The following is a 56,832-nucleotide window of genomic DNA, read 5'->3' as shown; positions in this document are numbered from 1 at the left end:
CGTCGCCGAGGTCAACGTGTCGGGCGCCGAGCAGCCGGCGATCCGCGTGCGGGTCGATCCCAACCGGATCGCCACCATGGGCCTGTCGATGGAGGCGGTGCGCGCGGCGATCGTCGCCGGCAACGCGACCGGCCCGGTCGGCACCTTCGACAGCGAGCGGCTCGGCGAGACGATCGCCACCAACGGCCAGCTGCGCACGCCCGCCGACTACGCCAACGTGATCGTGCGCGCGGCGAACGGCACCGTCGTGCGGCTGTCCGATATCGCGACCGTCGAGGAGAGCACCCGCAACAGCCGCTCCGCCGCCTGGTTCGACCGCGAGCCCTCGGTGCTCCTGATCATCACCAAGCAGGCCGGCGCCAACGTGATCGAGATGGTCGACCACATCAAGGCGCTGCTGCCCGAGCTGACGCGCTGGATTCCGGCCGATCTGAAGATCTCGATCCTCACCGACCGCACCGAGACGATCCGCGCGAGCGTGCACCACATGGAGGTCACCCTCTCGGTGACCATCGCCATGGTGATGCTGGTGGTGTTCGTCTTCCTGCGGCACGGCGCCGCCACCGTCGCCGCCGGGCTCACCGTGCCGCTGTCGCTCGCCGGCACCGCCGCGGCGATGTGGCTGGTCGGCTACTCGATCAACAATCTGTCGCTGATGGCGCTGATCGTCTGCGTCGGCTTCGTGGTCGACGACGCCATCGTGATGATCGAGAACGCCTTCCGCAATCTCGACCGCGGCCTGTCACCGCGCGCCGCGGCACTGGAAGGCTCGCGCCAGATCGGCTTCACCGTGGTGTCGATCTCGCTGTCGCTCGCCGCCGCCTTCATTCCGCTCCTGTTCATGAGCGGCATCATGGGCCGGTTCTTCCGCGAGTTCTCGGTGACGCTGGTGTTCGCCATCGCCTTCTCGACGGTGGTGTCGCTGTCGGTCACGCCGATGGTGTGCGCCCATTTCATCCGCCGCTCGCCGAATGCCGGCGGCGGCCGCTTCGACCGGCTGGTGGAGCGCGCGGTGCAGGCGCTGGTGCGCGGCTACGACGCGAGCCTCTCGGTCGTGCTGCGCCACCGCTGGCTGACGCTCCTGTCGTTCGTGCTGGTGATCGGCCTCACGGTGCATCTCTTCATCGTCGTGCCGAAGGGCTTCATGCCGCAGGACGACTCGACGCTCCTGTTCGGCGGCACCCGCGCCTCGACCGACATCTCCTACGAGCAGATGGTCGCGCTGCAGCAGCAGGCGACCGAGATCGTGCTGTCCGATCCGGCGGTGTCCGGCGTCGGCTCGTCGGTCGGCGGCTCGATGTTCTCCGGCTCGGTCAACAACGGGCGGCTGTTCATCAGCCTGAAGCCGCTCGCCGAGCGCGGCATCTCCGCCCAGCGGGTGGTCGACCGGCTGCGCGGCAAGCTCAATTCGATTCCCGGCATCGAGGTGTTCATGTTCGTCGCCTCGGACATCCGCACCGGCGGCCGGTCCAGCCGCTCGCAATATCAGTTCACGTTGTGGGGGCCGGATTTCGCCGCGCTGCAGGAGTGGGTGCCGAAGGTGCAGGCGCGCATCCGCACGGTGCCGGGCGTGGTCGACGTCTCGACCGACCGCGAGCAGGGCGGCCTGCAGGCCGACGTGGTGATCGACCGCATCGCCGCCGCCCGGCTCGGCGTCGACGTGCAGGACATCTCGGACGCGCTCAACAACGCCTTCTCGCAGCGCCAGGTCTCGACCATCTTCACCCAGCGCAACCAGTATCGCGTGGTCTTGGAGATCGATCCGCGCTTCCAGCGCGACCCGACCGACCTCGACCGCGTCTACGTGCGCTCGTCGTCCGGCGAGCAGGTGCCGCTGTCGGCGGTGGCGCGGTTCGAGCGCGGCCTCGCGCCGCTCGTGATCAATCACCAGGGGCCGTTCCCGGCGGTCACCATCACCTACAATCTCACCGCCGGCACGCCGGTGGCGGTGGCGAGCGCGGCGATCCAGCAGGCGGTCGACGGGCTGCATCTGCCCGACACGCTGCGTGCCGACTTCGCCGGCGATGCGGCGACCGCGATCAAGGGCATCCAGTCGCAGGTGATCCTGCTGGTGGCGGCGCTCGCCGCCGTCTATCTGGTGCTCGGCGTGCTCTACGAGAGCCTCGCGCACCCGCTCACCATCATCTCGACGCTGCCCTCGGCCGGCCTCGGCGCGCTGCTCGCGCTGCAGGCGTCCGGCACCGAGCTGTCGCAGATCGCGATGATCGGCATCATCCTGCTGATCGGCATCGTCAAGAAGAACGGCATCATGCTGGTCGACTTCGCGCTCGAAGGCGAGCGCCAGCGCGGCCTGTCGGCGGCGCAAGCGATCCACGAGGCGTGCATCGAGCGGTTCCGGCCGATCCTGATGACGACGCTCGCCGCGATCCTCGGCGCGCTGCCGCTGCTGCTCGCCACCGGGCCGGGCGCCGAGCTGCGCCGGCCGCTCGGCATCACCATCATCGGCGGGCTGATCGTCTCGCAGGCGTTGACGCTCTACACGACGCCGGTGGTCTATCTGCTGCTCGACCGCCTGCACCGCCGGCTGTGGGGCGATGCCCAGCCGGGCCACGGCCAGGTGGCCGACGCCCCGCGCGGTGCCCCCGCCGAGTGAGCCGCACCGGGTGAGCCACGCCGGGTGAGCAGCCCGCCATAGGATGGTCACACTGCGCCCCGAGACAGGGGCGCGGCGCGGCCGGCGCGCGGGGAGCCGGCCGGGCCTTTCACGACATCAGGTAACGGGCGACGCCGATAGCGGCGCCCAATACCGATTCACCGGTCGTCGGAACCGGCCGCTCCCGCCGGCCGGCGCGACCGCTTCGTGCGGAATCCCCGAGGGCGTCGTGCGCCCTGCGGCGGACCGCGGACCCAGGCCGACGGCCGCTGTCGAGGGACCAGACGACCATGAAGTCACCTGCCGGAAGGCTGCTCGCCCCGCTCCTGCTGCTGCTCGTCGTGCTCGGCGCCGCGCCGGCCTGGTCGCAGGCACCGGCCACCGGCGGCAACGGCAAGCCGGCGGCGGCCGCCCCGGCGGCGCCGGAGAAGGACCCGCTCGGCCGCGAGACGCCGCAGGGCATGGTGTCCGGCCTGATGAACGCGCTCGCCGCCGGCGACTACGACCGCGCGGTCCAGTTCTTCCAGATCGACAAGGTGTCGACCGGCCGCCGCTCGTCGGTGTCGGGCGCCGACCTCGCCAAGCTGTTCCAGCAGGTGCTCGACCGCAGCGGCATCGTGATCACGCCGGCCCAGCTCAGCAACGACCCGGCCGGTACCGGCGACGACGGGCTCGCCGAGGGCATCGAGCGGTTCGGCGTGGTGAAGAACGGCGACGAGAAGGTGCCGCTGCTCGCCAACCGGATCGAGCGCGACGGCAAGCAGCTCTGGTTCGTCTCCGACACCACCCTGCAGGACGTCCCCGACCTCGCCCGCGCGCTGTCGCGCGACACCTCGGGCATGCGGCTGATCGATCTGGTGCCGGAAGGCCCCACCATCGCCGGCGCGCCGGCCTCGCACTGGGCCTCGCTCCTGGTCGCGGTGATCGCCGCCTACGCGCTCGCCTGGTTCCTGATCTGGCTGCGCCGGCCGATCGGCCGGCTGATCCGCAAGGGCCCGGACTCCAAGGTCGGCCGCTTCGTCGAGGCGGCCGCCGGCCCGGTCCGCATCATGCTGACGCTGGTGCTGTTCGGCATCTCGATGCAGTTTCTGGGCGTGTCGGTGATCGCCCGCTACCGGGTGGTGTTCGCCGCGCAGATCATCGGCTGGTTCGCGATCGCCTGGCTGTTGTGGCGGCTCACCGACGCGGCGAGCGAGGTGGTGCTCGGCCGCATGTCGCGGCACGGCCAGCTCACCGCCTACTCGATCATCAGCTTCCTCAACCGCGCCTTCAAGGCGGTGCTGGTGGTGGTGTTTCTCGCCACCCTCCTGCGGGCGTTCGGGGTCAACGTCACCGCCGGCCTCGCCGCCCTCGGCGTCGGCGGTCTGGCGATCGCGCTCGGCGCTCAAAAGCTGTTCGAGAACCTGATCGGCAGCGTGACGCTGATCGCCGACCGCCCGGTGCGGATCGGCGACTTCTGCCGGTTCGGCACCGCGCTCGGCACCATCGAGGAGATCGGCATCCGCTCGACCCGGATCCGCACGCTCGACCGCACCGTGCTGACCGTTCCGAACGGCGAGTTCGCCTCGCTGCACATCGAGAACTTCTCCCAGCGCGACCGCTTCTGGTTCCACCCGGTGCTGAATCTCCGCTACGAGACGACGCCCGACCAGATCCGCGAGGTGGTGTCGGCGCTGCACACGATGCTCCTGAAGCATCCCAAGGTCGACGGCGGCTCGGCGCGCGCCCGCTTCATCGCGCTGAACGCCTATTCACTCGACGTCGAGATCTTCTCCTACGTGCTCGCCCGCGATTTCAATCACTTCCTGGAAATCCAGGAGGAGCTGCTCCTGAAGTGCATGGAGATCGTCGCGGCGTGCGGCACCGGCTTCGCGTTCCCTTCGCAGACGCTCTATCTCGGCCGCGACGGGGTGGCCGCCCGGCCGCACGACGGCGCCGCGCCCGACCGGTCGGCGGAGGAGCACGGCAAGGCGGACGGCAAAGCGGACGGCAAGGCGGGCGGCAAGACCACGGGGGCGGGCGCCTACACCCAGTGATCACCGGCCAGGACGGACGGCCGAGGCGGCAAGGACGGGGGACGCGGGGCAGGGGGCGCGGGGCCGCGCCCCCCGCGCCGGCCGCTCCGTAAGGTGGTATCGGCGCCGCGACACCCCGCAAGGCCGGTCATCGGCTCTTTTGAGCGCTTCCAACCTATTGAAATTCTAAATCATTCTCCTTGACGCGAACGGTTCGCAACGCCACCGTCGCAGCCGTTGAAGGCAACCGGCGCGCCTGCGGGCGCGACCCGCACGCAGCGCGTGCGGCGATCAGGGGGATCTCATGCGTCGATATGTTTTTGCAGCGGTCGGTGCGGCCGCCATCGCTTTCGCGGCACCGGCCGTCGCCAAGGAATATCCGATCGGCAAGCCGCACCAGGTGGAGGCCGCCGGCATGGAGGTCGCCGCCGTCTATCTGCAGCCGATCGAGATGGAGCCGCCGGGCATGATGCGGCCGGCCAAGGACTCCGACATCCATCTCGAGGCCGACATCAAGGCCTTGCAGAGCAACAAGAACGGTTATGCCGAGGGCGACTGGATCGGCTATCTGAACGTCAAGTACGAGCTGACCAAGGACGGCGGAAAGCCGATCAAGGGCGACGCCATGCCGATGGTGGCGAGCGACGGGCCGCACTACGGCGACAACGTCAAGCTCGACGGGCCCGGCAAGTACAAGCTGAAGTTCACCGTCGCCCCGCCGGCCGACGACAATCACAGCCACTTCGGCCGTCACGTCGACAAGGAGACCGGCGTCGCCCCGTGGTTCGAGCCGTTCACGGTGGAGTACGACTTCACCTATGCCGGCACCGGCAAGAAGGGCGGCTACTGACGCGCTCGCGAGCGGGCGGAGCAGGCCGTCGCGGCCCGCCCCGCCTTCGCGCCACGACGACCGCCTCCCGCGAAAAGGCCGGCCGGCGAATGCCCCGCCGGCCCGGCCGCGGAAAGGTGGCAGGAACGCGGAGGATCCGGAGCGGATCCGGGCAATCGAGGTGATGGATCGATGGGCCTTTTCGGACCGGGTCGCCGGCCGGCGCGAGACACGCGCGGCACGGCGACATTCGCATTTTCGGCGGTGCTCGCCGCCGCACTGACGATGGCGATGGCGACCGCGCTGCCGGCCGGCGCCCGGGCGGACGACACGCCGGTGTTTCGCATCGAGTTCGACAACGGCAAGGTGACGCCGCAGCGCCTCGAGGTGCCGGCCGACACCCGCATCAAGCTCGAGCTCCACAATGCCGGCACCGAGCCGGCCGAGTTCGAGAGCAACGAGCTGCGCAAGGAGACGGTGCTGGCGCCCGGTGTCACCCGCAGCCTGATCATCCGCCGGCTCGATCCCGGCCAGTACGACTTCTTCGACGACTTTCATCTGGATTCGCCGCCGGCGGTCTTGATCGCGAAATGACGCCGAAGGCGGACCCTCGCAACGCGGCCATCGACGGCGCCGTCGCCGTCGCCGCCGTCGTCGGTGCGATCGAAGAACCTGTGACGACCTCCGCCCGGTGCGAAAACGCCGGCAGGGACGAGTGGAGACGATCGTGGGCGGACAGCTCGGTAACGTGGCGTTCGTGATCTGGCGGGAAAGCGTCGAGGCGCTGCTCGTCATCGGCATTCTCAATGCGTGGCTGGCGCGTCAGCAGGTCGATCTCTTGCGCGGGCGCATCTTCCTGTGGGCCGGCGTGGTGGTCGGGCTGCTGGTCGCGGTCGCCTTCGGCCTTCTCCTGGTGCTCGGCGGCGAGGCGCTGTCCGACGAGGGCTTGCAGATCTATCAGACCAGCGCCGTGCTGATCGCCGCCGCGCTGATCGTCCAGATGGTGTTCTGGATGCGCAAGCACGGCCGCACCCTCAAGCGCGACCTCGAGACGTCGCTGCAGAAGGCGGCCGACCGCCGCAACTGGTGGGGCGTGTTCGTGCTGGCGCTGATCGCGGTCGCCCGTGAGGGCTCGGAGACGGTGGTGTTCCTCTACGGCACCCTGGCGGCGGCGCGCTCGGGCGACGTTCTGATGCCGCTCCTGGTGGCGATGATCGGCTTCGCGCTGGCGATCGCCACCTACTGGCTGCTGCAGGTCGGCAGCCGGGTGATGTCGTGGTCGGTGTTCTTCCGCATCACCGAGATCATGCTGCTGTTCCTCGCCGCCTCGCTGCTGGTGAGTGGGATCGACGGGCTGATCGATCTCGGCGTGCTGCCGACGCTGTCGGGCCGGCTGTGGGACACCTCGGCGATCCTGCCCGACAGCGGCACGGTCGGCGGAATGGTCAGCGCGCTCACCGGCTATCGCGCCCGGCCGGATCTGATGCAGGTTCTGGTCTATGCGCTCTATTGGAGTGTGATGGTGCTCGCTCTGTTCTGGCCACGCCGCCGCGTGGCGAGCCCCGCGTGATCGCTCGCGGCTTGCGAACGTTTCGCGCGCAACACACCTGGACGGTCGACGGTCTGCTCGCGCGGACCGGCGACTGGCTGGTGCGCAACCAGCGCACCGTGCAGCGCGCCCAGTGGGGCGTCGTTCTCGTCTATTTCACGCTCCTGATCGTGCCGGTGCTCCTGCCGATGCCGGCGCGCGCCGCGCACATCTGGAGCGATGTCACGCTGTTCTCGCAGTTCGTGTTCTGGGGCATCTGGTGGCCGTTCGTGCTTCTCAGCATGATCCTGGTCGGCCGGCTGTGGTGCGGCCTGTTGTGCCCGGAGGGCGCGGTCGCCGAGAACGTCGCGCGCTACAGCCGCGGCTTTGCGGTGCCGCGCTGGGTCAAGTGGAAGGGCTGGCCGTTCGCCGCCTTCGCGCTGACCACGATCTACGGCCAGATGACGAGCGTCTATCAGTATCCCGGCCCGGCCCTGGTGGTGCTCGGCTTCTCGACCGTCGCGGCGATCCTCACCGCGATCTTCTGGGGCCGCGACAAGCGCGTGTGGTGCCGCTATCTGTGCCCGGTGACCGGCGTGTTCGCGGTGCTCGCAAAGCTCGCGCCGGTGCATTTCCGGGTCGATCACGACGCCTGGACCGCCTGGTCGAAGCCGCGGGGAACGAAGCCTCCGCCGGTGAACTGTGCGCCGCTGGTGCCGATCGCCACCATGCGCGGCAATGCCGCCTGCCACATGTGCGGGCGCTGCAGCGGCTTTCGCGGCGCGGTGACGCTGGCGCGGCGCTCGCCCAATCACGAGATCGTCCATGTCGCCGGCGACGAGACGAGCCCGACCGAGACGCTGCTGATCCTGTTCGGCCTGCTCGGCATCGCCGTCGCCGCCTTTCATTGGGCCAACAGCGATCTCTACATCGCCGTCAAGCAAACGCTCGCCGAATGGCTGGTCGGGCACGACGTGATGTGGCCGCTCGAGACGGCGGCGCCGTGGTGGCTGCTGACCGATTATCCCGACCGCAACGACGTGATGACGCTGCTCGACGGTGCGGTGCTCGTCGGCTACATCGCCGCCGTCGCGCTCGTGCTGGGCGGCGCGCTCGGTGCCTGCGTCGCCGTTGCGACGCGGCTCGTCGGCCGCTTCAACTGGCGGCGCTTCCATCACCTCGTCCAGAGCCTGGTTCCGCTCGCCGGCTGCGCGGTGTTTCTCGGCCTGTCGATGACCACCGTCTCGCTCCTGAAGAGCGACGGCATCGCGCTCGACTTCGTGGAGCCGCTGCGGGCGATCCTGCTCGGCGGCGCCTGCCTGTGGTCGCTGTGGCTCGGCTGGCGGATCGCCGGCCTCTATTCGCAAGCGCCGCTCCGGCGAATCGCGGCGATGCTGCCGCTGGCGCTCGCCGCCGGCATCGCCGCGACCAGCGTCGCCACCCTGTTCTGGCCGCTGTGAGCCATCCGGGATCTCCCGTACCGAACCGGCGGCTCCTGTCACCGCATTGCAACACCGAGGCGCCGCCGTCGCAGCCGCCGGTTCGAAATTACTCCTTTCGTCCTCGCCCGGCCGGGCAGTTTCCTCTGTCGTCTCAGCGTCATAACGCTCCTGCAGAGCACCTTGTAACCGCTCTAAAACTCAAACGAATCAACGGGTTGTCGTTTGACCGCGGAAATCCCCTCTGGTAGCCGTGGAACCGACGGCGAGCGGCGGGGGACGAGCGCCGGGCACGACACCACGACGGGGTCGGAGTGTTGCATCGCGGGCACGCGCGCGACCGGATCAGCGGACGAATTGTTATATTGTAACGTTTTGTCTTGCGTCCGTCCGAGCGGCCCGATAGCGCTGTCCGACGTGAACTGGGGGATTTGAGATGAAGCACGATCGAGCCGGGGACCGCGCTTTGCGACGGGGCGGAGCCGCGATGGTTGCGCTCACGGCGGCGTTGATGGCGTCGACCGCGAGCGCGCAGAGCTTGGCCGAGCGCGACAAGCTGACCGGCGACTGGAACGGCGCGCGCACGGCGCTCGCCGACCACGGCATCGAGGTCACGTTCGAATATATCGGCGAGATCTTCGGCATCTCCGGCGGGGTCGAGCCGGGCGGGCCGCACGCGACCTACGAGGGGCGCTTCCAGCTGTCGCTCGACGCCGACCTCGAGAAGATGGTGGGCTGGCACGGCGCCAAGGCGCACATCACGACCTTCCAGATCCACGACGCCCAGCACAAGAACGCGGCCGATTATGTCGGCTCGCTCGCCGACCCGTCGAACATCGACGCCTACTCCACGGTGCGGCTGTTCACCCTCTGGCTCGAGCAGGGCTTTGGCGACTTCGCCTCGGTGCGGGTCGGCCAGCTCGCCGCCGACGACGAGTTCCTCACCAGCGACACCGCCGGCGGCCTGATCAACGGCACCTTCGGCTGGGCGACCATCATGTCGGCCAACCTGCCGAGCGGCGGCCCGGCCTATCCGTTGGCCACCCCCGGCGTGCGCGTGCAGGTCAACCCGACCAAGAACGTCTCGGTGCTCGGCGCGGTGTTCTCCGGCGATCCGGCCGGCGGCGACTGCTACACCACCGGCGCCGGCGACCCGCAGGTGTGCAACAATCACGGCACCACCTTCTCGTTCGACGGCGGCGCGTTCTGGATCGGCGAGCTGCAGTACAACGCCAACAAGGAGGAGGGCTCGACCGGGCTCGCGGCCTCCTACAAGATCGGCGCTTGGTATCACACCGCCGACTTCTCCGACCTGCATTACGGCGTGATGGGCGACGGCACGATCATCAGCATCGCCGGCGGGCCGGACGCCGATCTGCTGCACCAGGGCAATTGGGGCATTTACGGCGTCGCCGACCAGATGGTGTGGCGCGGGCCGGAATCCTCGATCAGCGTGTTCGTGCGCGGCGGCTGGGCGCCGGAGGACCGCAACCTGGTGTCGTGGTACATCGACGGCGGCGTCGGCTTCAAAGGCTTCGTGCCCGGCCGCGCCGACGACGTGCTGACGATCGGCGTCGCCCACGCCAACATCAGCGACGACGCGAAGTCGCTCGATCGCGACGTGCCGATCTACACCGGCAATTACTGGCCGACCAGGAGCGGCGAGACGGTGTTCGAGGTCAGCTACTCCGCCCAGGTGACGCCCTGGTGGAAGATCCAGCCGGACTTCCAGTACATCGTGAAGCCGGGTGCCGGCGTGCTGCGCGACGAGGACGACGCCTCGCTCGGCGAGGTCGAGGACGCCTACGTGTTCGGCGTTCGCACCACCGTCACGTTCTGAGACTGTCCGGGTCTGTCGCCGCCCTCGCGGGCGGACCGAGACACGAAACACGCAAAGCGGCCGGGCTCCAAAGGTCCGGCCTTTTTTTGTGACCTGCGCCGCACGAAACGGTGCACGCCGGTGACGCGGCGCGTGCGCTTGCCAGTGCCCTGGTGCCGCCGCAGAATGCGCGCGCCATGACCTCCACCGCCAATCCGAGAACCGCCGCCGAGGCGCTGGTCGACCAGCTCGTCGCCGAGGGCGTGCGCGACGTCTTCTGTGTTCCGGGCGAGAGCTATCTCGCCGTGCTCGACGCTTTTCACGACCGCGACCTCGCCGTCACCGTGTGCCGCCAGGAGGGCGGCGCGGCGATGATGGCGGAGGCGGTCGGCAAGATCACCGGACGGCCCGGCATCTGCTTCGTCACCCGCGGCCCCGGCGCCACCAACGCCGCGCCCGGCATCCACATCGCCCAGCAGGATTCCTCGCCGTTGATCCTGTTCGTCGGCCAGGTCGGCCGCGGCATGCGCGAGCGCGACGCCTTTCAGGAGGTCGACTACCGCGCGATGTACGGCGGCATGGCGAAGTGGGTCGCCGAGATCGGCGAGGCCGAGCGCGTGCCGGAATACGTCTCGCGCGCGTTTCGGGTGGCGACCGGCGGGCGGCCGGGGCCGGTGGTGCTGGCGCTGCCGCAGGATCTCCTGACCGAGCGGATCGGCGCGGGAACGGTGCCGCCGCTGCCGCCGGTCGAGACCACGCCGTCGGCCGCCGACATTTCCGCGCTCGCCGCCATGCTGGCCGGCGCGCACCGGCCGATCGCCATCCTCGGCGGCAGCCGCTGGTCGGCCGCGGCGTGCGCGGCCTTCGGCGCGTTCGCGGAAAAATTCGCGCTGCCGGTCGCGACCTCGTATCGCCGCGCGCATCTGTTCGATGCACTGCATCCGTGCTGCGCCGGCGATCTCGGCATCGCGCCCAACCCGGCGCTGGTCGCCCGCATCGCCGATGCCGATCTGGTGCTGCTGGTCGGCGGGCGGCTCTCCGAGACGCCGTCGCAAGGCTACACGCTGCTCGACGTGCCGGTGCCGCGGCAGGCGCTGGTGCACGTCCATCCCGACGACGAGGAGCTGGGAAAGGTTTATCGGCCGCGGCTCGCGATCCACGCGACGCCGCACGCCTTCTCTCTCGCGCTGGCCGCGCTCGACCCGCCCGACGATCCGGCACGCCGGGAGGAGACGGCGGCCGCCCATGCCGCCTATCTCGCCTTCGGCGAGACGCCGACGCCGGTGCCGGGCGCGCTCGATCTCGGCGAGATCGTCGTCTGGCTGCGCGATCATCTCCCGGCCGACGCGATCGTCACCAACGGGGCCGGCAATTACGCGACCTGGATCCACCGCTTCTACCGCTTCCGCCGGTTCGGCACCCAGGCGGCGCCGGTGTCGGGCTCGATGGGCTACGGCGTGCCGGCAGCGGTGGCGCTAAAGAAGCTGTATCCCGACCGCACCGTGGTGGCGTTCTCCGGCGACGGCGATTTTCTGATGAACGGCCAGGAGTTCGCGACCGCCGTGCAGTACGGCCTGCCGATCGTCGTCGTGGTCTGCGACAACGGGATTTACGGCACCATCCGGATGCATCAGGAGCGCGCCTATCCCGGCCGCGTATCGGCGACCACGCTGCGCAACCCGGATTTCGCGGCGCTCGCCCGCGCATTCGGCGGGTTCGGCGCCACCGTCGCCCGCACCGCGGAGTTTCCGGCGGCGTTCGCCGAGGCCCGCGCATCGGGGCTGCCGTCGATCCTGCACCTGAAGATCGACCCGGAGGCGATCACCCCGACCACGACGCTCGCAAAAATCCGCGAGACCGCGCTCGCCGCCCGCCGGCCGGGCGCGATGCCGCCCGAGCATGGCCGATGAACCCGCCGTCCGGTCGGTCGCCTCTTGCATCCGGGCGTGCGACCTGAAAAATACGGAATCGTGACTCATCGCTTCTGTCCCGCACGGCCCGCCATGCCCTATCGCCGCACCGAAAAGGTTCTCGAACGTCTCGCCGCCCGCCGCGAGGACATCCTCGCCGCGGCCCGCGCGGTGGCCGCCGTGAACGGCCTCGCCGGGGTGCAGATCGTGCCGGTGGCCGAGCGCGCCGGCATCGCCGCCGGCACCGTGTACCGCTACTTTCCGGCCAAGGCCGACCTGGTGGCGGCGCTGGTCGAGCAGGTGACCGAGCAGGAGATCGCGGCGATGGCGCAGGCGGCCGCAGCCGCGCCCGGCCCCTTGTCGGCGCTGGCCGCCGCCGTCACCACCTTCGCCGGGCGAGCCATGCGCCAGAGGCGGCTCGTTTATGCGGCGCTCGCCGAGCCGGTGGAGCCCGACATCGAGGAGATGCGGCTCGGCTGCCGCCGCAAGGTCGCCGAGGCGATCGAGATCCGCATCACCGCCGCGGTGGCCGCCGAGCGGCTGCCCGAGCAGGACACGCGGATCGGCTCGGACGCCGTGCTGGGCTCGGTGATGGAAGGCCTGATCGGCCCGCTCGCGCCGGATTCCGCCGATCCCGCCAAGCAGAAGGACGCGGTGCAGGCGCTCGCGCTGTTCGCGCTCCGGGCGCTCGGCGTGGTCGATGCGCGGGCCCGCGGCCTGGTCGTGCAGGCGCCCTGGCCGACCGGCGACGACGCCGCCGCCTGATACCGGCCGGGCGGCCGGTTTTGGTCGCGATCGGTGAAAAGCCGCTCCGAACGGCGGTTTTCGCGCCAGGCGGGCGTTTGCCCTGGATCAAATCGCCGCTTGCCAAAGATCAAGGACGGAAACGGCCCGATCGAACAGCATTCCCGCGTTCCCGGACGGCGACCCCAGGTCGCGGAGACGACGATGCGAGATTTCGACAGATACGATCGGTTTTCCGCCAATATCGGCGAGATGATGGAGCGGCTCGGCATCGAGTACGACGACGAGGTCGAAGGATATTTCGGCCGGACGCTCGGCAGCGTCATCCGCTCGTGCCGGGTGTGCCAGTCGGCCGACGTGTGCAGCAACTGGCTCGCCCGCGCCCCGGTGTCGGTGAGCCGCGCCCCGGCCTTCTGTCCCTATGCCGAACGGCTCGACGGGCTCGCGCTCGATCAGGCGGTGCTGCCGCCGCGCCGCCACACGGTCCACTGACCCCCACGCCACCGATCGACCTGCCGCCATACGGGCGTTTCGTTTCCACGCATTCGGCCGATCGGTGACCGGCCGACCGGTCGGTCCGGGTGTTCGCATCGGGCGCTCGCGCCGGCGGCGCGGCGACGAATCGCCCGCACCCCGGCGCCACGCTCGGCCTGCGCGAATCACCCGACCCCGATGCCGCGGGTGACCAGCCGGTTCAGGCGCTTGGCAAAAGCGGCCGGATCGTCGGGCAGCTCGCCGTCGAGGATTTGCGCCTGCTCGTAGAGCAGGAGCGCGATGTCGGCCGAGCGCTCGGCCTCGCCCGAGCCGCCCGCCAAAACCTTCACCAGCGGGTGGCCCATGTTCAGCTCGAGAATCGGCTTGGCGCCGGAGCCGCGATTCTGCTGCGAGAGAATCCGTTCGAGCTCGCGGTCCGGGCCGAGCCCGCTCGCCACCAGGCAGGCGGCACTGTCGGTGAGCCGCTTCGACGCCTTCACGTCCGACACTTTCTCACCGAGCGCCAGCTTCACCGCGGCGATCACCGCGGCCTCGTCGACCGCGCCGGCGTCCTTCGCGGTCTCGTCCGCCTTCTCCTCGACCGGCGGCACCAGGTCGAAATCGACATCGCCCTGGCTCAGCGACTTGAAGCCCTTGCCCTGGTGATCGAGCCGCAGCGAGGTCCACAGCGCATCGACCGGATCGGTCAGGAGCAGCACCTCGATGCCGCGCGCCTTGGCCGCCTCGAGCTTCGGATTGGCCTTGAGCCGGTCGAGGTCCTCGCCGACTAGATAATAGATCTCGGTTTGGTTCTCGCGCAGATCGGCGACGTATTGGGCGAGCGAGCGGTTCTCGCCGGCGGTGGTGGTGAAGCGGGCGAGGCCGAGAAGCTGCGCGCGCCGCTCGGGGTCCTCGTAAAAGCCTTCCTTGATCACCTTGCCGAAGCTCTGCCACACCTTGGCCCAGGCGTCGGGGTCCTTGGTCGCGACCGTCTCCATCTCGGAGAGCATGCGGCCGGTGATCGCCTTGCGCATCGCCGCGACCTGCGGGTTGTTCTGCAGCATTTCGCGCGAGAGGTTGAGCGGCAGATCCTCGCTGTCGACCACGCCGCGCACGAAGCGCAGCCACGGCGGCAGCAGCGTCGCGTCGTCGGTGATGTAGACGCGCCGGACATAGAGCTTGAGGTGCGACTTGCGCTCCGGGTCGAACAGGTCGAACAGCTGTCCCGACGGCACGAACAAGAGCACCGCATAGGACTGCCGGCCCTCGGCGCGGTAGTGCAGGGTGATCGCCGGGTCGTCGAACGCGCCGCAGATCGACTTGTAGGCGGTCGCGTAGTCCTCCGGCTTCAGCTCCGATTTCGAGCGCTGCCAGATCGCCGAGGCGGAGTTGATCTGGCGCGGCTCCTCGGCCTTCTCGTCCTCGGCCTTCTCGTCCTCGGCCTTCTCGCTCTCGTCCTTGTCCTTGCCGACGAGCAGGATCGGGAACTGGATGTTGTCCGACCAGGTGTGCACCACCCGCTCGATCTCCCACGGCTCCAGATATTTCGTCGCGTCGTCCTTGAGGTGCAGCACGATCTCGGTGCCGCGGGCGACCCGCGCCGCGTCCGCCTCGCCGGCGGGCTCGATCTCGAAGCCGGCCGAGCCGGTCGAGCGCCACACGAAGGCGGCGTCGCTGCCGGCGCGTCGGCTGGTCACGACGATGCGGTCGGCCACCATGAAGGCGGCATAGAAGCCGACGCCGAACTGGCCGATCAGCCCGGTGCCGTCCTTCGCCTCGGCGAGCTTGCCGAGGAAGGCGCGGGTGCCCGAGCGGGCGATGGTGCCCAAATTCTCGATCAGCTCGTCGCGGCTCATGCCGATGCCGTTGTCGACGATCGTCAGGGTTTTTGCCGCGGCGTCCGGCACGATGCGGATTTTCAGGTCGGGGTCGTCGGCGAGCAGGTCCGGCGCGGCGATCGCCTCGTAGCGCAGGCGGTCGCAGGCGTCGGAGGCGTTGGAGATCAGCTCGCGCAGGAAGACGTCGGTCTCGGAATAGACCGCGTGGACCATCAGGCGCAGAAGCTCGGCGACCTCCGCCTGGAAGGCGTGGGTCTCGGCGGGCTTGGTTTCGGTGCCCGGTCCGGCGGCGGATTGCGCGGCGGTCTCGGGAGTGGTGTCGGTGGAGGTCTCGGTGGTGCTCATGCGGCTCACTCGGCAAGGGAAAATCGGCCAAAGGGCCTGCGGGAATGGAACGAGTTCGATATAGCGGTGAACCGGCGTGCTGCAAGAGTGCGGCTCGGCGGCTTGCCGTCACGACTAGTGGAGGCAGCTCCGGGACGGGGACCCGACCGATTCCTCAGCGCGGCGGCCAGCCGGTGGCACGCACCGGGGCGTGGCCGGGGGGGTGACCGGGGGCGGCGCCGGGGCTCGGTCCGAGCGGCTTCTTCAGAATCTTGAAGCGGTCGGGATCGAGCCCGTGGCCGGTCGCCGCCGGCTCGTCCGGCACGGCCGGCTCGTCGGTCCGCACCGCGCCGCCGGCGATCGCCCCGCGCCAGCGCTCCACCACCGCGGCGACGAAGCTCTGGTCGTGGCTGCCGGGCACCACCACCCGCGAATCGACCACCGCCTCGCTGCGCGGCACGAGATGCGCGGGCAGCTCCTTGAAGCGCAGCCGGGTCGGCAGCGCGACGCCTTCGCCGAACGCCAACACCTCGCGGGTGCCGAGCGAGGGCACGAAGGCCAAGAGGTTGGCGGCCGCGTCCGACACCGCCGAGCGCAGCAATGCCTGGTCGCGGTCGTTCGCCATCCGCATCGCGAACAGGGTCGAGCACTGCGAGATGATGGTGGGGTCGAGCTCGGCCGGGCGCTGGGTGACGAGGCCGAGATAGACGCCGTACTTGCGGCCCTCCTTGGCGATCCGCGAGAGCGCCTTGCGGGTCGGGCCGAAGCCGATCGAGCGGTCGGCCGAGGCGTAGCGGTGCGCCTCCTCGCAGACGAACAACAGCGGCACCGCGCCGTCGCTCCACAGGCCGAAATCGAAGGCGAGCCGGCACAGCACCGAGACGAGCGAGTCCACCACCTCCGCCGGAAAGCCGGCGAGCTGCATGATGGTCATCGGCCGACCGGCCGGCGGCAGGCGAAACAGCGTCGAGATCACCTCCGCCATGGTGTCGCCGCCGACATTGGCGTTCTCGAACATGAAGGCGTAGCGCGGATCGTTGGCGACGCTTTCGATGCGGCCGATCAGCTTGTGATAGACCATCCGCGAGGCGCGGTTCTCGAGCTTGCCCATCCGCTCGTCGATCAGGCCGATCAGGTCGGCGAGCCGGTAGGGCACCGGGGTGTCGGCGGTGAAGCCGGCGCTGCGCGGGTCGGGCCGGCGCAGCGCCGGGCGCTCGGGACCGGCGGTGCGGTACTGGAGATACGCCACCTTGGCGATCGGGATCACCTCGGCGAGGATCTCGGTCTCCTCCTCGACGCCCGGCCGTCCGCCGAAGAAGACGTCGACGATCTCCTCGAAATTGAACAGCCAGAACGGCAGCTTGAGATTGCGCGGGGCGAGCAGCTGGGCCCGCTCGCCGAAGCAGCGGCCGTACTCGTTGTGGACGTCGAGCAGGAAGATGCGCAGATCCGGCCGCTTCGCCAGCGTCTCCTGCAGGATCAGCGCGACCCCGCTCGACTTGCCGACCCCGGTGGTGCCGAGCACGGCGAAATGCTTGCTCAGCATGTCGTCGATGTCGACATGGGCGCCGATCGTGTCGTCCTGGTGCAGGTCGCCGACATGGATGGTGTCGCCGGAGATGTCGTAGACGATCCGCAGCACCTCGCGCGAGATCAGCGACACCGGGTCGCCGATGGTCGGATACTCCTCGATGCCGCGGCGAAAGACCGGCTCGCCGTCGCTCCGGCGCACGATCTCGCCCATCAGGTCGAGCTGGGCGACGGCGAAGAAGCCCTGCGCCCGCGCCCCCGCGTCGAGCTGCAGCGACACCTCGGTGACGACGCCGATCAGGGTCGAATGGCCGCTGGCGATCGCCATGAAGCGGGCCACGGTGGCGCGGATGTCGACGGTGTCGTGGTCGCGCAGGCCGACGACCGCCTGCGAGCCCTTCACCGTCAGCACGAAGCCGAGCTCGTCCTGGCGGCCTTCCGCATCGGCATCCTGCATCCGCGCATCCTCCGGACACGTCGCACCGCGGCGCGAGCGCCGTGGGGAACGGCATTCGCACGGCGTGACGAACCGTCACATTGCACGTCCGGACGCTAGTATCGGGTTAACGAGGCCGACCTGGAATGGTGGTGGTGAGTGGCGAGTAGCGAGTAGGGAGTGGTGAGTAGGAAGAAGCCCGCCGGCCCGATTCGCTACTCGCTACTCGCCTATTCGCCCCCTTCAGAACGGCCACAGCGACCGCGGCTCGGGCGGCGGTGGCGGCGGCCGCCGCCGCACCGGCCGGGGCGGCGGATCGGCGTCGGCCGCCGGGCCGAGCCGCAGCCGCTTCAGCGCCTCGTCGGCCGCCCGCTCGCCCGACTGCCAGGCGCCGCCGACGGTGCCCCAGGCGGTCTCGTGCGTCGCCTCGCCGGCGAACCACACCCGGTCGCGCACCGGGGCGGCGAGCGCGGTTCGCGCCTCGTGGCCGCCGACCGCGGCGACCGACACCGCGCCGCGCACGAACGGCTCCTCGCTCCAGCGACTGGCGGCGGTGCGCCGCACCGCCTCGCGCACGCCACTGCCGAACAGCCGCTCGAGCCAGTCGAGCGCATAGGCGACCATCTCCCTCTCGCCCTTGCGGGCGAGCGCCGCCCCGACCGGCCCGGCGATCCGCACGAGCGACAGGGCCGAGCCCGAGACATTGGCGAGCATCGCCGCGCTCTCGCCCGACTCCGCCTTCTCGAACACCAAGTCGTCCGACTGCAGGCCGAGCGGGTTGCCGGGCATCTCCAGCGCCACGTGGTCGAGACTGCCGAGCGAGAGTTTTGCCAGCGCGTCGGCATGGCCGCGCGGAAGGTCGGGAACGAAGTCGATCTTGCCGGCGGCGAGCACCGCGGTGGAGACGGTGACGATCACCCCACGCGCGCGGATCGTGCCGCCCGGCGCATCGATCTCCACGCCGCCGCGAACCCACGTATTGATCCGCGTCACCGGACTGTCGAGCCGGACCGGCAGATCGGCGGCGAGCGCCGCGACCAGACTGCCGAGGCCCTGACGGCACAGCGCCGCGCGGGTGTGCTCGGTCGCCCGCGCGAGGTCGCGCGCCGACACGTTCGCGAGATCCGCCCCGCAGGTCAGCGGCCCCTGCAAAAATTCCACCGTGTCGCCCCAGCCGCCGAGATCGGACAGCGCCGAGGCGGTCGCGACGTCGGTGCGCCGCTCGGCCGCCTCGCGGATCGCCCGGCGCGCCTTGACCCAGGTGACGAGAAAATCCTCGCGCTCGCTCTCGCGCGCCCAGCGCCGGCCGATCCGCACCCGCTGGCCGGGCGGGGCGGCATAGAGGTCGCGGCCGGTCGCCGGGGCGAGTTTTGCCACCGGGTTGAAGTCGGGCGTCCACAGCCAGTGGGCGCCGCGGTCGAATGGCACCCCGAAGGTTTTCGTGTCGGTGACGCAGCGCCCGCCGATTCGCCCCGACGCCTCCAGCACCACGCAGCGGCGGTCGGCCGCGAGGATGCGGCGCGCGGCGGCGATCCCGGCGGCACCCGCCCCGATCACGACGATGTCGGTGTCGAACTTTTGGGGGGCGGCGGTGGCCGGGCGGGCGAGCACGGCGGCCCCGGCGCCCGCCGCGCCGGCGAGAAAGTGGCGGCGATCGAGTGGCGGCATGGCGGTCCCTTCCTCGGGTGCGAAACTTGCCCGAACCGCCGGAGCGCCGCAACGCCGGGCGACCGCTTCCGTCGCCGCCTGCGGCGATCCCGCGACACCCGGATCGCGAATGCCCTTGCCGGGGGGCGGGCGGATCTCTACCTCCGGACGCGGAGGTGTCCGATGCTGCAAGCCGCCGGCCGGGCTTTGGCCCAGATGCTCTCGCCGCCGTTCCGTGCGGTGCTGTGGAAGTCGGCGGGGCTCGCGCTCCTGCTGCTCGCGGTGCTCACCGTCGGGCTCTATTGGCTGGTCGCCTGGCTCGGCGGCGAGGGCGGGCAGTGGATGGAGACGACGCTCGGCCCGGCCGCCCACAATCCGCTCGCCGTGCTCGGCTGGATTCTGGCGATCGCGCTCGGCGCCGGGCTGTTTGCCGGTGCGATCTTCCTGATGCCGGCGGTCACCTCGCTGGTCGCCGGCTTTTATGCCGACGACGTCGCCGAGGTGGTCGAGCGCACGCATTATCCCGACGACCCGGCGGGCGTGGCGCCGCCGCTCGGCTACTCGATCGTCGAGGGCGTCAAGACGTCGCTGCTGGCGCTCGTGGTCTATCTGTGCGCGGCGCCGTTCCTGCTGATCGGCGGGCTCGGCGCGATCGCCTTCTTCCTCGCCACCGCCTACCTGCTCGGCCGGGAGTATTTCCGCATCGCCGCGGTGCGGGTGCAGCCGATCCGCGACGCCGACGCGATGTGGCGCGACAACCGCTGGGAGATCGTCACCGCGGGGTTGTTCATCGCCGGCTTCGTGCTGATCCCGATCGTCAACTTCACCACGCCGCTGTTCGGCACGGCGTTCATGGTGCACTATCAGAAGCGCCTCGCGGCAGCCCGCGCCCGCGCCCTCGAGACCTGGCCGTGAGGCTCACGCGGTGGTGACGGCGCCACGACCGGCCCGATGACGTGATGCCGCAGCCGGGCCCGTGGCGGAGCAGCCGCAGCCGGGGCGCGTCCGGCACGAGCGTCGCTGGTTCTCGCGGGCGATCGCCCTTATCCTGGCTCGGCCGCCTCCGCGCATCGCCGATCCGCCACCCCGTAGGACGTCCGCCGCCGCCCGATGGATTCGCTCGACGCCGTCAGCCTCTCGATCCTGCTGGGATCCCTCCTGATTCTCGCAGGCATCCTGTCGAGCCTGGCGGCCCTGCGGTTCGGCGCCCCGCTGCTCTTGGTGTTCTTGGCGGTCGGCATGGCGGCCGGCGAGGCGGGGCCCGGCGGCGTGCCGTTCGACGACGTCGAGCTCGCCTACACGGTCGGCTCGGTGGCGCTCGCCCTCATCCTGTTCGACGGCGGCCTGCGCACCCGCTACGCGACCTTCCGCAGCGTGCTGGCGCCCTCGGTGGTGCTGGCGACGGTGGGCGTGATGCTCACCGCCGCCCTCACCGCCCCGGTCGGCGTCCATGTGCTCGGGCTCGGCTGGGTCGAGGCGCTGCTGGTCGGCGCGGTGGTCGCCTCGACCGACGCCGCCGCGGTCTTCTTCCTGCTGCACGGCCGCGGCCTGCGGCTCCGGCCGCGGGTCGCCGCGACCATCGAGATCGAATCCGGCACCAACGACCCGTTCGCGATCTTCCTCACCTTGTTGCTGGTCGAGATTCTCGCCGGCAGCCAGCACAGCTGGCCGGAGATCGCCGCGGGCCTCGCCGGCCAGGCGCTCGGCGGCACGCTGATCGGCGTGGTCGCCGGGCGGGGCACCGCGCACGCGCTCAACCGGCTGGCACTGCCGCAGGGCTTGCACGCGCCGTTCGTCACCACCGTCGCACTGGTGGTGTTCGGCTTCTCCCAGGTGGTCGGCGCCTCCGGCTTCCTCGCCGTCTATCTCGCCGGCCTGATCCTCGGCAACCGGCCGATCCGCGCCCACACCGCGATCGTCACCTTCCTCGACGCCGCCACCTGGCTCGCCCAGATCGTCATGTTCCTGCTGCTCGGCCTGCTCGCCTGGCCGACCCGGATGATCTGGACGCTGGTGCCGGCGCTGGCGGTCGCCGGTGTCCTGATGTTCGTCGCCCGGCCGATCGCGGTGTTTCTCTGCCTCGCGCCGTTCCGCTTCACCTGGCGCGAGCGGGCCTTCATCTCCTGGGTCGGGCTGCGCGGGGCGGTCGGCATCTTCCTCGCCTCGATCCCGCTGCTGGTCGGGCTGCCGAACGCCCAGCTCTATTTCAACGTCGCCTTCGTGGTGGTGCTGGTCTCGCTCCTGGTGCAGGGCTGGACGCTGGCACCCGCGGCGAAGCTCCTGCGGATCGGGGTGGGGCGGGCGGAAACGCCGCCGCGCCGGGTCGATCTCGATCTGCCGGGCCAGCTCGAGCAGGAGCTGGTCGGCTACCATGTCGGCGCCAACAACCCCTATCTGCGCCGCAAGCTGGTGCCGTCCTGGGCGAAGCTCGCGCTCGTCGTGCGCGAGGAGCGGGTGCTCGCCCCGGAGGAGGCCGGGCCGATCCGGCCGGGCGACTACGTCTACCTCCTGGTGCCGCCCGAGAAGGCGTTCGCGCTCGACCGCTTCTTCGTCGACATGCCGCCGGTGCGGGCGCCCGATTCCGGCCTGCTCGGCGACTTCTTCGTCGGCGCCGAGATCACCCTCGGCTCGCTGTCGGAAATCTACGGCCTCGGCATCGCCCCGGACGAGCGCGACAAGACGCTCGCCACCTGGTTCGCCGAGAGGCTCGGGCGGCCGCCCGAGCCCGGCGACACGCTGCCGCTCGGCACCATCGCGCTGGTGGCGCACCGGGTGGTCGACGAGCGGCTCGCCAGCGTCGGGCTGCGGCTGGTCGAGCCCGAGCCGCCGGATCCGCCGACCGGCCGGGCCGCCCGCCTCGCCCGCCGGCTGCGCCGGTTCGCGCAGGGCTGGCTGAACGCCTGAGCGGGCGCCCGCGACACGGTGGTGCGGCAATGCGCCTGTCCCGGGTCGCCGGTCGGTCGGAACGAAGGGTTCGAGCCGCGGTTGACGGGAAAACGACGGCCGCCGTGCGGCCGGTCCCGGCGGACCGGACGCGGCCGACCGCCATCATCGTTTCCCTGACCTTTCGGAAAGCCCCGACATGACCCTTTCCACCGACATCTGGATCGTCATTCTCCTGATCGGCGCCGGCGGCGGCTGGCTCGCCACCACCACCTCATGGGGCACCGGCTTCGGCCTGTTCGCCGACGTCGTCGTCGGCCTGGTCGGCGCCTTCGTCGGCACCTGGGCCGGGCCGCGGTTCGGCCTCGACGCCTCCATCACCGGCGCGGTGATCGGCGCGGTGATCGGCACCGGCGTGCTGCTCGCCTTCGCGAAGTTCGCTGGCGACACCTGGGGGCCGCAGAAGGCTGGCGAGGAGCCCGACGAGCGAGCCGAGCCGGCGACCGGCCGCACCCGTTCCGAGCCCGTCACCCGCAACGAGCCCGCCACCCGCCGGCGCGCCGACACCGAGACGCCGGACGTGCCGCAGCCGCGCACCGGCTGGCTCTTTCCGGCCCGGCCGAGCCGGTCGCCGGCCGCTCCGGCGGGACGCGGCGCCGAGGTTTTGGCCAACGCGGTGCCCTCGCGCGGCGGCAATTCCGGCTCCGGCTCCGGCAGTCGCGACCGCACGGCCGCCCGCACCGAGACGCCGACCGAGCGTGGCCGGCCGAACGAGATCAAGGAGCGCGCCGCACCGGCCCGCGACACCCCGCAGCCGCGGCCGTGGTTCCGCCCGTCCTGACGGACGGCGCATCGAGACGGCGCATCGAGACACGCAAACGAGGGTCGCGGCGTCCCGCCGCGGCCCTTTTCGTCGTTGGCGACGCCGGGATGGTCAGTCGTCCAGGTCCTGGCGGGTCAGCACCTCGATCCAGCGCAGGCCGACCAGCACGACGAGCGCGATCACCAGCGCGGTGAACGCGATCTCCCAGCCGCCGAGCCCGCAGGCGATGCCGATCGCCGCGGCGATCCACACGGTGCCGGCGGTGGTCAGACCGTGGATGCGCTGGGCGGTGCGGTCGCGCAGGATGACGCCGGCGCCGATGAAGCTGATCCCGGTCATCACCCCCTGCACCACGCCCTGCACGACGCGGCTGGTGGCGTCCGGATGGCCGACCATGCCGTCGACCTCGAGGGCGACGACCGCCACCGTCGCCGAGCCGAGCGCCACCAGCGACAGCGTGCGCATGCCGACCGGCTTGTTCTTGAGGCCGCGGTCGAGGCCGATGATCAGGCCGCCGACGGCGGCGGCGGCGAGCCGCAGGACGACCTCTTCGATGTTCACCATCATGGCGGGACGCCAACGTGCCGCCGGGGCGACCGTTCCCCCGCCCGCCACCTCCCTGTCGCGCGCGGGGCCGCCCGTCGTCTCGCTCAGCCCGGCTTCACGCGGTGCTCCCACAGCGCCCGCAGGCGGCGCCGAAAGCTCTTGGGCGGATCGGCGAACAGCCGGCCGGCGAGCCGGCTCGCGACCGTCACGTGCTCGGCGCGGCGGGCGTCGATCAGCGGCAACAGCCGCGACCGCCACGGCGCGAGCGGCCCGTGCGGCGCCGTCAGCCCGGCGAGAATGATCAGATCCTGATGGTGGCCGAGCCGGTCGCGCAGCTTCTGCGCCTCGCCGATCCAGAACTCGCCGAAGCGCGGCCACAGCGGCGCGACGATCTCCATCTGATAGCGGTGGGTGACCACCCGCTGGCGCAGGCCGTGCAGCGTCTCGGGCTCGGCCGCCGCCCAGTCGGCCGGGATGGCGTCGCGGGCGCGCCGGTAATGCACGGCGATCTCGCGCGCGAGATCGCGGAAATCGACCTCGGCGAGCGGCCAGAATTTCACCCCCTCGCTCGCCACCAGCAGAATCTCGTCGATGCGCGTCCGCGTCTCGGGAGTGACCGAGAGGTTTTCGGCCGCGGCGCGCTGCTCGTCGAGCCGCCCGGCGATGGTGGCGAGGCTACGCTCCGACAGCGGCATCCCGGCCTCGAGCTTGCCGAGATCGTCGAGCGCGTCGAGCGCGGTGCGGGCGTCGCGCGCCCCGGCGAGCGCGCGGGCGAGGTCGCGCGCCTCGATCCGCAGCCGCGGCCCCTCGTCGCCGAGAAACGGCGAGACCAGCCGCAGAATCGCCCGCCACCGCTTCATGCCCTTGCGGAAATCGTGAATCGCGACGTCGTCCGGCCGGGCCGGATCGGTGATCGCGGTGCGGGCCTCGTCGAGAGCGCTGCGCGCCACTCCACGGATCGCATCCGGAACGTGCATGTCGGCGGTGTCCGCAGCCGGCGCGGGCGGCAGAAGAGGATTGTGCGAAACAACGAGATTCTGTGCCAAGGCGGGCTTCCCATGTGACACTTGTGTTGCTACATAAGCCTCGCGACGGCGGCGACCGGTTCGGTCGTCGGGTCGACTTGGCGCGGGGTGGAGCAGCCCGGTAGCTCGTCAGGCTCATAACCTGAAGGTCGCAGGTTCAAATCCTGCCCCCGCAACCAAAACCTTCTGCCGCTCGGATGGATGGACCCGCCTCTCGGCGGGTTTTTTCGTGCCTCGGCGCCGGACGCGCGAACAACAGCGAACGCCCCGGCCGTGGCGGCCGAGGGGGCGGGCAAACGTCCGGACTGGCAGGGCATTCTCGTTCGGTTCGATGTCGGTGACGCGCGGCCGTGGGCGATCCGCCGGCGGGCGGCTCGGCGCGACCGTGCGTCGAAAGCACGACGAGACTATTACCACCGATCCGCGCGGAGGGCACACGCCGCACCGCTCGGCGCCGTACACGAGCGAGGCCGGGCGATTCGGCCGCGCGCTCGTTCGACGCGTCTGCGGGCGGACTCGATTCGCCCGGCGCCGGCGAATCAGAGAATGAAGCGGCTGAGGTCGGCGTTCTTGGAGAGATCCTCGACCCGCTCGCGCACATAGGCGCCGTCGATCGTCACCGTCTCGCCGTTCTGGTCGGCGGCGGTGAAGGAGATCTCGTCGAGCACCCGCTCCATCACCGTCTGCAGGCGCCGCGCGCCGATGTTCTCCACGGTGGAGTTGACCGACACCGCGACGTCGGCGATCGCATCGATCGCGTCGTCGGTGAAGGTGAGTTTCAAGCCCTCGGTCGCCATCAGCGCGATGTACTGCACGATCAGCGACGCCTCGGTCTCGGTGAGGATGCGCTTGAAGTCGTCGCGGGTCAGCGCCTGCAGCTCGACGCGAATCGGCAGGCGGCCCTGCAGCTCCGGCAGCAGGTCCGAGGGCTTCGCCAGATGGAACGCGCCCGAGGCGATGAACAGAATATGGTCGGTCTTCACCGTGCCGTGCTTGGTCGAGACCGAGGTGCCCTCGATCAGCGGCAGAAGGTCGCGCTGCACGCCCTCGCGCGACACGTCGGCGCCGGAGCGGCCCTCGCGCGCGGTGATCTTGTCGATCTCGTCGAGAAACACGATGCCGTTGTTCTCGACGGCGCGAATCGCCTCCTGCACCAGCGCGTCCTGGTCGAGCAGCTTGTCGGACTCCTCGGCGATCAGGACCTCGTAGGACTCCTTCACGGTGACGCGCCGCGTCTTGGTGCGCCCGCCGCCGAGCTTGCCGAAGATGTCGCCGATCGACACCGCGCCCATCTGCGCGCCCGGCATGCCGGGGATGTCGAACATCGGCAGGCCGGCGCCGCCCGCCTGCACCTCGACCTCGATCTCCTTGTCGTCCATCTCGCCGTCACGCAGCTTCTTGCGGAACGTCTCCTTGGTGGAGGCGGAGGCACCCTTGCCGACCAAGGCCTCGACCACCCGCTCCTCGGCGGCGAGGTGGGCGCGCGCCTGCACGTCCTTGCGCTTCTTCTCGCGGGTGATGGCGATGCCGACCTCGACGAGATCGCGCACGATCTGCTCGACGTCGCGGCCGACATAGCCGACCTCGGTGAATTTGGTCGCCTCCACCTTGATGAACGGCGCCCCGGCGAGCTTGGCGAGGCGGCGGGAAATCTCGGTCTTGCCGACGCCGGTCGGGCCGATCATCAAAATGTTCTTCGGCATCACCTCCTCGCGCAGCTTGTCGTCGAGCTGCAGCCGCCGCCAGCGGTTGCGCAGCGCGATCGCGACCGCGCGCTTGGCGTCGTGCTGGCCGATGATGAAGCGGTCGAGCTCGGAGACGATTTCGCGGGGAGAGAAGTCGGTCATGGATGCGGTTCCGTGGCCCGCCCCGCCGGTCGCGGCGTGCCGTCGGCACGCGGAATCCGGAAGGGAGAGGCGAAAGGGGCGGTCCGCCGAAGGCGGCGGGATCAGGCCTTCAGCGTCTCCACCACCACCTTGTCGTTGGTGTAGACGCAGATTTCCGCGGCGATCGCGAGCGAGCGGCGCACGATCGTCTCGGCGTCGAGGTCGGTGTCGAGCAGGGCCCGCGCGGCGGCGAGCGCGTAGTTGCCGCCGGAGCCGATGCCGGCGAGCCCGTTCTCGGGCTCCAGCACGTCGCCGGTGCCGGTCAGCACCAGCGACACCTGCGGGTCGGCGACGATCATCATCGCCTCCAGCCGGCGCAGATAGCGGTCGGTGCGCCAGTCCTTGGCGAGCTCGACGGCGGCGCGCATCAGCTGGCCCGGATACTGCTCGAGCTTGCCCTCGAGCCGCTCGAACAGCGTGAAGGCGTCGGCGGTGGCGCCGGCGAAGCCGCCGATCACGTCGCCCTTGGCGAGCCGGCGCACCTTCTTGGCGTTCGCCTTGATGATGGTCTGGCCGAGCGACACCTGCCCGTCGCCGCCGACCGCGACGATGCCGCCCTTGCGGACCGTGACGATGGTGGTGCCGTGCCAAGTGTTGACTTGGGTCGAGGACGCCTGTTCGGGATGCATGGATTCGAAAAACCTCGTGAGGCCCTGATTTAGGTTCGCGGGAACCGCATTGCAACGCGACACCGGCGCGCCGGCAACGCGGTGCGGCTGCCGCGGCTCGCCGGGGCGGGGATAGGGGCGCGAGCGCCCCCGCGGCAGTGGCGGAACCGGCCCCGGCCTGTTAAAACGCGGCCCGGCCCCATTCCTCCCGCCGGGTCCGCGGTTTCCGCAGCGTTGCCCGGCCGGCACGACCCCGACGAGCTCGACATGCGCACCGCGACCGTGAAGCGGACCACCTCGGAAACCCGGGTCGAGGTCGCGCTCGACCTCGACGGCACCGGCAAGGCGAGCATCGCCACCGGGGTCGGCTTCCTCGACCATATGCTCGACCTCTTGGCCCGTCATGCGCGCATCGACCTCGAGGTGAAGGCCGACGGCGACCTCCATATCGACGACCACCACACCACCGAGGACGTCGGCATCACGCTCGGCCAGGCGTTTCGCAAGGCGCTCGGCGACATGAAAGGCATCTGCCGCTACGCCGACGTGCATCTGCCGATGGACGAGACGCTCACGCGCGTCGCGATCGACGTGTCGGGGCGCCCCTTCCTGGTGTTCCGTGTGGAGTTTGCGCGCGGAAAAATCGGCACCTTCGACACCGAGCTGGTGCGCGAGTGGTTCCAGGCGTTCGCGATGAACGCGGGGCTCACGCTGCACGTGGAAACCCTTTACGGCGGCAACGACCACCATATCTCCGAATCCTGCTTCAAGGGCCTCGCCCGAGCGCTGCGTGGCGCGGTGGCGATCGACCCGCGGGCGAAGGACGAGGTGCCGTCGACCAAGGGGTCGCTCGGCGGGTGAGGCCGGCGGCCGGCGCCGATTCTCTGAAACACACGGCGCGTTGCGAGAGGACGATCATGGCGGTGTATGCAGTGCTGGAGCCACCCGCGCGGGCGGACGGGCAGGCGACCGCGGCCGAGGATTTCCGCTTCGTGCGCGACGGCTTCGACTGGGCGGCCTTCCTGTTCGGCCCCTTGTGGATGCTGTGGCACCGGCTGTGGCGGACGCTCTTGGCCTATCTCGCGGTGATGGTGGTGCTGTCGGTTGCCGTGGGGCTGCTCGGCGTGACGCCCGGCTGGCGCTCGGTCGCCTTCGGGCTGGTCGGCCTCCTGATCGGCCTCGAGGCGGCGACGCTGCGCCGCGCCGCGCTCGTGCGCGCCGGCTGGCGCGACCACGGCATCGTGGTCGGCGACGACCGGGAGTCGGCCGAGCAGCGCTTCTTTTCGGCGTGGGTGGCGCGAGCCGGGACGGCAGCGGCGCACGACGGCGGGGACACTCGTGTCCGGGACACGAGTGTCCGGGGCATTCTCGGGCTGTTTCCGAGTGCGGGGGTGAGCCGATGACGGTCGCGATCATCGATTACGGGTCGGGCAACCTGCACTCGGCCGCCAAAGCCTTCGAGCGGGCGGCGCGCGAGAGCGGCTCCGACCAGGAGATCCGCGTCACCAGCGATCCCGAGGTGGTGCGCGGCGCCGACCGCATCGTGCTGCCGGGCGTCGGTGCCTTCGCCGACTGTCGACGCGGGCTCGATTCGGTGCCCGGCATGGTCGAGGCGATGACCGAGACGGTGCACGGCAAAGGCCGGCCGTTTCTCGGCATCTGCGTCGGCATGCAGCTTCTGGCCGAGCGCGGCAACGAGTACGAGGTGACCGAGGGCTTGGGCTGGATCCCCGGCGAGGTCGACCGCATCACGCCGAACGATCCGAGCCTGAAGATCCCGCACATGGGCTGGAACACCTTGTCGGCCCGTGTGAACCATCCGCTTTTGAAAAACATCCCGACCGGGCCGGACGGGCTGCACGCCTATTTCGTGCACAGCTACCATTTGTCGGTGTCCGACCCGTCGGTGCTGGTCGCCGAGGCCGATTATGGCGGCCCGGTCACCGCGATCGTCGCCCGCGGCACCGTCGCCGGCACCCAGTTCCACCCCGAGAAGAGCCAGCGGCTCGGTCTCGCGCTGATCGCCAATTTCTTGCGGTGGGCGCCGTGAGGACGGTCGCGGGGGACGCGGCGCCGGCGGTTTTCCATCGAGACGCCCCCTCATCCGACCTCGGAGTCCGCTCGTGATCCTGTTTCCCGCCATCGATTTGAAGGACGGCCTCGCCGTGCGCCTCGAGCAGGGCGACATGGCGCGCGCCACCATCTTCAACCGCGACCCGGCCGAGCAGGCCCGCCAGTTCGAGGAGACCGGCTTCCGCTACCTCCATCTGGTCGATCTCGACGGCGCGTTCGCCGGGCGTCCGGTGAACGCGGCGGCGGTCGAGCGGATCCTCGAGCTCGTGTCGGTCCCGGTGCAGCTCGGCGGCGGCATCCGCGACATGGCGACCGTCGAGGGCTGGCTCGAGAAGGGCGTGACCCGGGTGATCATCGGCACCGCCGCGGTGCGCGACCCCGAGCTGGTGAAGACGGCGGCCAAGCGGTTTCCCGGTCGGGTGGCGGTCGGGCTCGACGCGCGAAACGGCCGGGTGGCGGTCGAGGGCTGGGCGGAGGTGTCCGACCTGCCGGCGCTCGATCTCGCCAAGCGGTTCGAGGACGCCGGCGTCGCCGCGATCGTCTATACCGAGATCAGCCGCGACGGCATGCTGACCGGCCTCGATCTCGACGGCACGATCGCGCTCGCCGACGCGGTGGCGATCCCGGTGATCGCCTCGGGCGGCCTCGCCTCGCTCGCCGACATCGAGAAGCTGCTGGAGCCGCGGGCGGAAAAGCTCGCGGGCGCGATCGCCGGACGGGCGCTCTACGACGGCCGGCTGGATGCCAGGAAGGCGCTGGCGCTGATGGGTGGCCGCTCGGCCGCGGAGGCAGGGCGGGCCTAGATGCCGAAGCTCGACGAGATCGTCCGGGCGGGCCTTTCGCGGGTCGACACCATCCGGGTCGTCCGCACGGCCGTGAATCCCCTGCTCTGGCTGGTCGGGCTGACGGTCCCTCTTTTTCTCCTCGCAGCCGTGCTGATCGACGACCGTCCGGTCCGGCTGCTCCTGATCGGGCTCGCGGCCCTGCTCGTGTTGCCTGCGCTCGTTGCTTACTTCATCTTGCTGTTTCGCGACCCGGATCGCCTGCAATCCGAGGAATACAGGATCAGGCTTCAGGAGTTGAGGTTCCGATACCGCAAAGGCCGACGACCCGTCGCCGTGGAACGGGCCACGGAAACCGGGCGTATCGGCTACGACCGCGGAGAGACCAAATGAAAACCTGTCTTCTGGTCTTCGATGACGGCAACGGTGACGACCTCGATCGGCGCGGCTTCGTCGACGCCCTCGACGACAACGCGGAGATGATCGAGCTGGACGATCACGTCTGCTTCGTTCGGAGCGCGTTGCCGGTTTCCGAGCTGTCGGACCGGTTCGCCAAGTTCGCCGGCTCGCGGCTGTTCTACATCGCGGATGTGACCTCCAGCGAGTTTGCGGGTCGCCTGCCGGGGGTCTACTGGGATTTCATCAAGGGTCGGCCTCTCGCCTCGGCAGCCGAATAGCAAATGTTCAAAGTCCGCGTCATCCCCTGCCTCGACGTCAAGGACGGCCGTGTCGTCAAGGGCGTCAACTTCGTCGACCTGCGCGACGCCGGTGATCCGGTCGAGGCGGCGATCGCCTACGACGCCGCCGGTGCCGACGAGCTGTGCTTCCTCGACATCACCGCGAGCCACGAGAACCGCGGCACCATCCTCGACGTGGTGCGGCGCACCGCCGAGGCGTGCTTCATGCCGCTCACGGTCGGCGGCGGGGTGCGCACCACCGACGACATCCGCGCGCTCCTGAAGTCGGGCGCCGACAAGGTGTCGATCAACACGGCGGCGGTCGCCGACCGGCGGTTCGTCCACGAGGCGGCGGAAAAGTTCGGCAACCAGTGCATCGTGGTGGCGATCGACGCCAAGCGCGTCTCGGCGCCGGGGGAGCGCGACCGCTGGGAGATCTTCACCCATGGCGGCCGCAAGCCGACCGGCATCGACGCGGTGAAATATGCCGAGGAGGTGGTGGCGCTGGGGGCCGGAGAGATCCTCCTCACCTCGATGGACCGCGACGGCACCAAGGCCGGCTTCGACATCCCGCTCACCCGCGCGATCGCCGATGCGGTGCCGGTGCCGGTGATCGCCTCCGGTGGCGTCGGCACGCTCGAGCACTTGGTCGAGGGCATCCGCGACGGCCACGCGACTGCGGTGCTGGCGGCCTCGATCTTCCATTTCGGCGAGCACACGATCCGCGAGGCGAAGCAGTACATGGCGAAAGCCGGGCTGCCGATGCGGCTCGACGCCTGAACCGACGGACGCCCCCGACAACACCCCGGTCCAGACCTTTCGCAGCTGCGAAGACCTCACTCCCCCATCAGGTAGAGCCGACCATGACCTTCACCCTGCACGACCTCGAGCGGCGCGTCGCCGAGCGCGCCGGCGCCGGTGCCGACGTCTCCTACACGCGCAAGCTGCTCGACAAGGGCGCCGCGCACTGCGCGCGAAAAATGGGCGAGGAGGCGATCGAGACCGTGCTCGCCGGCGCAAACGAGCCCCGCGATCGCGTCATCGCGGAAAGCGCCGATCTGTTGTACCATCTCCTGGTGCTCCTGAAGGCGCGCGACGTGGCGCTGGCCGAGGTCGAGGCCGAGCTCGAATCCCGAACACGACAATCCGGTCTGGCGGAGAAGGCCTCACGGCAGAATGTGTGACCCGATGGATCAGGTCGTCGCGCCGCGTACCCACGAGCCACTGTCCCCGTACCGCGTCTTCTCCCGCGAGGAGTGGGCGGCGCTGCGCGAGGACACGCCGATGACGCTCGAGCCGGAGGAGGTGATCCAGCTCCGCTCGGTGCACGACCGCCTCGACATGAGCGAGGTGGAGGAGATCTATCTGCCGCTGTCGCGGCTCTTGTCGCTCTATGTCAACGCCACCCAGCGGCTGTTTCGGGCGCAGCAGCGCTTCCTGAATACGTTCGATATCAAGGTGCCGTACGTGATCGGCGTGGCGGGCTCGGTCGCGGTCGGCAAATCGACCACCGCGCGCGTGCTGCAGGCGCTGCTCGCCCGCTGCCCCGGCGTGCCGAAGGTCGACCTGATCACCACCGACGGCTTCCTCCATCCGAACGCTGTGCTCGAACGCGAAGGCTTGATGGACAAGAAGGGCTTTCCGGAGAGCTACGACCTGCCGCGGCTCCTGCAGTTCCTGTCCGACATCAAGGCCGGCCGCCGGCCGGTGCGGGCGCCGGTCTATTCGCACCTCGTCTACGACGTGGTGCCGACCGAATATGTCGAGATCGACCGGCCGGACATTCTGATCGTCGAGGGCGTCAACGTCCTGCAGACCGGCCGGCCGCCGCGCGACGGCAAGGCGATCCCGTTCGTCTCCGACTTCTTCGACTTCTCGGTCTATATCGACGCCGAGGACGACATCTTGCGGAACTGGTACGTGAAGCGCTTCCTGGCGCTGCGCACCACCGCGTTCCGCGACCCCAAATCCTACTTCCGCCGCTACTCGCGCATCACCGACGAGGACGCGGTCGCCACCGCGACGGACATCTGGACGCGCATCAATCTGGTGAACCTCCAGGAGAACATCCTGCCGACGCGCCAGCGCGCCGACCTGATCCTGAAGAAGAGCGAGACCCACCGGATCGAGGAGGTCGCCCTGCGGCGGCTGTGACGCGGCCGCCGCGGCGGCGTTTTCGGTGACGGATCACGTCGCCGGCTCGACAGAAATCACCTGAAAGGTGTGCATCTCGCCGTCCTCGTCGCGGATCGAGACGTACTCGCCGGGCGCAAAGGCGTGCTCGCCGAAGCGGAAGCCCGACTCGTCGTCGTCCTCGGCGGTGGCGTCGTAGTCGAACACCCAGCGGGCGTGCTCGGGGCCGCCCGGCTTGTGCACCAGATAGCCGATCTCCTCCTCGTCGCCCCAGAAGCGGCGCACCCGGCAGTGCTCGCGGTTCGCCCGCCACTGCTCGGGATCGATGCGGCCGTCCGGGCCGAGCGGCGCCACGAACTCGTAGCCGTGATCGACGGACCCGATCGGAAACGCCTTCGAGCGCGCGAGGTCCAGGCGGATGCGCTTGAAGCTGTGCGGAAGCTGGGTCATCGCAGGCGTCCTTTGGCAGGCCTCCTTTGGCAGGCGTCCTTTGGCGAGCGTCCTCGAAGCCGTGCGGAAACGGCCGGCGGCGTCTTACAATGTCGATCCGCCCCGGACATACTTTCTTGATCCAGATCGGTTCCAACGCACGTTTCGGTTTCGCCATGGATGCCTCCAGCGACCACCCCGGCCCGGCCGGCGGATGCGACACCGGCTCCGGATCGGGCTCCGGATCGGGCTCCGGGACGGGCTCCGGGACGGGCGAGGCGGGGCAGGCGGCCGTGCTCGCCTTTCTCGGTGATCCGGCGACCCACGGCGGCGCGCCGGTGGTGCGGATCGACACCCACGCGGCGGCGGTGTTTCTCGCCGGGCCGCGGGCGCTGAAGATCAAGCGGGCGGTAAAATTTCCCTTCCTCGATTTCTCGACGCTCGAACGGCGGAAAGCCGCCTGTGCGGCGGAAATTCTCGCCAACCGGCCGTTTGCGCCGCACCTTTATCGGGGCGTCCGGGCGATCTTTCGCCGCGCCGACGGCACGCTCGCCCTCGAACCGGACGGGTCCGAAGGGGCCGAGCCCCGGCGGGACGAGTGCCGAAGGGACGAGTCCCCGGTGGAATGGGCGGTGGAGATGCGCCGGTTCGACGAGACCCGCACGCTCGATCGGCTGGCCGACCGCGGCGCGCTCGACGACACCCTCGCCGATGCGCTCGGGCGGGTCCTGGCGGCGGCGCATGCGAAGGCCGCAGCGGTGGCCCCGGCCGGCGGGACGCCGTGGCTCGCCGCGCTCCGCCGCTGGATTCTTCAAAACACCGCGGAGTTTTTGGAACGGCCGAAGCTCTTTCCGCCGGAGAAGGTGGCGGCGCTCGACGCCCGCTCGGCCGCGGCGCTGGATGCGCTGTCGCCGCTCCTCGCCGCGCGCGAAAGGCAGGGGCTGGTGCGGCGCGGCCACGGCGATCTGCATCTCGGCAACATCGCGCTGATCGACGGCGAGCCGGTGCCGTTCGACGCGCTGGAGTTCGATCCGCAGCTGGCGACCGGCGACCTCCTCTACGACCTCGCCTTCCTGCTGATGGATCTGTGGCAGCGCGGTCTTTGCGGCGCGGCGAACGTCGTGCTGAACCGCTATCTGGTCGAGACCCGCCGGGCGGCCGATCTCGACGGGCTCGCGGCGCTGCCGCTGTTCCTCTCGGTGCGCGCCGCGATCCGCGCAAAGGTGACGGCGGCCCGCCCGGCGCCCGCCGATGCCCCCGAGGCCGCCCTCGCCATCGCCGGGAGCGCGCAAAAATATTTCCGGCTCGCCTGCGCGCTGATCGTGCCACCGCCGCCGGTGCTGGTGGCGATCGGCGGCCTGTCGGGCACCGGCAAGTCCGCGGTGGCGAAGGCGCTGGCCGAAAAACTCGGGGCGGCGCCGGGTGCGGTGCTGCTGCGTTCCGATGTTCTTCGAAAGCTCATGCGCGGAGTCGCCGAGCACGACCGGCTGCCGCCCGAGGCCTATGGCCCCGGCACCACCGCCCGCGTCTATGCCGCGCTCGCCGCCGCCGCCCGCCGCACGCTTGCCGCCGGCCATGCGGCGATCGTCGATGCGGTCGCCGCCCGCCCGGACGAGCGCGCCGCCTTCCGGAAGGCCGCGGACAGCGTCGGCGTGCCGTTCGTCGGGCTGTTTCTCGAGGCCGACCTCGCGACCCGCGTCGCCCGTGTCACGGCCCGCAAGAAGGACGCCTCCGACGCCGACGCGGCGGTCGCCGAGCACCAGGAGGCATACGACCTCGGCCCGCTCGACTGGCAGAAGATCGACGCCGGCGGCACGCCCGCCGAAACCCTCGCCCGGGCGCAGGATGCGGTTTCCGAGTACCTGTGCGTGTCGCCGGGGGCAGGGTGACGCCCGACGCTGGGACACGGCCCGATAAAGTTGTATAGTGCAAGCTCAGGTCCCACATACGAAAAACAATGAGCATCGATCCCCGCCGCGTCGGCGTCGCCCTCGCGGGCTATTGCGCCTTTCTCAATCTCTACGCCCCCCAAGCCATCCTGCCGTCGCTCGCCGACGAGTTCGGCGTCACCGCCGGGCAGATCTCGGCGATCATGACGGCGGGCACGCTGTCGATCGCGATGACGGCGCCGTTCACCGGGGCGATCGCCGACGTGCTCGGCCGCAAGCTGGTGATCACCGCGGCGATGGTCGCGGTGGCGGTGCCGACGCTTCTGATCGCGCTCGCGCCCGACGTGCACTGGATCGTGCTGTGGCGCTTCGTGCAGGGCTTGGTGCTGCCGCCGGTGTTCGCGGTGGCGCTCGCTTATATCGGCGACGAGTGGCCGGCCGGCGAGGTGGCGAGCGTCGCCGGCACCTACATGACGGGGGCGAGCCTCGGCGGCTTCTCCGGGCGGTTCATCACCGGCGTCCTGACCGACCTGGTCGGGTGGCGCCCGGCCTTCGCCTCGCTCGCGCTGCTGACCATCGTGTGCGCGATCGGCTTCGGGCTGATGCTCGAGAAGGAGCGCCACTTCGTGCGCTCGGAGGGGATCGGCGCATCGGTGCGGCAGATGCTCCGCCACATCGTCAATCCGAAGCTGGTGCCGATCTATGCGGTCGGCTTCGGCGTCTTGTTCAACTTCATCGCGGTGTTCACCTATGTGAACTTCCACCTCGCCGCGCCGCCTTATCTCTTCACGCCGTCGATGCTCGGGCTGATCTTTTTGAGCTATCTGGTCGGCTCCGGCGCGGTGACGCTGACCGGCCGGGCGGTCGCGCTGTTCGGGCGGCGGCGCTTCGTGCTCGGCGTGCTCGCGGTGTGGGCGTGCGGGGTGGCGATGCTGCTCGCGACGCCCTTGTGGATCATCATGACCGGGCTCGTGGTGTGCGCGACCTGCGGCCTCTTCTGCCAGAGCGTCTCGACCGGCGCGGTGACCGCGACCGCCAAGGAGGGCCGCTCCTCGGCGGTCGGGCTCTATGTCTCGACCTTCTATGTCGGCGGCAGCGTCGGCGCCTCGCTGCCCGGCCTCGCCTGGCATTTCGGCGGCTGGCCGGCGACGGTGGCGATGGTGCTCGGCATGATCGCGGTGATGGCGACGATCGTCGCCGTGTTCTGGACCGAGCGACCGGCGTGACGCCGGCCGGCCCGGCGCGGCGTCACGGGCGCGGCCTCACAGGCTCGGCAGCCAGGTGGCGAGCTGCGGGAAGATCGCCAGCAGCACGACCACCGCCAGCAGCACGCCCCAATAGGGCATCGCGCCGCGGAAGATCTCGGCGAGCGCCACCCCGCGGTCGGGCACCGCCGCCTTGACGGTGAACACCAGAATGCCGAACGGCGGCGTCAACAGGCCGGTCTCGATCGCGATGATGCCCATGATGGCGAAGGCGAGCGGGTCGAAGCCGAGATGGGTGGCGATCGGCGCGAAGATCGGCACCGTCAGCAGGATGATCGAGATCGAATCGATCAGGCAGCCGAGCACCAGCCAGATCAGCACCATCACGGTGAGAATGCCCCACGGCCCGAGCCCGGTGTCGAGCAGCGCGGTCTTCGCCACCTCGGTGAAGCCGGTCATCGACAGGACGCGCGAATAGAGCTGGGCGCAGAACAACAGGAGCAGCAGCGGCCCGGAGGTGCGGCCGACATCGAGCACCACCTCGCGGATTTCGCGCGGGCGCAAGCCCTTGATCAGCGCGAGCACCAGCGCGCCGACCGCACCGACGCCGGCGCCCTCGGTCGGGGTGCACAGGCCGAACCAGATCGAGCCGAGCACGCCGGCGACCAGCAGCACCACCAGGCCGGTCGAGCGCAGCATCGGGCCGAGCGGCTCGTCGTGCGGCAGGCCGGAGGGGGCGTCGCCCTCGCGCATCGCCGCCGCGCCGCTCTTCGCCTTGCGCCCGGAGCCGGTGAGCGAGGGATTGATTGCCGCCGCCACCACCACGAAGACGATCATGCCGCCGGCGGCGATCAGGCCCGGGATCACGCCGGCGAGAAACAGCTTGCCGATCGATACTTCCGTCAGAACCGCCCAGACGATCATCAGCACCGAGGGCGGGATCAGCATGCCGAGGCAGGCGCTGCCGGCGATGCAGCCGAGCGCGAACGGGCGCTGATAGCCGTAGCGCCGCATCTCCGGGAAGGCGATGCGCGAGAAGGCGGCCGCCGCGGCGATGCTCACCCCCGTCACGAAGCCGAACAGCGCGTTCGAGACGATGGTGGCGACCGCGAGCTGGGCCGGCAGCCAGCGGCTCAAGCGATGGCCGAGCGCATAGAGGTCGCGCGCCGCGCCGCATTTGGCGAGCAGGTCGCCCATCAGCATGAAAAGCGGGATGACGGCGAAGACGTAGTCGCGCAAAGCCTCGTAGGCGGTGTTGGCGACGAAGGTGCGCACCACCTCGATGTCGCCGACCATCAGCCAGATGCCGAGCGCCGCGGTGATTCCGAGCGCCACCGCGATGTGCACGCCGAGAAACACCAGCGCGAGCACCACCACGACGATGACGATCATCTCGCTGTTGCCGAACACGTACGCTCCTCGCTTCCGATGGTGTCACATGCGGCGTGTGGTCAGGCCGCGGATCGTCAGGCCGCCGGCGTGCGCCCGCGCACGAGAGCCTGCAGGGCGCGGAACGCCTTGCCGAGATAGATGACGACCACCAGCGCGGCGCCGCCGACGACGATGAAGCGGGCGGGCCAGGCGGGCACCCGCAAGGCGCCCTCGCCCTCGAACTCGCTGCTGGTCCAGGCATAGATGGCCGGATCGATGCCGCCCCACACGACCAGCCCGAAAAAGACCGCGCCGAGAATCCCCGACAAGAGCTCGGCGAAGCTCTGTCCGGATCGTCCGAAGGCGCCGACCAGAATGTCGGCCTTCAGCATGCCGCCGCTCTGCACCGCGTGGCCGGCGAGCAGGAAGCAGATGATCACGATCCCCATCGAGACCAGCTCGGGCGTGCCCTGCACCGGGCTCGAGAAGGCGCCCCGGCCGATCACGTCGGCGACCACCAAGAAACCCATCAGGAAGATCAGGAGGGCGGCGAAGGCGAGCAGCAGATGGACGACCGGCGTGATCAGACGCTCGAACAAGGCGTGGTCTCCATGAAATCGTGATCGATGAAACCGTGATGGCCTGGACCCGGCGAGGTCTTCGGCTCTCCCCGCTCGCGGGGGAGAGGTCGCAGGCCGCGGCGAGCGGCTCGGGGTCGCTGCCATTGCGAAGCACGTCACTCCGGAACGGCCCCGAATCCGTCCGCACCCGTCATGCGCGGGCTCGACCCGCGCATCCATCCGGCGCAAGAAAGGCTTTTCTTCTTCCGGATGGGTCGCCGGGTCGAGCCCGGCGACGACGGCGGAATGCGGGACATCGTCGGTGCCCCGGCGACACGGAGTCCGGATGGTCACTCGATCACGTAGCGGACCGGCCATGTGTGGCCGTGCTTCTCGGCAGCCTTCAGCGTCAGCTCCAGCACCTGCGAGGCCGGCAAGCCCTGGGCGTCGAGCTCCTTGGCCTTTTCGCGCGGCCAGTCGGCCAGCGACTTCGCCCATGCCTCGCGCACCGAGGCCTCGACCTCGCGCACCTCGACCCCGTGCGACTTCAGCTCGGCGATGTGCTTGCCGTAGGCGTCCTTGTTGACGGTGCCGGTCTTCGCCTCGTACTCGCGGGCGACTTCGAGAACGATGTCCTGCACGTTCTTCGGCAGCTTCTTCCAGGCGTTGAGGTTGACGGTCAGGCCGTGCCAGGTCATCGCGCCGAAGCCGATCTCGGCATAGTGCTTGCCGACCTCGTAGAGCTTGAACTGCAGCCAGCCGGACGGGAACATGATCCAGCCGTTGTAGATGCCGGTCTGCATCGCCGTGTAGGCTTCCGGCAGCGACGACTGCACCGGCACCACGCCGGCATATTCGAGCCATTTCAGATTGAGCCCGGCGCCGGCGATCTTCTGACCCTTCAGGTCGTCGATCGTCTTCCACGGGAACGTGGTGCCGAGGTTGTAGCCGTTGTCGGCGATCAGCGCGAGGAGCTTCTGCTTGTACTTGTCCTCGAACACCTTCGACAGATACGGCACCTGATCGTAGACCTCGCGGGCGATCTGGACGCTCGCCACCGGGTCCATCGTGCCGAACGGCAGCATCACCTGAAAGGCGTGCAGCGGCAGGTTCGACGGCTCGAAGCAGAAGCAGTAGGCGCCCATGTCGATGATGCCGGACTGCACGCCCTCGAGCGTGTCGGCGACCTTGGTCATCGAGCCGCCATAGCCCTCGACGAACTGCACGGTGTGATCTGTGCGCTCGGCGACGCGCTTGGTCACCTCCGGCACGAAGAAGGTCTGGATCAGATTGACGTAGGTCTGGACGGCCGGATGCCCCGAGGCGATGCGGAGCCTGAAGGTGTCGGCCGACGCCGACGCTGCAGTGCAGAACGAAATCCCGACCGCCAACGCGGCCGCTACGGCACGTCGCATGAAGTCCTCCTAAAGCTTCCCCAGTGTCGCGAAGATCGATCGTCGCGTTGTGATTTTCTCGTAGCTTGAAATTTCTGCACGAGGTCTGTCAACCACTGCGCAGAAATTCCACGGCCCGGCCGTACGAGCGTTCAGGTCGTGCGCGCACGAAGACCCGAACTGATCACGTCGCGGCCGAGCCGCTCACGACCGAGCCGCCGGGCGGCTTCGCCCGAGCGGAGAGTCCATCACCCGCGCGACCCCACGACGGTTCGCGGCGACGCCGCACGCCGCACGATCCCTCTGTTCCGTGCGGCCGCGGCGACGCGAGCCAGCATTACAGCACTACCGACGCGCGTCGAGTCGCGACATGATATAAAAACGCGGCGTCCGCCCGGTGACATCACCGTGGCCGACGCCGATCAGCAGAAGATGAAAAAACTGCGCCGTTCGGCCACCGGGCCGTCGCGCCGTCGCGCGGTGTCACAGCACGTCGCGATCGAGCCCGGCCTCGCGCAGCAGCCCGCCGAGTTTTTTGCGCGCATAGAAAAGGCGGGTCTTCACGGTGTTCTCGGGGATGCCGAACACCCGCGCCACCTCGGCGAGCGGCTTCTCGTGATAATAAACGAGGTCGATGATCTCGCGATGCGCCGGCGCCAGCGCGCCGAGGCAGCGGCGCAGCACCGCGCTGCGGTCGCGGGTGGCGAGCGTCGCCTCCGGGCCGTCGGCGGTGTCCTCGATCGCCGCCGCCTGCTCCTCGTCGATCGGGTCGTGGGTGCGGCGGCGCAGCACCGCATAGGCCTTGTGGCGGGCGATCGCCAGAAGCCAGGTCGACACCGCCGAGCGGCCCTCGAACTGGCCGGCCTGCCGCCAGGCGTCGATGAACACGTCGCTGATCACGTCCTCGGCCTTGGTGCGGTCGCCGAGAATGCGCAGCACGAAGCGAAACACGCGGACGTGATGCCGGGCATAGAAGACCTGCAGCGCGAGGCGGTCGCCGTCGGCCATGCGGGCGAGCAGCACGGCGTCGGTCGGGGGTTTGGCACCGGGGGCCGCGGGGCCGGGGGCCGGACCGTCGGTCCCGCGCAGGCGGGGCAGCGCTAGATCGGTGAGCATCGGCACCTCCACGAGCTGACGGGCGAAGTCTTACGGCTTTGCTCGGTCCGCTCCTGTGAGGCGGATCACACAGGGGTGTCGGGGCCGTTCTCGGGAGATGCCGGCGAGGCCTCGTCCGGCGGCACGATCAGCGCCCGGAGCACGCCGGCGAGTGGGGGCCTCGTCGCCGGCAAAGCTCCGCACCATCGCCGCGAGCATGGTGGCGGGATTCATTCGCTCGAAATCGAGAGGATGGCCGGCCCGCTCGGCGAGCAGCGCGAGAAAGACGAGCCGGGTGCGGCCGTTGCCCTCGCGGAAGGGATGGATCGCGTTGAGCTCGGCCAGAAAATGGGCGGCGTGGCGGGCGAAGTCGTCGGCCGAGAGGCGGCGGAGCCAGCGCTGCCGGCGCAATCCGGCAAACAGGCGATCGATCGCCGCCGCGATGTGCTCGGGGTAGCAGAAGGGGTTTCCGCCCTTGGCGATCCGCACGGTGCGGAACCGTCCGGCCCAGGGATAGACGTCGCCGAACAGATGCCGGTGCACGGCACGGTACTGCCGAACGCCGAGCGAGCGAACCGCCATCGGCTCGCTCGCCCGCTGCAGGACCGCCTCGTGCTCGAAGACGTCGAGGGCGGCTTGGTCGCGCAGGCCGGCGCGGTTCCGCAAGACCGTGGTGCCCGGATAGCAGTAGGGATCCTCGGCGGGGTCGTACACCGCGAGGTCACGCCTTGGCGGCGTGTTTCCGCAGGATCGCCGCCCGGCGCTCCTCGTGCGAGAGCCGCCGCCGATCGAATTCCGCGAACATCGTGCGGCTGGCGGGGGCCGTCTCGATCCCCTCGACGGCGCTGATCTTCTCGAGGCGCGTGCGACCGACGGTGAAGGTGCTCACCCTCCGCTCGTTCCCGGATTTTTCGCGCATCGACATGCCGGCAAGACTAGCACGGGCCACCGACGCGAGCATCGCCGGATCGCACAGGCGTCACTCCGGCAGGGTCAGCGACAAACCTTCGGCGGCGGCGAAGGTACCGGGGCGGCGGGCGGCGGCTTCGGCGGCGATCGCGTCGAGGGCATCGTCGTCGCGGGCGGGCTCGTGGTGGAACAGCGCGAGCTTTTTCGCCCCCGCCGCCGCCGCGAGGCGGACGCCGTGCTGCCAGGTCGAGTGGCCGCGGCCGATATGGCTCGGATACTCGGCCTCGGTGTAGGTGCAGTCGTAGATCATCAGGTCGGCGTTTTCCGCGAGCCGCAGCACCGCCGGGTCGAGGGTTTCTCCGTCGTGCTCGGTGTCGGTGACGTAGGCGAGCACCGCCCCGCCGTGCTCGATGCGGTAGCCGCAGCCGCCGCCCGGATGGCGCAGCGCGTCGGTGCGCACGGTGACGTCCGGATACGGCGACACATCCTCGCCGCAGCGGAAATCGAGAAACGCGACGTCGCCCCGGAACAGCGCGCCGCCGCCGGGAAACAGCGGCTCGCCGAGCAGCCGGCCGATCACGCCCGCGAGCGTCCAGTCGGGCAGGAGATGCCCCGCCCACACCCGCAGCCGCGTGCCGGGGAGATAGGCGGGGCGGAAATAGGGCAGGCCCCAGACGTGATCGAGGTGGCAGTGGGTGAGGAAGATGTCGGCCGCGATCGGCCGGCCGTCCGCCTCCGCCATCAGCGACAGGCCGAGCGGGCGCAGGCCGGAGCCGGCATCGAGGATCACCAGACGATCGCCGCAGCGCACCTCGACGCAGGCGGTGTGGCCGCCATAGCGCGCCGTCGCCGCGCCCGGCGCGGTGGCGCTGCCCCGCACGCCCCAGAAGCGAACCCGCATCGCCGCCATCGCGTCCCCTTCGCACGCCTGCGTCGCACGTTCCCGTCGCACGTCCCTTCGAGCGCCCGGTCGTGCTCGGGTCGTACCGTCCCCGACCGGCAGTGAGTAAGCCATGCCGCCGACCGCCCGCCAAGCCGAGCGTCCGGCCCGCCCATCGGGGCCGCCCGCTCGTGAGGGGCCGACCGGGCGCGCCCGGTTCGATCGCGGCGCGTGCCGCGAGCCGGGATTCGCTCTCTCGGCCACCCGTCCCGGTCGGCTTCCGCCAGGGTTGCGTGCCCGACATATGGACCTTTGCGCCGGGGCGCGTTATTGCGCGGCATTGCGCGACGACGCATGCAGCAGAAACGAAGTTTCGGGGCCGGAGGAGACACCGTGCAGGAGACCGCAGCCAATGGAGCCGCCAGGGAGGCGGCCGCGGGACCGCGCGGGGACGGACTCGGCGGCGAGGGGCGGGGCGTGGAAAGCGGAAGCGCGGACCGGCCGTGCGCGGTGCGGCTGACCGATCTCGACATCACCTTCCGCCTCGCCGACCGCTCGACCTTCACCGCCGTGCGCAATGCCTCGCTGGCGCTCGCCGACGGCGAGTTCGTGGCGATCGTCGGCCCGACCGGGTGCGGCAAGTCGACCCTGCTCAACGCTTCCGCCGGGCTGTTGACGCCGGCCGCCGGCTCGGTGGAGATTTTCGGCGCGCCGCTCGCCGGCCTCAACCGCCAGGCCGGCTATCTCTTCCAGGCCGACGCGCTGTTTCCCTGGAAGACCGCGGTCGAGAACGTCGCGATCGGCCTCGAGATCGCCGGCACCCGGACCGCCGAGGCGCGCGAGCGCGCAAAGACTTGGCTCGGCCGGGTCGGGCTCGCGACCTTCGCCGACCGCTATCCGCACATGCTGTCGGGCGGCCAGCGCAAGCGCGTCGCGCTCGCCCAGGTCTTGATCCGCGACCCGAAGATCCTGCTGATGGACGAGCCGTTCGGCCCGCTCGACGCGCAGACCCGACAAATCATGGGCAATCTGCTGCTCGACCTGTGGAGCAGCGACCGCAAGGGCGTGCTGTTCGTCACCCACGACCTCGAGGAGGCGATCGCGCTCGCCGACCGGGTGGTGATCATGTCGGCCGGCCCCGCCGCCCGCATCATCGGCGACTGGACGATCCCGCTCGCCCGCCCGCGCGACATCGCGGAAATCAAGCTCGACAAGGCGTTTCACGACCTCCACCGCGAGATCTGGGCGGTGCTGCGCGAGGAGGTGATGAAGGGCTACATCCAGACCGGAGGCGCGGAATGACCGGGCTCGTCCGTCCCGCGGGAGCACGACCATGAACCGCGCCACCCTGCTCGCCCTGCAAGTCCTGGTCGCCGTGGTGGTGGTCGGGCTGTGGCACGTGCTGACCTCGGTGCCGATCTTCGGCACGGTGCTGCTGCCGCCGTTCTTCTTCTCGCGGCCGTCCGACGTCGCGATGCGGATCTGGCAGTGGTTCGCCGACGGCAGCGTGTGGAAGCACCTGTGGATCACGCTGACCGAATCGGTGCTCGCCTTCGTGATCGGCTCGCTCGGCGGCGCGCTGGTCGGCTTCTGGTTCGCGCGAAAGCCGCTGGTCGCCGCGGTGTTCGATCCCTACGTGAAGATGGTCAACGCGCTGCCCCGCGTGGTGCTGGCGCCGATCTTTGCGCTGTGGCTCGGGCTCGGCATCTGGTCGAAGGTCGCGCTCGGCATCACGCTGGTCTTTTTCGTGGTGTTCTTCAACGTCTATCAGGGCGTCAAGGAGGTGAGCCCGACCGTGCTCGCCAACGGCCGCATGCTCGGCATGAGCGAGCGCCAGCTGATGCGCCACGTCTACTGGCCCTCCGCGCTGTCCTGGATGTTCTCCTCGCTGCACACCTCGGTCGGCTTCGCGGTGGTCGGCGCGGTGGTCGGCGAATATCTCGGCTCGGCCGCCGGGCTCGGCTATTTGATCCAGCAGGCCGAGGGCGTGTTCGACGTCGCCGGCGTGTTCGCCGGCATGGCGGTGCTCGCCGCCTTCGTGATCGTCATCGACATCGGCGTCAGCATGGTGGAGCGCCGGCTTCTGGTGTGGCGCCCGGCCACCCCCGACACCCACGGCTGAGTCCCTCTCCCGGACGACGGCCACGTCTGCCGCCCGAACGGCGGCCCGGCCGCGTACCACCCCGAGATCCCGCCGATGCCCGGCCGTCGCCGCACGCATCGGAGGCAGGGGGGTGGCATGAGCAGCAGGCTGATCGTGACGGGCGACGTGTTTCGCCCGTTTCGTCGCGCGAACGGATGGGAGAGCGCGACCTGGAAGAACATCCGCTGGCTCGACGGCATCGTCGGCACGGCGGCGCGGCTCGCCGGCTGGGAGGTCTCGACCGTCGCCTGGGACGAGGGGTTGCCCGACGGCCACGGCTTCTTCGACACGCCCGCCTTTTACGACCTGCTCGGCTTGCCGGTGTCGATCGAGAGCTGGGCGCAGGTGATCACCCGGCCGTCGCTGCCGGCCGAGATCGAGGCGGCGATCGCCACGCTGCTCGACGCCGACCTGGTGGTCGGCAGCGAGATGCCGGACCACCTCCTGCGCATCCTCGATGCCGCCGGGACCGCCGTGGTGGACGTGGTCGCCCATCCGGTGCGTTTTCTCGACGACCTGGTGATGGCGCTGCGCACCAACCGGGCGGACATTCACGCGCGCCTCTTGCGACACGCGTTCGATCTCGACGCGGCGGTGATGCAGGCCGGCTGGATCAGGAGCAAGGTGGCCTGGATGGCGCCGCCGCTGCCGCTGGTGCCCGGCACCGCGCTGGTGCTCGGGCAGGTCGCCGACCATGCCGACACCATCCGCGATCTCGCTCTCGCCTCGGCGATGGTGCTGTTCAAGCCGCACCCCTACGACCGGCCGGACTCGGCCACGCAGCGCATGATGCGCGGGCTCGGCGCGGTCCGTTGGACCGACACCAATTTGTATCACCTGCTCGCCCGGCCGGAGATCGAGACCGTGTGCGCGATCAATTCGAGCGGGCTCGACGAGGCGGAATTCTTCGGCAAGCGGGTGATCCGGCTGGCGCCGCCGCTCCACGTTCATGGTGACGCGCCGCCGCCGGCGGCGGGCGGCTTCGGCGAGGCGGTGCCGCAGGACGACGCGTGGTGCGACCCGTCGTTCTGGCGCGCCCTTCGCACCGGCGACGACGAGGATCGCCCGCTGCTCGCGCCGCGCGCGAACCGGCTGCGGCGCTCGCTCAACGCCGACTGGGGTTTTTGCGCGATCGACAGGATTTTGGCGTGACGGGCGTCACGAGGCGGCGAGCCCCACAGCCTCGCGTCGCGCGGCGGCCTCGTCCTGCAGCGCGATCACCCGCAGATAGTTGCGCAGGCGGTTCTCCTCGAGCCGCCGCAGCAGCGCGTTGTCGTGGAACGGCAGCAACAGGTCGGCGAGCGCTCTGCTCCACGGCGCATCGAGCGCGAACACGACGCCGAGCCCGAACACCGCGGGAATGCTCGCGAAGGCGTAGTCGCGCCCCTCGGCGAGCGCGCCGGCGAGAAAGTCGTCGACCGCGGTGCGCACGCCGTTGCGTGGGCCGCCTTCCTCCACCGCAAAAGCGAACGCGCCCATGCCGCGAAAGCCGCGGCCGGGGACGAGCCGCGGCTCGCCCAAGGTCGCACCGCCGTCCCAATCGTGCGGGCGACGGAACGCCGCCGGAATGCGCTCGGGATCGTAATACTGATCGCGGCGGCCGGCCGGCCAGCCGACGTCGTGCAGGAAAGCGAGGAGCGGCGTGCCGTCGCGGCGCGAGGCCCGCTCGATGGCGGCGAGCTCGTGAAACACGGTGTACCAGTTGTGGTCGCCGTCGATCAGCCAGGCGTCGATGCCGGTGAGATCGTCCAAAATCTCGAGGCTTTGCCGCGCGAGGTGCGTCACCTCCGGCCGCCCGGCGGCCCAGGCGGAAAAGGTCGGGCTCGGCGCGGGGTCGATGCAGGTGAGACGGCCGCCGGCCTCGCCGACATGGGCCGCGAGGCGGCGCGACATGCCGCCGTGCTCGGCGCCGATCTCGACGATGTGCCGCGCGCCGGCGAGCGTCAGGCCGGCGAGGATCAGGTCGGAGAACTCCGACATCGAATGGATGAGAAGGTCGGTCATGCCCGGTCCGTGGCGCGCGGCACGTGCTGCGCGGTACGTGCTGCGCGGTACGTGCTGTGCGGTACGTGCTGTGCGGTCCTTGGCGCCCGGTCCGCGGCGCCGCTGCGGTTGCGGCGGCCGCTGCCGCCGCCTCCGTCTTCAACGGCGCAGGCCGGACATTCCGGCGGTCGCGGCGCGCGGTCGGGCCGCGACCGGCGGCCGGATCACGGCCCGATCAGTGCGTGGTGCCCGGTGCGGCACAGGTCCTGGTCACCGTCCGCCAGGCGTCCTCGACGGCGGCGAGGTCGCTGGTCGGCAGCGTCACGGTCTGCTCGCGCAGCGCCACCCGGCGGTCGTGAAACAGCTCCGGGCGGCGGCTCTTCACCGTTTGCTTGAACAGCCGGATCGCCGCGTCGTCGGCCGGGGAGACGTCCTCCAGCGCGCGGTCGGTGCGCTCGTAGACGACGGCGCCGTCCGCGCCCGAAAACGTCACCGCCACCCGCCGCATCGTGCCGAGCACGGTGTCTCTTTCCCATGGCCGGACCCGGACCGTCGCGGGGTCGACCGCGCCGAGGCGAAACACCTGGCCGTTCACCTCGAAGCGGCAGGCGCGCCAGTCGAGCGGGCGGATGTCGGCGTCCGGCGCGCCGGTCAGCGCGACGCCGACGGCGCCGACGAACGGATCGCGCGGCGGGGCGGCATCGGCGTCGCTCGCGCCGAACACGCTCGACAGGGCGATCAGGACATCGAGGGCGAGTGAGAGCATGGTCGCGGGTCTCCTCTGCCGACGACGGTGCGGTCCTCGCGCTCTGCGCGGCGTCGTCCGGCGTGCTCGGGTATCGGCCGGGGGGACGCAGGAGGACGCGGAACCCGCAAAGGCTCGCCGCGAAGACGCCGCCGGCCGGAAACGGTGGCCTACCGGGCGACAAGTGCGGACAGCGCGATTGGTTCACCGTCGAACGGAGCAATCACGGTCTCGAAAAAACCACGGCGGCCCGGCGCGGCTCGCGCGGCGCCGGGGTCGAGAAAAGCGAGATTCGGCGCCCGCAGAACGCGCGGAACGCCGCCGGCGCCCGACCGACTCACGGCCCGGCCCGTGTTCGGCGCAACGCAGCCGGTCGGGAAAGCGACGAGGGCCGGTCGCGGCGAACCCACGATCTCGTCAGTATCGCAGAAACGCCGCGCCAGCCGACACTTTCGCGCGATCGGCGGGGCGGGCGGCCCGCGCCCGATCGCCGCATCCCGCGGGTCCGGCCGGAATCGTTCGAGCCTTACGCGAGCGCAAAGACTCGCTCGCGGAACGCGCTCCATGATAACGACGGTCCGTCCCTTGCCGCACCCTTCGCCGTGCCCGCGTCTGCCGTTCCGACGGCGTCCGGACGGCATCCGTGGCCGGGCCGACGGCGACCCGTCGCCGACGAGGAAACCCCGCACCGAGACTGCGCGCGCATGGACGTTCATGCCATCGGACTGCTGCCGACGCTGGTGGCCGGCATCACCTTCGCCTTCGTCGGCGGCCTGCTGGCGCGCGCCGTGCGGCTGCCGCCGGTGCTCGGCTATCTGGTCGCGGGGGTGATGGTCGGGCCGTTCACGCCGGGCTTCGTCGCCGACCAGGGCATCGCCACCGGGCTCGCCGAGATCGGCGTCGCGCTGCTGCTGTTCGGCGTCGGCCTGCACTTCTCGTTCGCCGACCTGCTCGCGGTGCGCAAGAGCGCGGTGCCGGGCGCGCTGATCCAGATCGCGGTGACCACCACGATCGGCTGGGCGGTGGCCACCCATCTGCTCGGCCGGCCGCCGACCGCGGCGCTGGTGATCGGCCTGTCGCTGGCGATCGCCTCGACCGCGGTCGCCACCCGCGCGCTCGAGGAGCGCGGCGAGCTCACCGCCACCGCCGGCCGCATCGCGCTCGGCTGGCTGGTGGTGCAGGACGCGGTGGTGATCCTCGCCCTGGTGCTGGTGCCGGCGCTCGGCAGCGGGGCCGTCACCGTCGAGGGGTTCGCCCGCGAGATCGGTCACGCGCTGCTGCAGCTCGCCGGCTTCGTCGCCATCACCGTGCTGGTCGGGCGGTGGGCGATCCCCGGCCTGCTCGGCTACGTCGCCCGCCTCGGATCGCGCGAATTGTTCACCCTCGCGGTCCTGGTGATCGCGCTCGGCATCGCCTACGGCTCCTCGCTCCTGTTCGGCATCTCGATCGCGCTCGCCGCCTTCTTCGCCGGCGTGGTGCTCGGCGAGAGCGACCTCAGCCACCATGCCGCCGCCGAGGCCTTGCCGATGCAGCAGGTCTTCGCGGTGCTGTTCTTCGTCTCCGCCGGCATGCTGTTCGATCCCTCGACGCTTTTGCGCATGCCGCTCGAGGTCGCCGCGATCGTCGTCACCATCGTGGTCGGCACCGGCGTCACCACGCTCCTCTTGCTGCTCGCCTTCAAGGCGACGCCGCGCACCGCCGGCACGGTCGGCGCCACCTTCGCCCAGATCGGCGAGTTCTCCTTCATCCTCACCGACCTCGCGGTGCGCCAGGGGCTGATGGAGGCGAGCGGCCGCGACCTCGTGCTGGCCGCGGCATTGATCGCCATCGTGATCAATCCGCTGGTCTTCCCGCTGCTCGGCCGGCTCGCCGACCGGCTCGGTGACCGGCCGGCGATGGTGCGCTGGCGCGAGCACGAGAGCGCGCCCTTGTTCAAGGCACGGCCGGCGATGCTGGTCGAGCACGCCATTCTGGTCGGGCACGGCCGGGTCGGCTCCACCGTCGCCGACGCGCTGCGCCGGCACGGGCTCGAATACGTGGTGATCGAATCGGACCGCAAGCTCGCCGAGCGCTTGCGCGATCACGGCACCCACGTGGTCTATGGCGACGCCACCCGCGAAGAGGTGCTCGGCGCCACTTTGCCGGAGCTCGCCAGGCTGATCGTCGTGGCGCTGCCCGACGCCTTCCAGGCACGACGGGTGATCTCGCTCGCCCGCCGCCTCAACCCCGACATCGAGACGGTGGTGCGCACCCATTCCGAGGAGGAGGCGCTCTATCTCGCCGAGGCCGGCGTCGGCCTCGCGGTGATGGGCGAGCGCGAGATCGCCTTCGGCATGTCGGACTTCGCGCTGCGCCGGCTCGGCGTGCCGGCCGAGGACGCCCAGGCGACCATGGCGCGGCTGCGCGGCCGCACCGTCGAGGACGCGCCGCCGGAGGCGCCGGTCGCCGCCGCGTGAGGACTTTTTCGCAAGTCGTTCCGTGGATCGGCCCGGCTGCCGGCCGGCCGACGAGAGAATGCCCGGAGGCTCAGATCTTGGCGTCGAGCAGGGTTTTTGCCATCCGGTCGTCGGCCTCCATCACCCGCACATTGGCGGTGAAGGTGTAGCGGGCGATCATCAGCCCGACCATCTCCTGCGAGAGATCGACATTCGGCGCGGCGACCAGCCCGTCGGCGTTCGCGAACGGCGACTGCGGATCGGCCATCGGCGTGTAGGACGGCGTGACGGTGCCGACCGAGGTCGCGGTGCCGCCGCCGGACACGTCGGTCTGGTCGACCCGGACCGGCGTGTAGGCCTGCTGCATCCCGGCCGGCACGGTGCCGTCCGCCGCCGGCAGCGCGCCGGTGGTGCGCAGGTTGGCGACGTTGCTCGCGGTTGCCTCCAGACGGCGGGTCGCCGCCATCATGCCGGACAGGGCGATGGCCGAGATGCTGCTCATGAGGCCTCGTGAGCCGGAGTGGCGGATGAGGGATGGCAAATGGACGGCCTCGATGGATCCACGACACGCGCTACCACGCCGTTGCGCGCCGCTCGGAAACTCGGCACCGCCGATTCACCGATAGTCGACCACGTTTTGGCGCGCCGCTCCTCGTTCGCCGATGGCGAGTGCTGTCGATCCGTGCGACGCTCGCGGCTCCGACCGGACCTGCCGATGCCAGACGACATCCCGACGAACAATCTTCGCGACCGCCTCGCCGCGTTCCTCGATGCCCATCACGTGATGTCGCTCGCGACCATCGGCCCGCAGGGGCCGCACGCCGCAAGTCTCTTCTATGCCCGCGACGGGCTCGATCTCGTCTGGGTGTCGGAGGACACCACCCGCCACTCGCGCGACCTCGCGAACGACCCCCGCGCGGCCGCCACCGTCGCCCCGGACACCGCCGACTTTGCGACGATCACCGGCGTGCAGGCGCACGGCCGGGTTTTTCGCGTCACCGATCCGGCGGAGAGTCTGCGGCTGCGCGGCCTGCTCGCCGACCGGTACCCGTTCCTGCAAAGGATGACGGAGGCGCCGGCAGAGCTGCGCGCGGCGTACGCGCGCGTCGGCGTCTACCGGCTGGAGCCCGATACCCTGGTGCTGATCGACAACGCCAAAGGCTTCGGCCACAAGGACACGTTACGACTGCGGTAACTCAAAACCTCTGCGGATCGCGAAATTCCCCGGTCCCGATGGCGCGGCGCAGCGGTTCCCTGTATGGTTTTCGCGGGGGCACTGCACGACGACCTCACCGGCGGCCGACCCGGCACGGGCCGCGGCCGGCGCACGAGCGAGTGGGCCGATGCCGTCCGAGACCCTGATGTTCCGCGCGATCAGCGGCCTGGCGATCGAGCCGCGGCCGATCGCGCTGCGCGCCGCCGCCATCGCCCTGTGGACCGGGCGCGATCCCGGCGCCCGCGAGATGCACGCCGCCGAGCTCGAGGCGATCGGCATTCCGCGCCCCTCCGTCACCCCGCAGTTCTACCGCATCTCCACCCACCGGGTGACCACCGCCGCCGAGATCGAGGTGGTCGGTCCCGACACCAGCGGCGAGGTCGAGTTCGTGCTGATCCGCGACGCCCGCGGCCTGTGGGTCGGGGTCGGCTCCGACCACACCGACCGCCGCGTCGAGCGGATCGACATCGGCGTCTCCAAGCAGCTGTGCGACAAGCCGATCGCCCCCGACCTGTGGGCGTTCGACGACGTCGCCGACCACTGGGATCGGCTGGTGCTGCGTTCGTGGGTGGAGGAGAGCGGCGCGCAGACGCTCTATCAGGAGGGCAGCGTGTCGGTGATGCTCGATCCCGGCGACATCATCGCCGGCTTCGCCGGGCGCGACGACCTGCCCGAAGGCACCGTGCTGTTCTGCGGCACGTTCGCGGCGATCGGCGGCATCCGGCCGACCGGCCGCTTCTCGCTCGAGCTGTTCGATCCGGTGCGCGAGCGCCGCATCGCCCACGGCTATTCCGTCGTGACCCTGCCGGCGGTGACATGACGCGCCGGATTCTTCGCACGGCGGGTCTGCTGCTGCTTCTCTCGAGCTCCGTGGCGGCGGCCGGTGACCTGCCCGGAAATTTCGTGCGGCTGCGCGAGGTCGACCCGTCGATCCGCCAGGACATGCGCTATGCCGGCGCGTTCAACTTCACCGGCCGGCGGGTGCCCGGCTACGAGGCGGGCGAGTGCATTCTTCTCCGCCCGGTGGCGGCGGCGCTGTCGCGCGCCCAGAAATGGCTGTCGGCGCAGGGCTTTCATCTGAAGGTGTACGACTGCTATCGGCCGGAGCGGGCGGTGCGGTCGTTCGTCGCCTGGGCGCAGGACGGCGAGCCCGACACCATGGCCCGCATCTTCTCGCCCACCATCGACAAGACGCGGCTGTTCGCGCTCGGCTACATCGCCAGCCGCTCGCGCCATTCGCTCGGGATTGCGGTCGATGTCGGGCTGGTGCGCGCCGACGAGCCGGACCTGCCGACGCCGACCGACGCCGGACCCTGCGACGGCCCGTTCCGAGCGCGGGCGCGCGAATCGAGCCTCGATCTCGGCACCGCCTACGACTGCACCGCCGCGCGGAGCGCGACCGCTGCAAAAGTCGCGCCGGCGGCGCGGGCGAATCGCGACCGGCTGGTCGCCGCGCTCGCCGCCGAAGGCTTCCGCAACTACCGGCTCGAATGGTGGCACTTCGATTATCGCGGCGCGACGCCGCCGTTGCGCCCGTACGATTTCCCCGTTCGCTGAAGGTTTTTTCGGCGGCTTCGGCGCGCCGGCGACGCGCCGCCCGAGCAGGCAACCATTCGCTAACGACAGCGCCCGAAAAAGCGGGTGGAAAACGGGTGGTTGCAGGCGTTCCAAAGCTCTCCTGCGCGACCATGGCGGACCACGACGGGGGAGCGATGACGAGAGACCGAGACACCGGTCCGCTTGGGGGACGATTCGTGGAGGCGCCCGGCGCGGTGGCGCTCGGGCTGGCGGCCACGGCGGGCGGGATTGCGGGGGTCGCGACGATGCGAACGCTCGGGCAACCGCAGCTCGCGGCGGCGCTCGGCGTCGTCCTCGCAGGCGGCGTCCTCGCCGCGCTCGTCCGCGCCGCCTTTCTCCAGGTCCGCCGCCGGGTCCGCTCGCGCCGCTCGCTCGCCGCCTCGCTGCATGCGCTCGACCACGCCCATCTCCGCCTGGTCGCCGCGGTCGACAACATGTCCCAGGGCCTGTGCATGTTCGACCGCGACGAGCGGCTCGTCCTGTGCAATGCCCGCTATCGCGAGATGTACCACCTGACGGGACCGGCGGCGCGTCCCGGCATCCTCCTCGCCGACCTGCTGCGCGAGCGCGCGGCGAGCGGCACCTTCACCGAGGACGTCGACGCCTATCGTCTGCATCTGCGCGACGCGCTCGCCTCCGGCCGGCGCATCCATCTGCAGACCGAGCTGCCGGACGGGCGGATCGTCGCCGTGGTCAACCAGCCGATGCCGGACGGCGGCTGGGTGGCGACCCACGAGGACATCACCGAGCGCCAGCGCGCGCTGTGGCAGATCGCCCACATGGCGCGCCACGACGCGCTGACCGACCTCGCCAACCGCCTGCTGTTCTCCGAGCGGATGGACGACGCGCTCGCCCGCCTGCGCCTCACCGGCGACGGCTTCGTGGTGCTCACCTTCGACCTCGACCTGTTCAAGGCGGTGAACGACTCGCTCGGCCACCCGGTCGGTGACGGCTTGCTGCGCGCGGTGGCGCAGCGGCTGCGCGACGCGGTGCCGTCCGACTGCACCACCGGCCGGCTCGGCGGCGACGAGTTCGCCATCCTCCAGCCCGCCGGCCTGATGCGCCGCGACGCCGCCGCCGCGCTCGCCACCATTCTGCTCGCCGCGATCGGCGCGCCCTACGACATCGACGGCAACCGGATCGAGATCGGCATCTCGATCGGCATCGCGCTCGCCCCCGACCACGGCGACGACACCTCGACGCTCTTGAAGAACGCCGACCTCGCGCTCTATCGCGCAAAAGCCGCCGGCCGCCACTGCTACCGCTTCTTCGAGGCGGAGATGGACGCGGAGGCGCGGATGCATCACGTGCTGGAGATCGACCTGCGCAATGCGCTCTCGCGCGCCGAGTTCGAGCTTCATTATCAGCCCGTGGTCGACATCGCCTCGCAGCGCCCGTGCGGCGTGGAGGCGCTGGTGCGCTGGCGCCATCCGGTGTTCGGCCTGATCCCGCCCGACCGCTTCATTCCGATCGCCGAGGAGACCGGCCTGATCGCGCCGATCGGCGAATGGATCCTGCGCCGTGCCTGCACCGACGCGGCCTCGCTTCCGCCCGACGTGACGGTCGCGGTCAACCTGTCGCCGATTCAGCTGCGCAGCGCCGTGCTGGTCGAGACCGTGCAGGAGATTCTCGCCGAAGCCGGCCTGCCGGCGTCGCGCCTCGAGCTCGAGATCACCGAATCCGTGCTGCTGCAACGAACCTCCGGCACGCTCGGCACGCTGCACCGGCTCGGCGCGCTCGGCATCGGCATCGTGCTCGACGACTTCGGCGTCGGCTACTCCTCGCTCGGCTATCTGCGTCTCTTCCCCTTCACCAAGATCAAGATCGACAAGGCGTTCGTCGGCGAGATGGGGCAGCGTTCGGACTGCGCGGTGATCGTCGGGGCGATCTCCGGCCTCGCCCGCGCGCTCGACATGAAGACCACCGCCGAGGGCGTCGAGACCGCCGATCAGTTCGCCCTGGTGCGCGCCGCCGGCTGCACCCAGGCGCAGGGCTGGCTGTTCGGCCGCCCGGTGCCGATCGCCGCGCTCGACTTCTCCGAGACGCCGCTGCTGGCAGACCTCCCGGCCTGATCGTCGCCCCGCCGCCGACCCGTCCGCGCGCACTCCTCCAGCACCGAAAAATTCCGAAAAACCGCGCTCGTTTTCGGAGTCCGGAATCTTTGCCGCCCGCCTCGCCGCGCCTGCCGTGGCGGCAACCCAGCCGCGGTTCGGTCGCATGACAGCGCCCGCCGAGAGACTGGCATCACGCGAAAATTCCGGCCATTTTCGGCCTCGTCCCGCCGGTTCGTTTTTCCCGTCGCCGACTTCGTATGCTTCTCATGCAAAGGAACGGATCGATGCGCATCGATGCCTACACCCATTTCATCCCTGCCGGCATCCTGCAGGCGATGGATCGCATCGGCGCCGGCCAGCGCGACATCGGCAAGCGCATGCGCGGGATCCCGTGCATCTACGATCTCGACGCGCGGCTGCGCATGCTCGACGAGTTCGACGACTATGCACAGATCATCGCCTATTCGAGCCCGCCGATGGAGGACGTGGTCGGCCCCGACGAGGTCGAGGGGATGACGCGCATCATCAATGACGGGCTCGCCGAGATCGTCGATCGCCACGGCGACCGCTTTCCGGGCTTCGTCGCGCAGGTGTCGCTGGCGAACCCCGACGGCGCGATCCGCGAGGCGGTGCGCGCGGTGACGGAGCTCGGGGCGTGCGGCGTGCAGATCTACACCAACGTCAACGGCCGGCCGATCGACGGAGACGAGTTCGACGCCTTCTACGGAACGATGGAGACGCTCGACAAGCCGGTGTGGATCCACCCCGCCCGGCGCGCCGACTTCGCCGACTACAAGACGGAAGAGAAGTCGCTCTACGAGATCTGGTGGACCTTTGGCTGGTCCTACGAGACCGCCGCCATGATGGCGCGCCTGGTGTTTTCCGGCACGCTCGACCGCCATCCGAAGCTCAAGCCGATCGTCCACCACTTCGGCGGCATCGTGCCGATGCTCGAGGGCCGCGTCGGGCCGGGCTGGGACCAGATCGGCACCCGCACCTCGGACGCCGACTACAAGGCGCTCAAGGACGGCCTGAAGAAGCGCCCGCTCGACTACTTCAAGCAGAATTTCTATCCCGACACCGCGGTGTTTTCCTCCGAGCTGTCGACCCGCTGCGGGCTCGGCTTCTATCCGACCGAAAACATCCTGTTCGCGACCGACTGCCCGTTCGATCCCGAGAAGGGGCCGGGCTTCATCCGCGACAACAAGACGATCTTCGAGGCGATCGATCTGCCGCGCGACGTCTGGGAGGCGATCCACTACAAGAACCTCGAGCGGATCACCGGAAAGACCTTCGTGAAGTGATCGGCACGCGCCGGGCGTTTCGCGCGTCCCGGCGCTCCGTGACCACGGGCCGTCAGGCGCGGCGGATGCCGATCGTGTAGGACGGCTTCTGGGTCGCCTCGCGCCGGCTGCGGATCAGCCGAAAATCGCCGTCGACATAGAGATTCTCCATGATCGGCTTGGCGCGAAACGTCTTGCCGAGCTTTTTTGCGCTCGCGGCGTCGAGCTCGCTCAGGTCGGGCGCCAGGCTGGGCGCGAGGCTTTGTGCATCGGGGACATCCGCCGTGGCGGCGAACGCGGGGCGCTTCTTCTCGAGCACCGCCTCGAACCACGCCCGCGCCGCCTCGACGGACAGGTCGCGGTCGCGCGGCACCACCGCCACCTCGACGGCGACGTTCTCGATCTCCCACGCACCATCGGCGACCGCGAACTTTTGCAGCACCATCAGGTCGTAGGCCTTCAGCACCGGCGACAGGAAGTTCGCCAGCGCGCTGCCCTGGCCCGGCACGTGATGCGCCATGTTGGCGTAAAAGCCGTCGTCGCGGAAAACTTGGTACGACTGGTCGCGGATGCGGCCGGGCAGCACGTCGTGGAACGGGATGGTGCTCCACACCGGCGTCCATGTGCCGACCACCGCCGCCACTTGGTCTTCGGCGCGGGGATGGGGGTTGCGGCGCGACAGCTCGTGGAAATAGGGCGCGAGCCGGGTCTCGAACAAGCTGCGCTTCTCGCCGAGCCGGCGCTCGTCCTGGCCGGCGATCAGCGCCAGAAGCTGCGCCTTCAGCTCGCCGGTCGTGGTCTCCGCGAGCGCGGCGTCGGCATGGGCGACGAGCCCGTCGGGCAACAGCTCGGACACCGGAATCGTCATCGCGAAACATCCTCGTCGGGTGCGGGCAATGGGTGCCGCGACCGGCGGCTCGAAACCACAAGGCCGCACGACGGGTTCCGGTTCCGCGCCGCGGGTGCGAGAGGTGCGACCGGCCGCAGCCGGCCGCACCAATGGCATCCGAGGAGGGAAACGTCGGGGTCCGCCTCAGAGCCCGTTTGGGAACTCCGACGGGGCTGCGCCGGAGCCGCTTT

At 70.2% G+C, this 56,832-nt stretch carries 52 protein-coding genes and 1 tRNA gene (1 of these 53 only partly in view); 34 read left to right on the top strand and 19 right to left on the bottom strand.

The annotated features are described in order from the left end of the window. From A33M_RS02445 to A33M_RS22050, 10 genes are all read left to right on the top strand, one after another. A protein-coding gene (locus tag A33M_RS02445; protein ID WP_008383045.1) for an efflux RND transporter permease subunit crosses the window boundary here: on the top strand, positions 1-2,614 show its 3' portion. Its footprint begins 512 nt before the window's first position; 2,614 of the gene's 3,126 nt are visible here — the last part of the coding sequence; its start codon lies off the left edge, out of view; it ends in the stop codon at positions 2,612-2,614. A 290-nt stretch (positions 2,615-2,904) separates the two neighbouring features. Further along, positions 2,905-4,650, top strand: a complete 1,746-nt coding sequence (locus A33M_RS02440; RefSeq protein ID WP_008383043.1) for a mechanosensitive ion channel family protein — start codon at positions 2,905-2,907, stop codon at positions 4,648-4,650. 283 nt (positions 4,651-4,933) lie between these two features. After that, positions 4,934-5,479, top strand: a complete 546-nt coding sequence (locus A33M_RS02435; protein WP_008383040.1) for an iron transporter — start codon at positions 4,934-4,936, stop codon at positions 5,477-5,479. Between the two features lie 243 nt (positions 5,480-5,722). Continuing rightward, positions 5,723-6,052 carry a cupredoxin domain-containing protein gene (locus tag A33M_RS02430; protein ID WP_202801765.1) on the top strand — a complete coding sequence of 110 codons (330 nt, stop codon included), beginning with the start codon at positions 5,723-5,725 and terminating at the stop codon, positions 6,050-6,052. 133 nt (positions 6,053-6,185) lie between these two features. After that, positions 6,186-7,028, top strand: a complete 843-nt coding sequence (locus tag A33M_RS02425) for an FTR1 family iron permease (protein ID WP_040618991.1) — start codon at positions 6,186-6,188, stop codon at positions 7,026-7,028. After that, positions 7,025-8,446, top strand: coding sequence for a 4Fe-4S binding protein (locus A33M_RS02420; RefSeq protein WP_008383035.1), 1,422 nt, complete (start codon positions 7,025-7,027; stop codon positions 8,444-8,446). Before A33M_RS02425 ends, A33M_RS02420 begins: the two co-directional genes overlap by 4 nt. Before the next feature lie 466 nt (positions 8,447-8,912). After that, positions 8,913-10,265: a carbohydrate porin gene (locus A33M_RS02415; protein WP_008383033.1), complete on the top strand. Its 1,353-nt coding sequence runs from the start codon at positions 8,913-8,915 to the stop codon at positions 10,263-10,265. Positions 10,266-10,441: 176 nt separating this feature from the next. Next, positions 10,442-12,154, top strand: a complete 1,713-nt coding sequence (locus A33M_RS02410; protein WP_008383032.1) for a thiamine pyrophosphate-binding protein — start codon at positions 10,442-10,444, stop codon at positions 12,152-12,154. 93 nt (positions 12,155-12,247) lie between these two features. Next, positions 12,248-12,919 carry a TetR/AcrR family transcriptional regulator gene (locus A33M_RS02405; protein ID WP_008383031.1) on the top strand — a complete coding sequence of 224 codons (672 nt, stop codon included), beginning with the start codon at positions 12,248-12,250 and terminating at the stop codon, positions 12,917-12,919. Positions 12,920-13,102: 183 nt separating this feature from the next. Beyond that, a complete protein-coding gene (locus A33M_RS22050) occupies positions 13,103-13,390 on the top strand; it encodes a DUF6455 family protein (RefSeq protein ID WP_008383030.1) in 288 nt (95 codons plus the stop codon). Positions 13,391-13,557: 167 nt separating this feature from the next. Here the strand turns inward: A33M_RS22050 and htpG are convergent, their stop codons facing one another. The 3 genes from htpG to A33M_RS02385 form a co-directional block, all read right to left on the bottom strand. Next, positions 13,558-15,555: a molecular chaperone HtpG gene (htpG, locus tag A33M_RS02395; RefSeq protein WP_008383029.1), complete on the bottom strand. Its 1,998-nt coding sequence runs from the start codon at positions 15,553-15,555 to the stop codon at positions 13,558-13,560. A 154-nt stretch (positions 15,556-15,709) separates the two neighbouring features. Further along, positions 15,710-17,521 (bottom strand): ATP-binding protein, encoded by a 1,812-nt coding sequence (locus tag A33M_RS02390; protein WP_008383028.1) that lies wholly within the window; start codon positions 17,519-17,521, stop codon positions 15,710-15,712. 222 nt (positions 17,522-17,743) lie between these two features. Next, positions 17,744-19,168 (bottom strand): flavin monoamine oxidase family protein, encoded by a 1,425-nt coding sequence (locus A33M_RS02385; RefSeq protein ID WP_008383026.1) that lies wholly within the window; start codon positions 19,166-19,168, stop codon positions 17,744-17,746. 162 nt (positions 19,169-19,330) lie between these two features. Between A33M_RS02385 and A33M_RS02380 the strand changes: the two genes are divergently transcribed. From A33M_RS02380 to A33M_RS24345, 3 genes are all read left to right on the top strand, one after another. After that, entirely contained in the window at positions 19,331-20,062 is a 732-nt protein-coding gene (locus A33M_RS02380) for a sulfate transporter family protein (protein ID WP_008383025.1), read from the top strand. A gap of 195 nt (positions 20,063-20,257) precedes the next feature. Next, entirely contained in the window at positions 20,258-22,051 is a 1,794-nt protein-coding gene (locus A33M_RS02375) for a potassium/proton antiporter (protein ID WP_008383020.1), read from the top strand. 178 nt (positions 22,052-22,229) lie between these two features. Further along, the gene (locus tag A33M_RS24345; RefSeq protein WP_008383013.1) at positions 22,230-22,871 is read left to right on the top strand and encodes a GlsB/YeaQ/YmgE family stress response membrane protein; all 642 of its coding nucleotides are present in this window, start codon (positions 22,230-22,232) and stop codon (positions 22,869-22,871) included. Positions 22,872-22,964: 93 nt separating this feature from the next. Here A33M_RS24345 and A33M_RS02365 read toward each other — a convergent pair whose 3' ends face one another. Continuing rightward, on the bottom strand, positions 22,965-23,420 hold the full coding sequence (locus tag A33M_RS02365; protein ID WP_008383011.1) for an MgtC/SapB family protein: 456 nt from the start codon (positions 23,418-23,420) through the stop codon (positions 22,965-22,967). A gap of 83 nt (positions 23,421-23,503) precedes the next feature. After that, entirely contained in the window at positions 23,504-24,376 is an 873-nt protein-coding gene (locus A33M_RS02360) for a CHAD domain-containing protein (protein WP_083850266.1), read from the bottom strand. 150 nt (positions 24,377-24,526) lie between these two features. Between A33M_RS02360 and A33M_RS02355 the strand changes: the two genes are divergently transcribed. After that, positions 24,527-24,603 (top strand) — tRNA-Met (locus A33M_RS02355). Between the two features lie 360 nt (positions 24,604-24,963). Here the strand turns inward: A33M_RS02355 and hslU are convergent. Together hslU and hslV are read right to left on the bottom strand one after the other, a co-directional pair. Next, positions 24,964-26,271 carry an ATP-dependent protease ATPase subunit HslU gene (hslU, locus tag A33M_RS02350; RefSeq protein ID WP_008383008.1) on the bottom strand — a complete coding sequence of 436 codons (1,308 nt, stop codon included), beginning with the start codon at positions 26,269-26,271 and terminating at the stop codon, positions 24,964-24,966. Between the two features lie 101 nt (positions 26,272-26,372). Continuing rightward, positions 26,373-26,939 carry an ATP-dependent protease subunit HslV gene (gene hslV, locus A33M_RS02345; RefSeq protein WP_008383006.1) on the bottom strand — a complete coding sequence of 189 codons (567 nt, stop codon included), beginning with the start codon at positions 26,937-26,939 and terminating at the stop codon, positions 26,373-26,375. 246 nt (positions 26,940-27,185) lie between these two features. Between hslV and hisB the strand changes: the two genes are divergently transcribed. The 9 genes from hisB (at position 27,186) to coaA (ending at position 32,604) form a co-directional block, all read left to right on the top strand. After that, on the top strand, positions 27,186-27,779 hold the full coding sequence (hisB, locus tag A33M_RS02340) for an imidazoleglycerol-phosphate dehydratase HisB (protein ID WP_040618964.1): 594 nt from the start codon (positions 27,186-27,188) through the stop codon (positions 27,777-27,779). Between the two features lie 56 nt (positions 27,780-27,835). Further along, positions 27,836-28,321 carry a DUF2628 domain-containing protein gene (locus A33M_RS02335; protein ID WP_008382999.1) on the top strand — a complete coding sequence of 162 codons (486 nt, stop codon included), beginning with the start codon at positions 27,836-27,838 and terminating at the stop codon, positions 28,319-28,321. Continuing rightward, positions 28,318-28,968 carry an imidazole glycerol phosphate synthase subunit HisH gene (hisH, locus tag A33M_RS02330; RefSeq protein WP_008382997.1) on the top strand — a complete coding sequence of 217 codons (651 nt, stop codon included), beginning with the start codon at positions 28,318-28,320 and terminating at the stop codon, positions 28,966-28,968. Before A33M_RS02335 ends, hisH begins: the two co-directional genes overlap by 4 nt. A 73-nt stretch (positions 28,969-29,041) precedes the next feature. Beyond that, positions 29,042-29,794 carry a 1-(5-phosphoribosyl)-5-[(5-phosphoribosylamino)methylideneamino]imidazole-4-carboxamide isomerase gene (gene hisA / locus A33M_RS02325; protein WP_008382996.1) on the top strand — a complete coding sequence of 251 codons (753 nt, stop codon included), beginning with the start codon at positions 29,042-29,044 and terminating at the stop codon, positions 29,792-29,794. Next, a complete protein-coding gene (locus A33M_RS02320; RefSeq protein ID WP_008382994.1) occupies positions 29,795-30,166 on the top strand; it encodes a hypothetical protein in 372 nt (123 codons plus the stop codon). After that, the gene (locus tag A33M_RS02315; RefSeq protein ID WP_008382992.1) at positions 30,163-30,450 is read left to right on the top strand and encodes a hypothetical protein; all 288 of its coding nucleotides are present in this window, start codon (positions 30,163-30,165) and stop codon (positions 30,448-30,450) included. The genes A33M_RS02320 and A33M_RS02315 overlap by 4 nt, the downstream gene beginning before the upstream one ends. 3 nt (positions 30,451-30,453) lie before the next feature. Further along, a complete protein-coding gene (hisF, locus tag A33M_RS02310) occupies positions 30,454-31,230 on the top strand; it encodes an imidazole glycerol phosphate synthase subunit HisF (protein ID WP_008382991.1) in 777 nt (258 codons plus the stop codon). A gap of 83 nt (positions 31,231-31,313) precedes the next feature. Beyond that, entirely contained in the window at positions 31,314-31,634 is a 321-nt protein-coding gene (locus A33M_RS02305; RefSeq protein WP_008382988.1) for a phosphoribosyl-ATP diphosphatase, read from the top strand. A gap of 4 nt (positions 31,635-31,638) precedes the next feature. Next, positions 31,639-32,604, top strand: coding sequence for a type I pantothenate kinase (coaA, locus tag A33M_RS02300; RefSeq protein WP_008382986.1), 966 nt, complete (start codon positions 31,639-31,641; stop codon positions 32,602-32,604). A 33-nt stretch (positions 32,605-32,637) separates the two neighbouring features. Here the strand turns inward: coaA and A33M_RS02295 are convergent, their stop codons facing one another. Continuing rightward, the gene (locus A33M_RS02295; RefSeq protein ID WP_008382984.1) at positions 32,638-33,033 is read right to left on the bottom strand and encodes a hypothetical protein; all 396 of its coding nucleotides are present in this window, start codon (positions 33,031-33,033) and stop codon (positions 32,638-32,640) included. 155 nt (positions 33,034-33,188) lie between these two features. Here A33M_RS02295 and A33M_RS02290 point away from each other — a divergent pair, with 155 nt between their 5' ends. Together A33M_RS02290 and A33M_RS02285 are read left to right on the top strand one after the other, a co-directional pair. Then, a complete protein-coding gene (locus tag A33M_RS02290) occupies positions 33,189-34,901 on the top strand; it encodes a bifunctional aminoglycoside phosphotransferase/ATP-binding protein (RefSeq protein ID WP_083850267.1) in 1,713 nt (570 codons plus the stop codon). A 68-nt stretch (positions 34,902-34,969) separates the two neighbouring features. Continuing rightward, positions 34,970-36,127: an MFS transporter gene (locus A33M_RS02285; RefSeq protein WP_008382979.1), complete on the top strand. Its 1,158-nt coding sequence runs from the start codon at positions 34,970-34,972 to the stop codon at positions 36,125-36,127. A 36-nt stretch (positions 36,128-36,163) separates the two neighbouring features. On the opposite strand, the gene A33M_RS02280 is transcribed toward A33M_RS02285, so the two are convergent. The 7 genes from A33M_RS02280 to A33M_RS02250 form a co-directional block, all read right to left on the bottom strand. Beyond that, a complete protein-coding gene (locus A33M_RS02280; protein WP_008382977.1) occupies positions 36,164-37,516 on the bottom strand; it encodes a TRAP transporter large permease in 1,353 nt (450 codons plus the stop codon). Between the two features lie 56 nt (positions 37,517-37,572). Next, positions 37,573-38,076, bottom strand: a complete 504-nt coding sequence (locus A33M_RS23630; RefSeq protein ID WP_008382975.1) for a TRAP transporter small permease subunit — start codon at positions 38,074-38,076, stop codon at positions 37,573-37,575. Positions 38,077-38,387: 311 nt separating this feature from the next. After that, the gene (locus A33M_RS02270) at positions 38,388-39,452 is read right to left on the bottom strand and encodes a C4-dicarboxylate TRAP transporter substrate-binding protein (protein ID WP_083850264.1); all 1,065 of its coding nucleotides are present in this window, start codon (positions 39,450-39,452) and stop codon (positions 38,388-38,390) included. A gap of 462 nt (positions 39,453-39,914) precedes the next feature. Next, positions 39,915-40,547 (bottom strand): sigma-70 family RNA polymerase sigma factor, encoded by a 633-nt coding sequence (locus A33M_RS02265; RefSeq protein WP_008382970.1) that lies wholly within the window; start codon positions 40,545-40,547, stop codon positions 39,915-39,917. Positions 40,548-40,577: 30 nt separating this feature from the next. Beyond that, positions 40,578-41,240, bottom strand: coding sequence for a Fic/DOC family protein (locus A33M_RS02260; protein ID WP_008382968.1), 663 nt, complete (start codon positions 41,238-41,240; stop codon positions 40,578-40,580). Between the two features lie 7 nt (positions 41,241-41,247). Then, entirely contained in the window at positions 41,248-41,487 is a 240-nt protein-coding gene (locus A33M_RS02255) for a hypothetical protein (RefSeq protein ID WP_192814081.1), read from the bottom strand. Positions 41,488-41,505: 18 nt separating this feature from the next. Then, entirely contained in the window at positions 41,506-42,336 is an 831-nt protein-coding gene (locus A33M_RS02250) for an MBL fold metallo-hydrolase (RefSeq protein ID WP_202801764.1), read from the bottom strand. Between the two features lie 456 nt (positions 42,337-42,792). On the opposite strand from A33M_RS02250, the gene A33M_RS02245 reads away from it, so the two are divergent. The 3 genes from A33M_RS02245 (at position 42,793) to A33M_RS02235 (ending at position 45,610) form a co-directional block, all read left to right on the top strand. After that, positions 42,793-43,617, top strand: coding sequence for an ABC transporter ATP-binding protein (locus A33M_RS02245; protein WP_008382962.1), 825 nt, complete (start codon positions 42,793-42,795; stop codon positions 43,615-43,617). Positions 43,618-43,648: 31 nt separating this feature from the next. Continuing rightward, positions 43,649-44,437 carry an ABC transporter permease gene (locus tag A33M_RS02240; RefSeq protein WP_008382960.1) on the top strand — a complete coding sequence of 263 codons (789 nt, stop codon included), beginning with the start codon at positions 43,649-43,651 and terminating at the stop codon, positions 44,435-44,437. A 117-nt stretch (positions 44,438-44,554) separates the two neighbouring features. Then, entirely contained in the window at positions 44,555-45,610 is a 1,056-nt protein-coding gene (locus A33M_RS02235; protein WP_008382957.1) for a hypothetical protein, read from the top strand. A gap of 6 nt (positions 45,611-45,616) precedes the next feature. On the opposite strand, the gene A33M_RS02230 is transcribed toward A33M_RS02235, so the two are convergent. Both A33M_RS02230 and A33M_RS02225 read right to left on the bottom strand, forming a co-directional pair. After that, complete coding sequence (locus A33M_RS02230) at positions 45,617-46,462, bottom strand: class I SAM-dependent methyltransferase (protein WP_008382955.1); 846 nt, start codon at positions 46,460-46,462, stop codon at positions 45,617-45,619. A gap of 214 nt (positions 46,463-46,676) precedes the next feature. Then, positions 46,677-47,207: a hypothetical protein gene (locus A33M_RS02225; protein WP_008382953.1), complete on the bottom strand. Its 531-nt coding sequence runs from the start codon at positions 47,205-47,207 to the stop codon at positions 46,677-46,679. A 683-nt stretch (positions 47,208-47,890) separates the two neighbouring features. Here A33M_RS02225 and A33M_RS02220 point away from each other — a divergent pair. Next, the gene (locus A33M_RS02220) at positions 47,891-49,642 is read left to right on the top strand and encodes a cation:proton antiporter domain-containing protein (protein WP_008382949.1); all 1,752 of its coding nucleotides are present in this window, start codon (positions 47,891-47,893) and stop codon (positions 49,640-49,642) included. 70 nt (positions 49,643-49,712) lie between these two features. Here the strand turns inward: A33M_RS02220 and A33M_RS02215 are convergent, their stop codons facing one another. Then, complete coding sequence (locus A33M_RS02215) at positions 49,713-50,123, bottom strand: flagellar basal body rod protein FlgC (RefSeq protein ID WP_008382947.1); 411 nt, start codon at positions 50,121-50,123, stop codon at positions 49,713-49,715. A 213-nt stretch (positions 50,124-50,336) separates the two neighbouring features. On the opposite strand from A33M_RS02215, the gene A33M_RS02210 reads away from it, so the two are divergent. The 5 genes from A33M_RS02210 (at position 50,337) to A33M_RS02190 (ending at position 55,773) form a co-directional block, all read left to right on the top strand. After that, positions 50,337-50,816, top strand: coding sequence for a pyridoxamine 5'-phosphate oxidase family protein (locus tag A33M_RS02210; RefSeq protein WP_008382946.1), 480 nt, complete (start codon positions 50,337-50,339; stop codon positions 50,814-50,816). Positions 50,817-50,964: 148 nt separating this feature from the next. Next, complete coding sequence (locus tag A33M_RS02205; RefSeq protein ID WP_008382944.1) at positions 50,965-51,657, top strand: DUF2848 domain-containing protein; 693 nt, start codon at positions 50,965-50,967, stop codon at positions 51,655-51,657. Next, positions 51,654-52,394: a M15 family metallopeptidase gene (locus tag A33M_RS02200; RefSeq protein ID WP_040618954.1), complete on the top strand. Its 741-nt coding sequence runs from the start codon at positions 51,654-51,656 to the stop codon at positions 52,392-52,394. Before A33M_RS02205 ends, A33M_RS02200 begins: the two co-directional genes overlap by 4 nt. A 197-nt stretch (positions 52,395-52,591) precedes the next feature. Beyond that, positions 52,592-54,487, top strand: coding sequence for a putative bifunctional diguanylate cyclase/phosphodiesterase (locus A33M_RS02195; protein WP_157223295.1), 1,896 nt, complete (start codon positions 52,592-52,594; stop codon positions 54,485-54,487). Between the two features lie 266 nt (positions 54,488-54,753). Then, entirely contained in the window at positions 54,754-55,773 is a 1,020-nt protein-coding gene (locus tag A33M_RS02190) for an amidohydrolase family protein (RefSeq protein WP_008382933.1), read from the top strand. A gap of 52 nt (positions 55,774-55,825) precedes the next feature. Here A33M_RS02190 and A33M_RS02185 read toward each other — a convergent pair whose 3' ends face one another. Beyond that, entirely contained in the window at positions 55,826-56,620 is a 795-nt protein-coding gene (locus A33M_RS02185) for a hypothetical protein (protein WP_008382931.1), read from the bottom strand. Between the last annotated feature and the right edge of the window lie 212 nt (positions 56,621-56,832).

The organism is Rhodovulum sp. PH10 (assembly GCF_000293785.1).
In the GTDB taxonomy this organism is placed as follows: domain Bacteria; phylum Pseudomonadota; class Alphaproteobacteria; order Rhizobiales; family Xanthobacteraceae; genus Rhodoplanes.
Note: the sequence above shows the minus strand (reverse complement) of the source record. Positions and strands in the feature narration are given on the sequence as shown.

Bases quoted from the DNA above. Each gene is read 5' to 3' on its own strand.
- A33M_RS02435 (WP_008383040.1), top strand. From the start codon at position 4,934: ATGCGTCGATATGTTTTTGCAGCGGTCGGTGCGGCCGCCATCGCTTTC.
- A33M_RS02285 (WP_008382979.1), top strand. From the start codon at position 34,970: ATGAGCATCGATCCCCGCCGCGTCGGCGTCGCCCTCGCGGGCTATTGC.
- A33M_RS02335 (WP_008382999.1), top strand. From the start codon at position 27,836: ATGGCGGTGTATGCAGTGCTGGAGCCACCCGCGCGGGCGGACGGGCAG.
- A33M_RS02185 (WP_008382931.1), bottom strand. From the start codon at position 56,620: ATGACGATTCCGGTGTCCGAGCTGTTGCCCGACGGGCTCGTCGCCCAT.
- A33M_RS02230 (WP_008382955.1), bottom strand. From the start codon at position 46,462: ATGACCGACCTTCTCATCCATTCGATGTCGGAGTTCTCCGACCTGATC.
- A33M_RS02205 (WP_008382944.1), top strand. From the start codon at position 50,965: ATGCCGTCCGAGACCCTGATGTTCCGCGCGATCAGCGGCCTGGCGATC.
- A33M_RS02295 (WP_008382984.1), bottom strand. From the start codon at position 33,033: ATGACCCAGCTTCCGCACAGCTTCAAGCGCATCCGCCTGGACCTCGCG.
- A33M_RS02190 (WP_008382933.1), top strand. From the start codon at position 54,754: ATGCGCATCGATGCCTACACCCATTTCATCCCTGCCGGCATCCTGCAG.
- A33M_RS24345 (WP_008383013.1), top strand. From the start codon at position 22,230: ATGACCCTTTCCACCGACATCTGGATCGTCATTCTCCTGATCGGCGCC.
- A33M_RS02405 (WP_008383031.1), top strand. From the start codon at position 12,248: ATGCCCTATCGCCGCACCGAAAAGGTTCTCGAACGTCTCGCCGCCCGC.
- hisH (WP_008382997.1), top strand. From the start codon at position 28,318: ATGACGGTCGCGATCATCGATTACGGGTCGGGCAACCTGCACTCGGCC.
- A33M_RS02320 (WP_008382994.1), top strand. From the start codon at position 29,795: ATGCCGAAGCTCGACGAGATCGTCCGGGCGGGCCTTTCGCGGGTCGAC.
- A33M_RS02360 (WP_083850266.1), bottom strand. From the start codon at position 24,376: ATGCACGTTCCGGATGCGATCCGTGGAGTGGCGCGCAGCGCTCTCGAC.
- A33M_RS02270 (WP_083850264.1), bottom strand. From the start codon at position 39,452: ATGCGACGTGCCGTAGCGGCCGCGTTGGCGGTCGGGATTTCGTTCTGC.
- A33M_RS02415 (WP_008383033.1), top strand. From the start codon at position 8,913: ATGGTTGCGCTCACGGCGGCGTTGATGGCGTCGACCGCGAGCGCGCAG.
- hisB (WP_040618964.1), top strand. From the start codon at position 27,186: ATGCGCACCGCGACCGTGAAGCGGACCACCTCGGAAACCCGGGTCGAG.
- A33M_RS02225 (WP_008382953.1), bottom strand. From the start codon at position 47,207: ATGCTCTCACTCGCCCTCGATGTCCTGATCGCCCTGTCGAGCGTGTTC.
- A33M_RS02440 (WP_008383043.1), top strand. From the start codon at position 2,905: ATGAAGTCACCTGCCGGAAGGCTGCTCGCCCCGCTCCTGCTGCTGCTC.
- A33M_RS02240 (WP_008382960.1), top strand. From the start codon at position 43,649: ATGAACCGCGCCACCCTGCTCGCCCTGCAAGTCCTGGTCGCCGTGGTG.
- A33M_RS02385 (WP_008383026.1), bottom strand. From the start codon at position 19,168: ATGCCGCCACTCGATCGCCGCCACTTTCTCGCCGGCGCGGCGGGCGCC.
- A33M_RS02265 (WP_008382970.1), bottom strand. From the start codon at position 40,547: ATGCTCACCGATCTAGCGCTGCCCCGCCTGCGCGGGACCGACGGTCCG.
- A33M_RS02255 (WP_192814081.1), bottom strand. From the start codon at position 41,487: ATGCTCGCGTCGGTGGCCCGTGCTAGTCTTGCCGGCATGTCGATGCGC.
- hisF (WP_008382991.1), top strand. From the start codon at position 30,454: ATGTTCAAAGTCCGCGTCATCCCCTGCCTCGACGTCAAGGACGGCCGT.
- coaA (WP_008382986.1), top strand. From the start codon at position 31,639: ATGGATCAGGTCGTCGCGCCGCGTACCCACGAGCCACTGTCCCCGTAC.
- A33M_RS02410 (WP_008383032.1), top strand. From the start codon at position 10,442: ATGACCTCCACCGCCAATCCGAGAACCGCCGCCGAGGCGCTGGTCGAC.
- A33M_RS02290 (WP_083850267.1), top strand. From the start codon at position 33,189: ATGGATGCCTCCAGCGACCACCCCGGCCCGGCCGGCGGATGCGACACC.
- A33M_RS02390 (WP_008383028.1), bottom strand. From the start codon at position 17,521: ATGCAGGATGCCGATGCGGAAGGCCGCCAGGACGAGCTCGGCTTCGTG.
- A33M_RS22050 (WP_008383030.1), top strand. From the start codon at position 13,103: ATGCGAGATTTCGACAGATACGATCGGTTTTCCGCCAATATCGGCGAG.
- A33M_RS02365 (WP_008383011.1), bottom strand. From the start codon at position 23,420: ATGATGGTGAACATCGAAGAGGTCGTCCTGCGGCTCGCCGCCGCCGCC.
- A33M_RS02200 (WP_040618954.1), top strand. From the start codon at position 51,654: ATGACGCGCCGGATTCTTCGCACGGCGGGTCTGCTGCTGCTTCTCTCG.
- A33M_RS02210 (WP_008382946.1), top strand. From the start codon at position 50,337: ATGCCAGACGACATCCCGACGAACAATCTTCGCGACCGCCTCGCCGCG.
- hslU (WP_008383008.1), bottom strand. From the start codon at position 26,271: ATGACCGACTTCTCTCCCCGCGAAATCGTCTCCGAGCTCGACCGCTTC.
- A33M_RS02305 (WP_008382988.1), top strand. From the start codon at position 31,314: ATGACCTTCACCCTGCACGACCTCGAGCGGCGCGTCGCCGAGCGCGCC.
- A33M_RS02380 (WP_008383025.1), top strand. From the start codon at position 19,331: ATGCTGCAAGCCGCCGGCCGGGCTTTGGCCCAGATGCTCTCGCCGCCG.
- A33M_RS02220 (WP_008382949.1), top strand. From the start codon at position 47,891: ATGGACGTTCATGCCATCGGACTGCTGCCGACGCTGGTGGCCGGCATC.
- A33M_RS02215 (WP_008382947.1), bottom strand. From the start codon at position 50,123: ATGAGCAGCATCTCGGCCATCGCCCTGTCCGGCATGATGGCGGCGACC.
- htpG (WP_008383029.1), bottom strand. From the start codon at position 15,555: ATGAGCACCACCGAGACCTCCACCGACACCACTCCCGAGACCGCCGCG.
- A33M_RS02315 (WP_008382992.1), top strand. From the start codon at position 30,163: ATGAAAACCTGTCTTCTGGTCTTCGATGACGGCAACGGTGACGACCTC.
- A33M_RS02235 (WP_008382957.1), top strand. From the start codon at position 44,555: ATGAGCAGCAGGCTGATCGTGACGGGCGACGTGTTTCGCCCGTTTCGT.
- A33M_RS02375 (WP_008383020.1), top strand. From the start codon at position 20,258: ATGGATTCGCTCGACGCCGTCAGCCTCTCGATCCTGCTGGGATCCCTC.
- hslV (WP_008383006.1), bottom strand. From the start codon at position 26,939: ATGCATCCCGAACAGGCGTCCTCGACCCAAGTCAACACTTGGCACGGC.
- A33M_RS02250 (WP_202801764.1), bottom strand. From the start codon at position 42,336: ATGCGGGTTCGCTTCTGGGGCGTGCGGGGCAGCGCCACCGCGCCGGGC.